Source organism: Allocatelliglobosispora scoriae, from assembly GCF_014204945.1.
GTDB lineage: Bacteria > Actinomycetota > Actinomycetes > Mycobacteriales > Micromonosporaceae > Allocatelliglobosispora > Allocatelliglobosispora scoriae.
Genome location: NZ_JACHMN010000001.1, coordinates 905,797 through 963,467, shown reverse-complemented (window position 1 = coordinate 963,467; position 57,671 = coordinate 905,797). Strand labels below are relative to the sequence as shown.

Here is a 57,671-nt window from a genome sequence, read left to right as displayed (position 1 = left end):
GCACACTGCTCGTCCGCGCGATGCTCGAGGACGGCGTGCAGATCTGGGGCGACGGCTCCACCTTCAAAGGCAACGACATCGAGCGGTTCTACCGCTACGGCCTGCTCGCGAACCCGTCGCTGCGGATCTACAAGCCGTGGCTGGACGCCCAGTTCGTGCAGGAGCTCGGGGGCCGTAAGGAGATGTCGGAGTGGCTGGTCGCGCACGGCCTGCCCTACCGTGACAGCACCGAGAAGGCCTACTCCACGGACGCGAACATCTGGGGGGCCACCCACGAGGCCAAGTCGCTGGAGCACCTCGACACGGGTGTGGAGATCGTGGCCCCGATCATGGGCGTGCGGTACTGGGACCCGGCCGTCGAGATCCAGCCCGAGGAGGTCACGATCGGCTTCGAGCGCGGCCGGCCGGTGACGATCAACGGCAAGGAGTTCGGCACCGACGTGGACCTGGTGCTGGAGGCGAACGCCGTCGGCGGGCGCCACGGCCTGGGGATGTCGGACCAGATCGAGAACCGGATCATCGAGGCCAAGAGCCGGGGCATCTACGAGGCGCCCGGTATGGCGTTGCTGCACACCGCCTATGAGCGGCTGGTCAACGCGATCCACAATGAGGACACGCTGGCCGCGTACCACAACGAGGGCCGCCGGCTCGGCCGCCTGCTCTACGAGGGCCGCTGGTTGGACCCGCAGGCGCTGATGCTGCGCGAGTCGCTGCAGCGCTGGGTCAGCTCGGCCGTCACCGGCACGGTCACGCTGCGGCTGCGCCGCGGCGAGGACTACTCGATCCTCGACACCACCGGCCCGGCCCTGAGCTACCACCCCGACAAGCTGTCGATGGAGCGCACCGAGGACGCCGCGTTCGGCCCGGTCGACCGGATCGGCCAGCTCACCATGCGCAACCTCGACATCGCCGACTCGCGGGCGAAGCTGGAGCTCTATGCCCGCATCGGCATCGTCGGCAGCCGCCAGCACGCCGAACTCACCGCGGTGCCGAACGAGCGACCGGCGGCGGCGCTGATCGGCGCGCTGCCCGAGGGTGGGGCGGAGGCGATCACGGATCGCACGGTCGCCGCCGACGACGAGGGAATGCTCGGCATCTCCGCGATGGAGTCCGGCACCGACTGACGCGAACAACTCCGTAACCGATGAGCCGGAACCACAGAGGTGGACCACCTCTGTGGTTCCGGCTCATCAGTAGGGTCCGGCCTCTGGCCCATGTGGTCACGGAGCCTAACGCTCCCTTGGAATCTCTTCGCATCAGGACCCCGACGCTGCGGTGACGATGAAATTGTGGCGTCCGTACGCGGTCTGCGTGGGTGCCTTCTATGCCGTGACCGAATGTGCCATGGCCATCGCCGTCACCACGGCGAGCCCGTTCGGCGAATGATCGTCGACGGCCGTGCCATGGTGGGCGATCAGGTCGTCTCCGGAGTCGATGAACGGCGCGGACTCGGTGGTGCGGGGTCGGACGGCTGATGCTGCGGTGTCGGGTCGATTCGGCGGACGGGCCGATCGCGTGGCGGTCCGAAGGCAGTCGTGAGCCAGACGATCAGGGAGACGAGCGCCGTCGCGAGCAGCAACCCGCCGACCACGTCGGACGGCCAGCGCACGACCAGGGCGACCCGGCTGACCGCCACGGTGATCGCCCACGCCGCGGCGGCGGCGGCGATCGCGCCGCGGTGCCAGGCCCGGCAGGCGTAGGGCCATGCGACATACGCGGTTACCAGTGCGGCCACGGCGGCGGTGGTGGTGTGGCCGGAGGGGAAGGCCCACCCGTGGGCCGTCGACAGCAGATCCTGCGGGCGCGCCCGGTGGAAGGCGACGCTGATCCCGAATCTGACGGCCGGGATCGTGATCAGGCTGGCGCTGATGACGATGACCGAGTGCCAGTGCCGCCGCCGCGCCAGTAGGGCGACGGCGAGGGCGGCGACAGGGATGACGATCGCGGCCTCGCCGGCTCGGGTCGCGACCGCCATCGTCGTCAGCCAGGCGGGATGGGCGCCGGCGAAACGGTAGGCCGCGAGGCTGACCGCAGTGTCGAGGCGGTGCGGCACGTCGACGTGGAGGGCGACCGTGATGGCGAGCGCCAGGAACGCGGTCCCCGACGCGATGGGGATCCACGGCGGACGCGTGCCCGGGGCAGGCTGAGGCGACCAGTTCGGCATATGCCTCGCCTTCCTTGATGGGCGATCTTTCGGCCGACATTACTCCTACAGCGTGTAGGTGTCGCCTCGTGGACCCAGCGCACCTACGCGGCGCTGGGAATTGTGGTGCTGTGAGCGATGAGGGGTTGATCGCGCTGCTGTGACGTGCGGAGCGGCGCTCCGACCCGCATGGCGGTGCGCTATGCGGGTCGGAGCGCCGCTGCCCTACCTGGCGACGTTGTCCTTCGCCCGCCGGTGGGCGGCGTCGGTGGCCGTCGTGGCCGGACCGAAGGCATCACGCCCGCTGATAGCCAGGTAGGTGACTGTGGCGATGATCGCCAGGAGGAAGACGGCGCTCGTGGCGACGTTTCCCAGCCCCAGCCCGCCGTCATCGGTGGACTGGGACAGGTAGTCGCCGATCGAGGCCCCGAGCGGCCGGGTCAGGATATAGGCGATCCAGAACGCCACCACGACGTCCAGCTTCAGGGCATAGCGGGAGATCGCGACGATCGCGATCAGCGCGGCGAAGACGAGTGCGGACGTGGCGTAGCCGAGGCCCAGCCCTTCGGCGGCGAGGTCGCCGGCGGCGGTGCCGAGGGCAAAGGTGAGCAGGATCGCCAGCCAGTAGAACCCCTCACGGCGGGTCGTGGTGATCGCCGTGATCGACAGAGTCCGTTCGCTGGCGTACCAGGCGGCGAAGATCGCCGCGAGCGCGACGGCGAAGACGCCGGTGGCGGCCTCCAGCGGGACGCCGAAGTTGTCGACGAGGTTGTCGGTCAGGAGCGTGCCGACGATGCTGACCAGCACCACCACCAGCCAGTAGAGCGCCGGCACGTAGGTCCGCGCCCGGATCTGGGCGATGAGGGCTGCGGCGAGCAGCGCGGCCATGACGAGGCTGGTGCCGGTCAGGCCGAGGTGGAGGTTGGTGTTGAGGAAGTCGGCTGCCGTCTCGCCCACCGTCGTGGAGAGGATCTTCACGATCCAGAAGTAGACGGTGATCTCGGGAACCTTGTTCCACAGTGTGGAGCGCTCGGCGGTGGTGTCGCCCCGCGGCGGATTGATGGTCACGGCGGCGATTGTTCGCACTCGTGCCTGAGACGCGGCTGAACCCGGACGGTTCCTATCCGCCGTCGGCGTCGAGCCGGTAGCCCGCGCCGCGGACCGTCTCGATGGCGGCCCGGCCGTAGGGTTGGTCGATCTTGCGGCGCAGGTACCCGATGTAGACCTCGACGATGTTGTGGTCCCCGTCGAAGTGCATGTCCCACACGTTGTCGATCAGCGCCCGTTTGGACACGACATCGCCGGCATGTCGCATCAGGAACTCCAGCAGGGCGAACTCCCGGGCGGTGACCGCGATCTCGACCTCACCCCGCGCGACCCGGCGCCGGGCCGGATCGAGCGAAAGGTCGCCGGCGGTGAGAACGGTCGGGCGTTGCGGGGCACCCCGCCTTGCCAGTGCTCGCAGCCGGGCGACCAGGATGACGAAGGAGAACGGCTTGGTCAGGTAGTCGTCGGCACCCAGATCGAGCGCGTCGGCCTGGTCGTACTCGCCGTCCTTCGCGGTGAGCATGAGGATCGGCGTCCACACCTGCCGGGCGCGCAGCTGCCGGCAGACCTCGTAGCCGTTGAGGCCGGGCAGCATGATGTCGAGCATGATCACGTCGTAGGGATGCTCGGTCCCGGCCCAGAGCCCGTCGGGCCCGGTGTGCATCAGGTCCACGGCGAAGCCCTCGCCGACGAGCCCGTCGCGGATCGTCTCGGCGAGCCCCACTTCGTCCTCGACTATCAGGATCCGCATGGTTCCTCCACGGCGATCCCGGTCCCGGGCGCCTTGTCGGGGTCGAGGGGCAGGCGGATGTGGAGTGCCACACCGCTGTCGGCGAAGGTCTCGGCCACCACGCTGCCGCCGTGGCTGTTGACGATCTCCCTGGTGATGGGCAGGCCGAGCCCGGCGCCACCGTCGGTACGCGCCCGGCTGTCGTCCAGGCGCGTGAACCGGTCGAAGACCCGCTCGCGGTCGGCCGGGTCGATGCCGGGCCCGTCGTCGGCGACGATCACGTGAGCCGTGCCGCCGTCGGCGCGTACTGTCAGGTTGATCTCATGGCGGGCGTGTCGGGCCGCGTTGTCGCAGAGGTTGCGGATGGCGCGGTCGAGCTGGTGCACGTCGCCGGGTACGCGGACCGGCTCGATCTCGGCGTTGATCCGCAGTTGCGGGTGCTGTTCGTGGATGCGGTCCCGATGGGCGTAGGCCAAGTCGTCGAGGTCGACGTCGTTGCGGCGCAGGGTGAGCCCGTACTCGTCGACGCGGGCGAGCAGCAGCAGATCGGCGACGAGGCGGCTGAGCCGTTCTGTCTCGGCCTGCATGCGCTGGATCTGGGGCCGCGACGTGTCGGCGGAGCCGGCCAGCAGGTCCAGGCCGACCTGCAGGGTGGTGAGCGGGCTGCGCAGCTCGTGGCTGGCGTCGGCGACGAACCGCCGCTGGGTGTCGGCGGCGGCCTGGAGCCGGTCGAGCATCTCGTTCATCGTCTCGGCCAGCGCCGCGACCTCGTCGCGGGCCGACGGGACGGGGACCCGGGCATCGAGGTCGCGGCCGGTGATCGTGGCGACCCGTCGCCGGATCGCCTCGACCGGCCGCAGCGACCGCCCGACAAAGACATAGGTGGCGAGGCCTACGACCAGCGCGAGCAGCGGCATCGCGACGATCACCCATCGGGTGATCACCTCGATGCTCTCGTTGACCGGGCTCACCGACTGGGCGACCACGACCACGCGGGCGCTGCTGTCGGTCTCGACACCGGTGGCGACGATGCGGAACGGGTCCTCGCTGTCGGGGGAGAGCAGGCGCTGTTCCCACTGGCTGGCACCCGCCGCAGGGCGCATCGCGGTGATCGGGCGCTGCCCGGCGAGCACCGCGGAGGACGCGACGACCTCGCCGGCGGGGTTGATGATCTGGACGATCGTCTGGTCTCCGGCGCTGGTGCGCAGCGTCTGGGCCAGCCGGGTCGGGTCGCCTGCCTTGATGGCGGCGACGACCTGCCCGGCCCGCTGCGATGCCGCAGCGTCGATGTTGCCGGTCAGGGTGGTCTCGGCCGTGTAGACCAGGGCCAGCCCGGCGAGTCCGACCGCAGCGGCGACGATTCCGGCGGCGGCGAGGGCGGACCGCACGCGCACCCCGCCCAGCCGGGACCGCCAGGAACGCTGCAGGCGCTCGGAGCTGTACGTCATTTCAGCAGCGTAGGTCTTCGCAGCTGAAGGCCGGCTGAGAAGTCTCTTCAGGTGTGTCTCAGTTCCCGGCGCCTAACGTCGCTGCCCATCGACCGCCGGACCGGTGCGGTCGCGCAGCGGAGGACACGTGTGATGAGGAGATACAGGATCGGGCTGCTCTGGGTGCTGCTGATGGCGGCGGTGACTGCGGGATGCGGCACCTCCGGCGGCGGCGGGGGCGAGCCGAACTCGATCGGTGACATCCCCGACGACCAGGTCTTCGTGCTCTATGCGCCGCCGCAGGGCGGTTACAACGTCAAGATCCCCGAGGGCTGGACCAGCACGCAGCGCGCGGACGGCGCGGTGAGCTTCACGGACAAGCTGAACACGATCCTGTTGGAGTCCAAGGCCGCCGCAGCGGCGCCGGACGAGACGACGGCCCGGGCCGGCCTGGCCGCGATCAAGACCTCGCCGGGGTACGCCGAGGGCGCGGTGTCGACCGTGGCCCGCCCGGCCGGCCCCGCGGTGCTCGCCACCTACCGGATCGACGCACCGGCCGACGCCGTCACCGGCAAGATCATCAACGATGACGTCGAGCGGTACCAGTTCTTCCACGCCGGCCTCCTGGTGACAGTCACGCTCTCCGGGCCGCACGGCGCTGACAACGTCGACCCGTGGCGGACCGTCACCGACTCCCTGGCCTGGGCGCCGTGACCGGCGCCGTGTCGGCCGAGGTCCTCGTCGCCCGCCGGCTCTTCCGCTTCTTCCGCGCATCCGGCGAGGAGACGCTCGCCGTCGCCGGGGTCTCGCTGACCGTGCGAGCGGGGGAGCGCGTCGCCGTGGCCGGCCCCTCCGGGTCGGGGAAGTCCACCCTGCTGTCCCTGCTGGCCGGCCTCGACGAGCCGGACGGCGGGACCGTCCGCGTCGCCGGGCATCCGGTCAGCCACCGGCCGGAGGAGGAACGCGCCCGCATCCGGGCCACCAGCATCGGCATGCTCTACCAGTACGGCAACCTGCTCGACCACCTGACCGTGGCACAGAACCTGCGATTCGCGCACGGCCTCGCCGGGCACCGGACGAGGTTCGACCTCGCCGAGCGGCTGGAGGCGGTCGGCGCGGGCGGCTTGGCCGATGTTCTGCCGGCCGCGCTCTCCGGCGGCCAGGCCGCCCGGGCCGGACTGGCGGTCGCCCTCGTCAACGACCCGCCGCTGCTCATCGCCGACGAACCCACCGCCGAACTCGACGCCGACGCCGAGCAGCAGATCCTCGACCTGCTCGCCGCCCAGGCGGCGGCCGGAACCGCAATCGTGCTGGCCAGCCACAGCCCGCGGGTCCTGGCAGTCTGCGACCGGGTGATCCGGCTGCGCGACGGGCAGATCGTGGCAGACGGCCAGGTGCCGGGATGACTGCGAATCCGGTCGGCACTGCCACTCTGTTCGCCGCCGCCCGCGCCAGCTGCTGGTTCGGTCCTGTCCGGGCTGTCCACGAAGCGACCTGCGCCATCCGCGCCGGACAGCACATCGCCGTCACCGGCCCGTCGGGTTCGGGCAAGTCGACCCTGCTGCATCTCGTCGCGGGCCTGCAAGCGCCGAACTCCGGCTCGGTGACCTGGCCCGACCTCGGCGGCGATCCACGCCGTGACCGGACTCTGGCCGCGATCGTCTTCCAGGCGCCGAGCCTGCTCGACTCCCTCGACGTCGTGCAGAACGTGCAGTTGCCGCTCCTGCTGGCCGGGACCGCACCCGACGATGCCCGGGCCTCGGCCCTCGGCGCCCTGGACAAGTTGGGTCTGGCCGGGCTCGCCGCGCGGATGCCCGCCGAGCTCTCCGGGGGCCAGGCGCAACGGGTCGCCACAGCCCGGGCTCTGGCGATGCGCCCCCGGCTGATCCTCGCCGACGAACCCACCGGCCAACTCGACCACGACACCGCCGAGCAGGTGGTCACCGCACTGATCGGTGCCGCCACCAGCACGGGCGCCGCGCTTCTCGTCGCCACTCATGACAAGGAGATAGCCGCGAGGCTCGCCATTCGGTGGCGCATGCGCGACGGCGTCCTGCGGACCCGACCGCGCCACCTCGACACCGGAGAAGACGAATGACCATCCTGTGGCTCAGCGGACTCGTACGCCGACGAACCGGCCGGATGGGCGGCGCCGTGGCAGGTGTCGCCGCCGCCGTCGCGCTGCTGGGGTCGCTGGGAGTGTTCCTGGCCGCGTCGCAGGCGACCATGACCGCCCGCGCCACCGCCCGCGTCGCCGTCGACTGGCAGATCCAGGTCGCGCCTGGCGCCGATCCGGCGGCGGTGGCCGCCGCGGCGATGGCCGAAGCGGGAACGGACACGGCGCTGCCGGTCGGATTCGTCCGACTGCCCACAGGGCTGGCGAGCAGCCACAACGGTGCGCGCCACACCACCGGCGCCGCGGTGGTGCTCGGACTTCCCGACGGCTATCGCGACCGGTTCCCCGGCCAGTTCCGCACTCTCGACGGAGCGGACGGCGGCGTCCTGATCGCGCAGCAGACCGCAGCCAACCTCCATGCCGCACCGGGCAGCACGATCACCATCGCCCGGCCGCAGCTGCCCCCCTTCAGCGTCACCGTCAGCGGTGTCGTCGACATGCCGCAGGCGAACTCCCTGTTCCAAGTGGTCGGCGGGCCGCCGGGTGCTCAGCCTTCCGCGCCACCGGACAACGTGCTGCTGCTGCCCGCGACGACTTTCCGCGACCTTACCGCGCAGCTGGCGGCCACCCATCCGGAGCTGCTCAGCGTCCAGATCCACATCGCCCGGGCCGATCTGCTCCCCGCCGCACCGGCCGCCGCCTACACGGTCGAGACCGCCGCCGCCCACCACCTCGACGCGGTCCTCGCCGGCGATGGGCAGGTCGGCGACAATCTCGCCGCGACCCTCGACGCCGCCCGCAAGGACGCTGCCTACGCCACGGTCCTGTTCGTGTTCCTCGGGCTGCCCGGAGCGCTCCTCGCCGCAGCCGTCACCAGCATTGTGGCGGCCACCGGAGCCGCGCGTCGCCGCCGGGACCACGCCTTGGCGCGTACGCGGGGCGCCACCACCGGCGCGTTGCTGCGGCTGGTCCTCGCCGAAGCGGGCCTCGTCGGATTCGTCGGCGGCGCGGCAGGGCTCGGGGCCGCCGCCGGGATCGGCCGCCTGGAGTTCGGCTCGGCGTCCTTCGGCGCCACCCCCGCGACTGCTGCGGTCTGGGCGGCGGCAGCGTTCGGCGCCGGGCTGCTCATCGCCGTGGCCACCGTGGCCTGGCCCGTCTGGTCGCAGCTGCGCTCCGATACCGTGCGGGCCGCTCGGACCACCGCGGCCGCGCCGGTCCGCCGCGCCCACCCGGTCTGGATCCTGATCCTGGCCGTGATCAGCTTCGCGATCTGGCGCAGCACCCAGAGCACCGGCTACGCCCTGGTCCTGGCGCCGGAAGGAGTCGCCTCGATCTCGATCGACTATTGGGCGTTCGCCGCACCGGCCCTGTTGTGGATCACCGCCGGGCTCAGCGCCTACTGGCTGACGATCTGGATGCTGACCGTTGGCGCGCCTGTCCTCACCGCACTGCTGCGCCTGATCACGGGCCGCCTCGCCTCGACGGCGACCGCGACCCTGACGCGGCAACGCCACCTGATCGCCCAGACCGTCACGGTGCTCGCGTTGACCCTGGCGTTCGCCGCCACCACCGCCACCTTCAACGCCACCTACCGAGCGCAGGCCGCCGTCGACGCCCGCCTCACCAACGGGGCCGATGTCACCGTCACCACGACCGGCCCGGCCGATCTGGCGGCGATAGCGGGCGTCACCCACATCGAGCCCCTCCAGCACCGGTACGCCTACATCGGTGCCGACCTACAGGACCTCTACGGTGTACGGCCCGCGACCATCGGCACGACCGGGCTGCAGGACGGATGGTTCGAGGGCGGCACCGCGGCCGAGCTCATGCGGCAGCTCGCCGCCCAGCCCGACGGCATCCTCGTCGCCGCGGAGACCGTCATCGACTACCAGCTCCAGCCGGGCGACACGATCACCCTGCGGGTCAACACCGGCGGTCGGCCGGTCGCCGCAGCCTTCCACTACGTGGGGATCGTCAAGGAGTTCCCGACGGCCCCGAGCGACAGCTTCTTCGTCGCCAACGCCGACTACCTCGACCACGCGGTCGGAGCGCCGGTCACGAGCACCGCGCTGGTCACCACCGACGGCACCGATCCGGCGCAGGTAGCCGCAGCGGTCCGGCAGCGGCTCGGCGCGGCGGCGACGGTCACCGACATCGGCTCGGCGACCACTGCCATCGGGTCCAGCCTCACAGCCGTCGACCTCGCCGGACTCACCCGGATCGAACTGGTCCTGGCGTTGCTCCTCGCCGCCACCGCCAGTGGCCTGCTGCTCGCGCTCACGCTCGCCGAACGGCGCCGTACCTTCACCCTCGCGGCGCTGCTCGGAGCCGACCGCAGGCAGCTCACCGGTTTTGTGGCGGCGGAGTCCGCCACTGTGGGGATCCTCGCGCTCACCCTCGGGGCACTCATCGCGACGGCCGTGACCGGGATGCTCCTCAGCGTGCTGACGGGCGTCTTCGATCCGCCGCCGGACCAGCCGACGGTCGCGTGGCGCTATCTCGCAGCCGTGGTCGCCACCATGGTGGCGAGCCTCGCGCTCGCGACCGCGATCACCGTCCGGGCCAGTGCCCGGCCCGACCCGGCGCACATCCGCAGACCCTGACCACCCGCCCAGTGGTCAGGTCCAGGGTCCTGCGGTGGTGGCTGGGACATCCACCGACGTGGAGACATGGCCGGGTGCTCAGTACGCGTGCGGGCGACGGATGAGGTCGTGGGCGATGAGTTCGCTGACGATGATGATCGCGATCGTTTCCGAGGCGAGCAGCCCGATCAGTACCAACAGCTGGGTGGCGCCAGCCTGGATCGGGCCGCCGCCGCCGAGCAGCACCCCGATGAACGCGCCGGGGAGGGTGACCAGGCCGACCGTGCGGGTCTGGTCGAGCGCCGGGTGCAGGGCCTGGGGAAGCGACGGGCGGCACAGCTCGCGGACGGCTGCGGGTTCGGTGAAGCCGAGGGCCAACAGGGCCTCGTATTCTCCGCGCCGAGCGGTGAGGTCGTCCATCATCCGCCGTCCGGCCAGGTAGGTCGCGGTCATCGCGCCGCCGATGAGGATCCCGGCGACCGGCAGCACCGCGATCGGCCGCGCGGGCACGGTGCCCGCGCCGATGACGAGCAGCAGGACCGGGGCGACTGCGCAGACGATGGCCGCGATCGCCCAGAGCGCGCTGCGGTGCCGGCTGATCCGCCGGGCGCTCGTCACCGCTGCGACGGCCACCATCAGCACGATGAAGGCGACGGTGGGTCCCCAGGCGGTCAGCACCCAGGCGATGGCGGCCGAGACCGCTGCGAGCTGCCCGATGGCCCGCCCGGCGGCGGTGAGGATCGGCCGGGACAGGCGCAGCCCCGCCGCGGCCGCCAGGCCCGCGGCGGCTGCAGTCAGCACCGCGAGCACCGCCCAGTAGGCCGGACCGATGACGATCGAGCCGGAACCCATCCGTCGCCTCCTCGCCGCAGACCGCGTACCGCCGCAGACGGTACCCCGCCCTCGCGCGGGCTTCTCATCGCATTCTCAGGTGCCGGTTCCTACGGTGGGCTCTGACGGCAAGAGAGCAGGTGAGCAGGGTGAACTACGACCTCTTCGAGGTGATCAACGGTTGGGCCGGGCACAACGTGGTCCTGGACCGCGTCGCGCAGTTCTCCGCGACCTGGTTGATCTATCTCGTCTTCGCAGCCGCCGCCGTGATCGGCGTTTCCGCTCTGCTCGCGGGGCAGATCCGGGCGCTGCTGCTCGTCGGAGCGTCGTTGGCGGCGGCGTTCGCGGCCGCGACGGTGGTGTCGCAGCTCTCGCACGAGCTGCGCCCCTTTCAGACCCACCACGTGGTGCAGCTCATCGCACACGGCAACGGGATCTCGATGCCCAGCGACCACGCCACCGCCGCGTTTGCCCTGGCCGCCGCGATCGGGGTCTTCCTTCACCGCACCTGGGGCTATGTGCTGGCGGTGATGGCGCTCGTGATCGGCCTGAGCCGGGTGGTGGCCGGCGTGCACTACCCGGGCGACATCCTCGCGGCGCTCGTCATCGCCATCGCCGCGACGGCCGCCGTCTGGTTCGGAGAACGGGTATTGCGCAGCCGCTCGGCCGACGCGCCGTACCCGACCGCCGACGCGCACCAGTGACCATCCGCCGGGCGACCGGCGGGCCCTCCTCAGAAGGAACCCATCATGACTGTCTTGGCCGGCGCCGCGCTCGGACCGGGCCTTCTCGATCCGCACCAGCTCATCTCGGCCTTCGGCCTGATCGGCATTCTGGCCGTCGTCTTCGCCGAATCGGGTCTTTTCTTCGGCTTCTTCCTGCCCGGCGATTCACTGCTGTTCACGACGGGACTGCTGGTGGCGGAGGGCACCTACCTCGACCAGCCGCTGTGGCTGGTCTGCCTCCTCGTCGTCGTGGCTGCGGTCCTCGGCGACCAGGTCGGCTACCTGTTCGGCCGCCGGGTCGGCCCGGCGCTGTTCCGCCGTCCCGACGCCCGGCTGTTCAAGCAGGAGTACCTGGCCAGGGCGCAGGACTTCTTCATCCGTCATGGCGCCCGGTCGCTGGTGCTGGCCCGGTTCGTGCCCATCGTGCGGACGTTCACCCCGATCGTGGCGGGCGCCGGTGCGATGCCGTACCGAACGTTCCTGCTTTTCAACGTCATCGGCGGCGCGCTGTGGGGAGCCGGTGTGACGATCGCGGGCTACTTCCTCGGCCAACTGCCGTTCGTCGCCGACCACATCGAGCTGATCTTGATCGGCATCGTCGTGCTCTCGCTGGTCCCGGTCGTGGTGGAGTTCGCTCGCTCGCGCCGCGGCCGGTCGGCGAGCACCGCGAGGACACCCGCATAACACCACCGCGGAACCCGGGCCGGGCGGTGCCCTGCATTCCTGAGGAGCCTTCGGTCTCCGTGAGCGGGCGCTGCCGCGCCTCATCGAGGCCGTCTTGTCGTGCACGTCGTCGTCGTCCTGAGCGCCCGCTCCTTCGGTCCGTCGAGTATTCCGTGGCCCGTCCGCTACTGCCCGGCCGACGGATCGGTAGCCGGCTGCCGGAACGCCGCCCACAGGCCGGCGTCATAGCTCATCGACAGGACCCCGGCGATCACCAGCGGTGCACCGGCGGCGAGGACCGGGCTGGACAGCAGCGCGGTACAGGCGACGGGACTGGCGCACGCCGCGACGCTGCGGGCGACGCTGGTGAGGCTCGCCGCGGCGGTGCGCTGGACCGGCGCCACGATCGCCGCCACGAAAGCCTGCCGTGCCGGGACGTCGATCTTGGATAGGGCGTGTCGGGCGAGCAGCAGCGTCGCCGCCAGGCCGAAGCCCGATGCCAGCGGCAGGCAGAGCAGCAGCACGTTGGCGGTCGCGTGCGGAACGAGCATCGTCTGGAGCAGGCCGTGGCGTGCGGCGAGGGCCGGTGCCGCCAGCAGCGACATCGCCGAGAGCAGGTTGGTGCCGAAGAAGAGCAGGCCGAGTTGGGTGGGGGTGGCGTCGAATCGGTGGTGCAGCCACCAGGCGAGCATCGTCTGGACGGCGAGGCCACCGGCGAAGGCGTCGACGGCGAAGAGCCCGGCGAGCCAGCGCACGCGTGCCGGCAGCGGGTTTGCGACCCTGACCTCCAGGGGTGCCGCGGGTGGCGGCTCGATGTCGGGGGAGAGCCGCCAGCAGACCGCGAACGTGCCGGCCGCGAGCACCGTGTAGAGGCAGAAGGCCAGGTCGCCGGCGGAGACGAAACCTTGCCGGCCCAGCGCGGCCGCGATCAGTCCTCCGAGTGCGCCCGCGAGCAGGGCGATGAAGTTGTACGCCGTGAAGACCCGCGTGTGCTGCGGGTCCGGTGTCGTCTGGGCGAGGATGGCCTGCTCGACCCCGCTGAACGGCGTGTTGTCGTTGGTGGACGGCGAGACCGTGCCGACGAAGGCGGCGAGCAGGAGCAGGGGATAGGACTCGCAGGCGGCGAACATCGCGCCTGCGGTCGCCATGAGTGCGGCGCTCGCCAGCAGGGCCCTGCGGCGGCCGAACCGGTCGGCGAAGGCGCCCATCAGCATGCTGGCGACGACGGACCCGGCGGCTGCCACCGCGATGAGCAGGCCGATCTGGGCAGGCGCGCAGCCGTCTTCGAGCAGCATTCCCGCGAGCAGGACGCTGGTGGCGCCGTAGCCGACGGTGCGCAGCCCGCGAGCGAGGACGACCCGCCGCGCATCGGCGCAGGCCCCATCATTGGCTGGGCGGGGTGGTCTGATCGTCTCTGTCACCCAGAGAATTATGTCCTAATTGTTACTTTATCTGGCGGAGGCTGGCTGGCTCGACGGCGGCCGTCCCCGGGGCGGTTGAGCCCCGGCATCTCATACCCGTTGTGGTTGGTGAGGCACCAGGCCATGTCGACCGTGGCGGGGCGCGGTGAAGGACGTGCCCCCGGTCAGGGCGTCAGGGTTGACCCGGATATCCGCCCTAAGGGCCGGCCGCAGCGTTGACAGTCGCCTTAGATAACTGTTATCTAATTGGATAACCGTTAGGGGAGGCCAAATGCAGGATGTGGTGCTGGCACTGCTGGCGAAGGAACCGTCACACGGCTACGAGCTCAAGGCGCGGCTGCGGGAGGCGCTCGGCACGCTCGGCGACGCGATGAACGCCGGGCAGATCTACGTCACACTGACCAGATTGGAGAAGGCGGGGCTGGTCGACTGGGTGCAGTCCGACGGACTCGCCGACCGGCCCGACCGCAAGGTCTACGCGCTGACCGCGGAAGGGCACCAGCGGGTCGCCGCGTGGATCGCCGAAGTGAGCTGGCCCCGGCTCGCGCCGGCCGACTTCCACCTCAAGCTCGTGGCCGTCGCGGCGGCCCGGTTGGCGGACCCGATCGCGCTGGTCGACGTCCAGCGACGGGAACTGCTGCGCCGCCTGCGAGACGCCCAGCGAGCCGCGCTCGACGAACCTGACGGCTCCTACGCCACCCTGCTCGTGGAAGGGCTCGTGCTGCGGTTGCAGGCGGACCTCACTTGGCTGGAGGCGTGTGAACGGACCTGGACCACACGGAGGGATTCATGACCGATACGTCAATCCTGCGCACCCGCGGGCTGCGCAAGGAATTCGGCACCGCCACAGCGCTCGTCCGAGCTGTCGACGACGTCGACCTGGACGTCGCACCGGGAGAGACGGTGGCGGTGATGGGACCCAGCGGCTGCGGGAAGTCGACCCTGCTGCACCTGCTCGGCGGGCTGGAGCGCGCCACCGACGGTGAGATCCACCTCGGCGTGCAGCGCCTCGACCGTATGGGCGAGCGAGCCCTGGCCCGGCTGCGCAGCGACGCCGTCGGGTTCGTCTTCCAGTCGTTCCACCTCATGGACGAGCTCAGCGCGGTCGAGAACGTCGAAGTCCCCGCTCTGCTCGCCGGGCGGTCTCCCCGGGCGGCCCGGACCCTCGCCCTCGACCTGCTGGACAGGGTGGGACTCGCCGACCGTGCAGGCTTCCTGCCGTCCGCCCTCTCCGGCGGCCAGCGCCAACGGGTCGCGATCGCACGCGCGCTGAGCAACGAACCGCGCGTCGTGCTCGCCGACGAGCCCACCGGCAACCTCGACAGCACCGCGACATTGGAGGTGCTGCGCTTGTTCGACCAGCTCCATCAGGCTGGCCAGACCCTTGTGATCGTCACCCACGATGCTCGGATCGCGGCGACCGCCGACCGTCTCATCACGATGCGCGACGGCGCGTTCGTCGACCAGACCATCCTGTCCGGCGGCACCAAGGGCGACCTCGGCACGCTCGTCGGAATGGAGCTCTGACCAATGGGACGCCTGCTCCTCATCGTCCGACTCGCCCGGCGGGACCTGCGCCGCAGACCCATCGAGGCCATCATGGCCCTGCTGGTGATTGCCGTCGCCACCACTACCTTGACCATCGGGCTCGCCCTGACCGGCGTGACCGACAACCCCTACCAGCAGACCCGCGTCGTGACCTCCGGGCCGGACGTGGTGGCGAACATCATGCCGCTTGACGGTTCGACGCTCGAACCCGCCACCGTCGATGACCTGGTCCACGCTCCCGGCGTCGTGGACCACAGCGGACCGTTCCCGCTCGTCTACACCGACATCACCGCCAATGGCCACACCCTCGAAGTCGAGGCCATCGGGCGAGAGGAGGCGCCGGCCTCGATCGACCAGCCGAAACTGACACAGGGCGGCTGGGTGCACGACGGCGAGGTCGTGCTCGACCGCGGCTTCGCCGACACTCTCGGCGCCCACGTCGGCGACGAGGTGACCGTCGGCGGCCGGCCGTTCCGGATCGCCGGCACCGCCGTCACGGCCGCACTGCCCGCATACCCGAGCAACCTCTGCCACCTCGCCTGCATGTCGCCGTCATTCGTGCCCGGACGGGCAGCCGACATCGGACTGGTCTGGCTGACAGCGGCCGACCTCAGCGCTCTGACCACTCCGACGACCCCGGTGACCTACCTGGTCAACCTGAGACTGGCCGATCCGGACGCTGCCGAAGCGTTCGTCGATGCCCGGCGGCAAGGTCTGACGGTGCCGCTGTTCACCTGGCAGGACGTCCGCGGCGAGGACAACGGTGTGGTGCAGATCGCTCAGGCCGCACTGCAGGTCGGCGGTGTCCTGCTCGCTCTGCTCGCCATCGCAGGGATGACGGTGCTCGCCGGTCGCCGGATGACGGAGCAGACCCGCAGGGTCGGACTGCTCAAGGCGATCGGCGCCACCCCGGAGCTGATCGCCGCGGCGCTGCTCGCTGAGCACCTGGTGCTGGCCCTGATCGCGGCGGCCGCCGGGCTCGGCCTGGGCTGGCTGCTGACACCCCTGTTCACCAGCACCGGCGCCGGACTGGTGGGGGCGCCGGGAGCACCGGCGGTCACGATCTCGACCATCACGATCGTCGCAGGGGTCGCGTTCGCCGTGGCGCTCGCCGCCACGATCGGACCCGCCCTGCGCGCGGTCCGCCGCAGCACCGTCGCTGCGCTCGCCGACCCCGCCCGCCTGCCTCGGCGGCGGGCATGGCTGAACGCGCTCTCCGCTCAGTTGCCCGTCCCACTCCTGCTCGGGCTGCGGATCCTGGCTCGACGGCCACGCCGAGCGCTGCTGAACACACTCAGCACCGCTGTCACCGTCACCGGACTGGTTACCATCCTGGTGAGCTGGCACGTCAACGGCCTCGGCTCCGCCGGGCTCGGCAACCTGCGTACGGTACGTCTCACCCAGGTCACGACGACCATCACGGTGATGCTGGTGGTGCTCGCGACGGTGAACACCGTCTTCATGGCGTGGGCGACGGTCAGCGACGCCAGGCACTCCTCGGCGCTGGCGCGGGCTTTCGGGGCGACACCCGCTCACATCAGCTCGGGACTGTCGGTGGCGCAGCTTCTGCCCGCGTTCGTCGGCGCTGCCGCCGGCCTGCCAGTGGGTGTCCTGCTCTACCGGGCCGCGACACAGGTGCCCGAACTCGTGGTGCCGCCGCTGTGGCAGCTCATCGCCGTGCTGGTGGGAACCCTGTTGGCGGTGAGCGCACTCACCGCCCTGCCTGCTCGACTCGCCGCTCGCCGCCCGGTCAGCGAGATCCTGCGATCAGAGCCCGCCTAACCGGTGGAGAACGGCCGGGCAGCGGCCTGGCGGTATCGGTCGTCGATCCGATGCCGCCAGGCCGCTGTGGTAGGCGTTGATCACCAACTGGGCCCGGTCCGCGCCGAGTTCGGTGACGTGTGTCTTGGACGTCGTATGTCACCGCCGGACCGCCCATGGTCCGCTACGTGATCGGTACGCACACTTCGACGGCGCCGGGCACGACCTTGGCTTTGAGGCGCTTGACGGCGGTCCGCGCCCCGCCGTCGAGTTCGTAGACGGTGGGCTCGCTGAAACGGATGGCGATACGCCGTCCCTGCGTGATCTGTACGAAGGGCGAGCGCTCGCTGCGGTCCAGCGCCATCCGGGCCATGGTGCGGGCCCACTCGATCGCGCCTTCGGCGGTGGTGACGCCTACCTGGAGCAGCCCGTCGTCAGGCTGTGCCCGGTCGAAGACGCGGATACCGCCGGTGATGGTGCTGACGTTGCCGAGCAGGACACAGGTCGCGGGCCCGGCGAACCAGGTCTCGCCGTCGACGGTGATGCGTACCTCGACCGGCTTGTCCCGGACGTGCCGCAGCCCCGTCCATAGGTAGGCGAGCCGCCCGGCCCGGTCCTTCAGGTCGCGGTCGGCCTCGGCGATCATGTCCGCGTCGAAACCGGCCCCGGCCATGACGGCGAAATGCTCCCCTTTGATCCTGCCCAGGTCCAGCGGCCGTCGGGCGCCGTGCAGCGCGATCCGCAGGGACTCCGCGAGGTCGCGCGGGATGCGGAGGTTGGCGGCGAGCAGGTTGGCGGTGCCGGCGGGCAGGATGCCGATGGGTATACCGGACCCGGCGAGTGCGTCCGCGCAGCGCTGAACCATGCCGTCGCCGCCCCAGACGAGCACGAGTTCCGCTCCCTCCTCGACCGCTCGCCGGACCTTCTTGGGGGCCTTGCGGCTCTTGGACACCTCGTGCCAGATCGGCTCACCCGGCAGTTGTTCGGCGAGCCGCTCGCGCAGTTCGGCCAGCCCGCCGCCGAGCGTCTTGCGCTTATGGGCAACCACGGCGATTCTCATGCCGGCTGGGCTACCCCGATCGGCGCCAAGTCAACCACCCTGACAGCCCGGCGTTTGTCGACGGCAGCGGCCAGAGCTCACCCCCGGGTACGGCAGTTGTCGGCGGCGGTCCCGGCGAGCGGGGAACAGTGTGATCTTGATCAGGCTCGCCAGGTCATCCTCATCACCTCAACCGTTGCCCCGGTCCGCCCATGCGTCGGCGGGGCGGACCAGGAGCAGCGCCACCGTCAGCCAGCAGCCCGCGAGCAGGAGGCTGCCGAGCAGGTCTGTCGGGTGGTGCATGCCTCGGTAGAGCCGCCCCCAGCCGACGATGAGCGGTAGCACGACCGCTGCGCCGACCGCGAACCACCGCCAGCAGCTGCGGGTGGCGATGAGGGCCATGACGGCGATGGTGGCGTAGAGGCAGGTCGTCGCGGCGAAGTGGCCGGACGGGAAGCTCGCCGTCGGCAGGTTCCCGTCGAGGCGGGCAACGTCGGGGCGGCGGCGGGCGATGATCGTCACCGTCGCCAGGAACAGGGTCACCTCTCCGACCATCACGACCAGGACGAACAGCGCGGGTCGCCACCGCCGTGTCGCCGCCAGTGTCAGCACCATGGCAGTCAGCCCTACCGAGACGATGACGGGGGTACTGCCCAGCAGGGCGGCGAACTCGCTGAGGGTGTCCAGGCCTGCCGTCCTGTTGTCGGCGAACCAGCGGGGGACGGCCTCGTCACCCAGCAGGTTGGATCCCGCGCCTCGCGAGACGAGCTGGCCGATGCCGAGAACGATGCCGAAGGTGATGATCCAGCCGACCACCAGCCCGGCGGCGGCTCGCCAGCCGGTGCCGGCGTCGGTGGGCTCTCGCTCCGGTGCGGGGCGGATGTCCCGCGCGGCCTCGGGCTCAAGACCTTCGGATGTGGGTACGGTGACCGGTCGGCCGGTGTGGCGCCGCCATGTCTCGAACGCCGCCGCGGTGATGATGAGCCAGGCAGTGCCGAGCAGCCACGCGCCCAGGACGTCGGAGAGGAAGTGCACGCCGAGCGCGATGCGGCTGAACCCGATGAGCATCACGAGAGCGGCGCCGATGGCGATGGCGGGCCGCCTGGCTCGCTCGCGCAACACCGGCAGGAACACCAGCAGCAGCGCTCCGTAGCAGACCGATGATGCCAGTGCGTGTCCGCTGGGGAAGCTGTTGCCGGGCGCGAGCTCGACGGTCTGGACGACGATCGGACGCAGCCTTCCGACGAACAGCTTCAGGGCCGGGCCCATGATGATCGCCCCGACGCCGGTGACGAGTAGGTAGACCGCCAGCCGAGTCCGGCCGCGGATGACCAGGGCTGCGGCGACGACCGCGACGACACAGCTCAGCACCAGCGTGCTGCCGAATGATGTGATGAAGCGGAGCACCTGCTGCATCCAGGCGTGTGCCGCGACGGTCCGGTTGAGGGCTGCGGCCACACCGTGGTCGATGTCTTCCAGGGGCTGCCACCGGGCGCGGACGAGCAGGAGCAGCACGGCGAAGCCGGTACCCGCCAGCATGGTACCGGCGAGGCCGCCCATGCTCGAACCGGCAAACCGGCGCATCCCCGCAGGACGCGGCAGGCGAGGGGCGGGCGGAGTGTCCATGCCTACTGCTGCCCTCAGTGCGTGGGATCGCAAACGTTGACGACGCGCGGTCCTGCAGCCTCGGCCGGGAGGCCTGTCGGACAACCGGCGCGAGAAGTCTGACCGGGAGTCCGGCGCGACACCCACCACCGGTACGACGATTCCCGCAGACCCGTTTGCACCGCCGCCCCGCGAGACGCGACCCTAGCGGTCCCGCTCGCCGCAGGTCCAGGAGATAGTGCCGTCGATGGGTTTGAGCGCATAGCTGTTGGGGAGCATGTGCGTGAACTTCCAGCTCCCGCTGCCGTCGGCATTGACCGTCACGGTGCTGGTGGCGCCTTCCTTCTCGAAGCCGACCGAGTATCCGTCGGTGTTGATGAACAGTCCGGGCTCGCTGCCCATCACCCCGGTCAGCACCTTGTTGCCCTCATAGGTCCCCGGCCCCTGGTACGGGGAGACGTTGGCCTGTAGGTGAACCGTCTTGCCGTCGATCTTGGCCTTCTCCTGGTACGGCATCGTGAAGATGGTCTTGCCGTTCTTGCTGCCGCCGGCGGCGTACTTGGCGCACGAGCCGAGCAGGATCTCGCCCTCGACGTAGGCGTTCGCCTCGGTCGTGCCCTTCAAGGTGACACCACCGGTGAGGTCGAAGGTGACCGTGGTGAAAGCCCGCTTGGACTTGTCGTCCTTCTGCGGTGCGTTCGCGGCCGGGGCGTCTTCCGGCCCGCAGGCGGCGGTACACAGCAGTACTCCGGCCATGACTGCCGACCAGACCATTCGTTTCATCTGCGCTCCTCATCCAAAAGGTCTTGCGCAGCGAATCTAGGAAAGCCGCAGGCTCCGACGCATCGGTGCCAGCACCTAACTAGCGACCGGGTCGCGGGTGCCGTCCTGACCCAGCCAGGACAGCGCGGCCCGGACGCGGCGATTCTCGTCGGCGCTGGGCGCCAGGTCCAGCTTGACGAAGACGGACCGCAGATGGGCGTCGACGGTGCGCTCGGAGACGTGCAGCCGGCGGCCGATCGCCGCGTTGGTCAGGCCCTGTGCCAGCCAGGACAGCACCTCCCGCTCGCGGGCGCTCAGGCTGTTCAGGCGCGAGTTCCCCGCGGTGCCCATGAGCCGGTCGATGATCGAGGCGTCGATGGCCGTACCGCCCTCGGCGACGCGTCGCAGCGTCTGGAGGAAGTCGGCGGTATCGAGCACGCGGTCCTTGAGCAGATACCCGAATCGTGCCGGATGCTCCGTGGCCAGCGTCAGCGCCAGCTCGGGTTCGACGATGTTGGACAGCACCAGGATGGCCAGGTCCGGGTGGGTGTCCCGCAGGCGCAACGCCGCCCGAGCGCCCTCGTCGGTGAACGTCGGCGGCATCCTGATGTCGATGACCGCCAGGTCTGGCCGGTGCTCGTCCACCGCTGACAGTAGGGCTGCCACGTCGCCGACCTGGGCCACGACGTCGATGCCGTCCGCGGTGAGCATCCGGGCGATCCCGTCGCGCAGCAGCACCATGTCTTCGGCTATGACGACCCGCATCACCTGGTCAGCCTGGCGTCGATACCGTGAGCGGCAGGCTTGCCGCCGGCGTGGTGATCCCGAGCCTGCTCACCGGTGAGCCCGGCGGCGAACACGACCGCCGCCCGCGGGACTAGCAGCGCGGCGCCGTGCGACCGACGGCTCCGGGAACGCGGCGTCGTACCGATGATCATTGCCGAATGATATTGAATCGGACCAGGCGGGCACCAGGCTTTCGCGCCAGTACGGACCACAAATTAGGTGCTGGCACCGATGCGAAGCCCGCCGCCATTTCCTAACGTCGGACGTCGCGAGCGGAAGGTTCCGCACGGGGGCAACTGCGGGAGCGATGACGTGCACGATTCATGGAGAAGACTCACCCTGACGGCTGTGGCGGCCCTGCTGGGACTGGCCGCGGCAGCCTGCGGCCCGGACGATCCGGCTCCCACACCCACCGGCGCCGCCCCCAAAGGCGCCGCCGGCGACAGCGCTGCGAGCGACTCACCCCTGACGGTCTCTTTCGACATCTCCGGCACCGTCGCGGTCAAGGGCGAGCTGAAGACGGTCTTCCCGAACCTCGGCAATGCCACCTTCCCCAAGACCTGCGGCGAATACGTCAAGGGTAAGGACGGCCGCTTTCCGCTGCCCAAGATCTTCCTCGCCAAGCTCGGCACCATCACCCCCACCGTCAATGTCACCTTGCTCGACTACGCCGGCCCGGCGACCTACGCCCTCCGCTCGGTCGAGCGCCGGACAGCCAGCGGCGTCGACGTCAACACCCTGCTGCTGGACCCCAAAGGCGTGTTCCGGCTCAACGACTCCAGCACGACGACCGTCACGGTAGGCGCCGACGGCGGCGGGGACTGGACCTTCACCGGCCTGGCCGACAGCAAGGGCGGCACCATCAACGGCTCGGTCACCTGGAAATGCACCCGCTGAAGCGGTCGCTCGCCGCACGCTCCCGAGCAGCGGAAGGTGAGGACCGGTAGGCCGCCTCGCGCAGTGGGCAGCATCGAGGCGGCTCGCGCACCACGTGCCCGACCTCGACCGCGCGATGAGCGTGGTGCGCTCTAACACCTCAGATGCCTCGCCGACCGTCTCGGGTAACGGTCGGGCGGCTGTTTGACCTCGTCGCCGCGCCGAGGGCACAAGCCGTTCAGTGCCGGATGAGACACTCCGGCAGTGATCCAGAACGTGAAGCGCGGTCACGTCCGCAGCGCCGGCCTGTGGGCGGCACGGCGGTCCGGGCCGGGTCTGCGCCGACGACCCGGTCTCCTCAGCCGCGCGATCGTGGTGCTGGCCGGTCTGCTCGCCGCCATGGCGGTGCTCGGCGTCGGGTCCGCTACAGCCCTGGCGACCCGGGGCGACGTCGTCTGGACCACTGTCGTGTTGACGTCGGCGGTAGCGGTCGCCGTCCATCCGGTCCTGCGCAGGTGCCAGCGGTGGCTGCTGCGGCGGGCCGATCCGCGCCGCCAGATCGCCGTCGACCTGGCCGCGCGCTACCTACGCCGGGTGCTGGCCGACAGTCCCTACGACCCGTCGGCCGAGACGGCTGGGCAGCTCGCCCAGGACGCGATCCGGGCCGCACTCGACGATCCCCGGGCGCAGCTGATCCTGGCACTGCCGGGGGCCAGGGGCTGGGTCGACGTCGACGGCCGACCTGTGACCGGCCCGTCGGAGCGCCACCGCGGTCACGTCGAGCTGGTCGCCGGTGTCGGCGGTCAGGTGATGGCGTACATCCTGTACGGCTCCGACACCGAACCGGACCAGACCGGTGCCGCCGGTGTGATCGACGAGCTGCGGGTGCTGATCGAACGGGCGGTGTTCCGTGCCACCGTGCGGGACCAGGCGGAGCGGATCGTCGCCGAGCGCGAGCGCGCGGACCGGGCCGCGCTGGCCGAGCGGGTCCGGTTGGAACGCGACCTCCACGACGGAGTCCAGGGCCGGCTGGTGGCGTTGGCCTTGAATCTGCAGCTGGCCCGCCAGGCCGTCGGGGACCCCGCGACGGAGGCGCTGCTGCGGGATTCGGTGGGCGACCTCCGGGTCGCGTTGGACGACTTGCGCGGCCTCGCCGCCGGGCGGGCACCGGACCTCCTGGTCCGGTCGGGCCTCGCCGCCGCGGTCGGGGACCTGGCGTCGAAGCTGCCGCGGCCCGTCCAGGTCGAGGTGGCCGACGTGCGGCTCGCCCCGGAGACGGAGGCGGCGGCGTACTTCGTCGTCGCCGAGGCGCTGACCAACGCGGTCAAACACGCCCGGGCATCCGATATCCGGGCCCGGGTCTGCGCGGAGCCGGCCGTACTGCGCATCGAGGTGACCGACGACGGCCGGGGGAGCGCGGACCCGGACGGTGCGGGACTGCGGGGGATCGCGGCCCGGGTGGCACTGGCCGGAGGCGTGTTCGCCGTCGGGGACCGGCCGGGCGGCGGGACCGCCGTGCGGGTCGAGCTGCCGCTGCCGCCGGTGGGCGGGGGAGCCGGCAGGCCGCCGGCCTGACCTGTCAGGACGCCAGGAAGTCGGCGACCGTGTCGTAGAACTCCGCCGGACGCTTGCTGTGGACGAGGTGGCCGGCGTCGATCGTCACCAGGCGGGCGCCGGGAACCGCGGCGGTCACCAGGGCGAGGCGCTCGTGCGAGAGGTGGCTCGCCGGTCCGCCCCACACCACCAGGGTCCGGGCCCGGATCGTCGCGAGCCGGCGCCACCATTCGGGGTTGGGGCGGTGCAGTTGCCGCAACGCGGAGACGACTGCACGCCGGTGGTAGCCGCGCCGCAGCACCAGCAGCGCGAGGCTCTCCAGCAGGAACCGTGGCGCGTACAGGCCGTCCTCGTCGGTGTCGTCGCGGCCGGGCACCGGCGGCTCTTCCAGGATGAGGTGGCTGATCAGCTCGGGTCGTGCGGCCGCGACGAGCGACGCGACATACGCGCCGAGCGAATGGCCGACGAGCGCCACCCGGTCCAGGCCGAGCGCGTCGAGCAGGCCGACGATGTCGACGTGGTACGCGTCCAGGGGGTACGTGAGGGCGCGGGTGCTGCCGCCGTGGCCCCGCAGGTCGACCGCGACGGTCCGCCACCCCTGCCCGGCGAGTGTGGAGGCGAGCCGGTCCCAGGTGGCCGCGCTGCTCGTCCCCCCGTGCAGCAGCACCAGCGCGGGCGCGTCGGGGCGGCCGTACTCGCGGTAGCGCACGAGGATGCTGCCGAGAGCGACGGTGACGACCCGGGGCTCGACGCCGGTCGCCTCCTGTGCGGGTGCGGAAGCATGGTTCACCTGATCAAGGTAATGCTTCGCCGACGCTTACGCTGACCGGTGCCCGGCCCGATGCGTGTACGCGGGCGACGGCGGAGAACCGATTCCGCTCAGCTGATCAGTCGGAAGGTCGTGGTGCCCGTCCCGGCGACGAACGTGTCTCCGATGTAGTTTCCGGGCTTCTTACTCGCCAACTCCAGCGTATGACGGCTGTGCCTGTCCTGTTCGCTGGCGCGCAACTCGCGGGCGAGCACTCTGAATTCCCGCTTCGGCCCGTCCAGTCTGAGGCTGCGCCCCAGATCCAGCCCGTAGCTGCCGTAGAACTCGAAGTAGCCGCCAGTGATAGCTGCCGGGCCCTTGGCGATGAGCCGCCATCCGGGACTGCCCGTGTCGCCGTTGTCGGAACCAGCCGACTCTTCGGCGATCCGGGCCTCAAAGAAGAAGATCTTGCCCTCTTCCTCGGTCGGTGCCGTGCCTGCGACCTCGGACGTAGCGAGCGTTCCGCTCGGAAGCAGCCCGAACTGGATCGGCTTGACGGCCCAGCCCGTGCGAACGGGGGCCATCGCCCAATTGGGCAGTGACAAGAACATGCGCTGCTCCTTCATCGACGACAGGCTGCTTCCCGCGTGCGCAAGCGGAACAGCCATAGGTGCCCGTTGGCGGATGCCCCGGGTCAGGGATAGGTGGGCGGGAGGTAGGTGGCCAGGATGTCCTTGACGCTCAGGTCGGTGCGCAGGTGTCGCTTGCCGGTCTCTGCGTATGCGCCGATGCGCCGGGCTTCGCCTTCGCGGCGGGTCAGGTAGGTGCGGTACGCCGGGTCCTCGGTGGCTGCGGCGACGTCGCCGGCGTCGAGGGTGAAGCGCAGCCGTGGCTCGGCGGTGGTGGCGAGCAAGATCTCGTCGGTGACGCAGTGGGCTATCACGTCGAGGTCGGTGGTGTCGCTGGCGACGTTCATCAGCGCGGTGCCGGGCGCGGTGGTGTCGAGGGCCGCCAGGGTGGTCAGGTAGGCGCGCAGGGAGTGGTAGAGCGAGGTCACCTGGATGACCGTGCTCACCCCGGTGCTGCGGACGTAGTCGGCTATGGACTCCGCCTTGTCCCTGGTGTTCTGGGAGGTGTTGAGGACGGTGGGGACGGCGCCGCCGTGCTCGCACCAGGACGCGATGGTGTCGGGGCCGATGTCTCCGGACGCGCCGCCGACGACGATCAGCCGGGCGTCGGGCACGGTCCGGGACACCGCGAGGTAGGTACGCACCCCGGCTTCGACCCGCTGGCGGCACTCGACCGGGTCGTCACCCCGCTGCTGGACCGCCACCACGCACGAGGACAACCCACTCGACAGTTCCAGCATCTGCATCTCCCGAACACAGGCGGCACATTCATTCAGTGAAACGCTCATCACCCTAAGTGAGGTGTGGGTGGCGGTGCATTGCGCTCCTGCTGGAAGGGCGACACAGCACACCACATCCGCCCGGCCGCCTTTACAGTGACGCGCGTGAGTACCCTGCCTCCGGGGGACGACCCCCTCCCTCCTCCCGTGATCCCGCCGGATCTGTGCAACACCCCGGCCTGCACGGGCGCCAAGGCCGAACTGACCGCTGCCCGCGCCGCATTCGCCGGCGCCTGCCGCGCTCTGACCACGGTGACGGCCATCCTGCGGTTCTGCGGCCCTTCATCACGGTCAACCTCTGGATTCTCATCGTCATCGTGATCCTCGCCGTCGTCCTGTGGTTCCTCGGACTGGGCTTCCTGGCTGTGATTCTCTGGATGCTCCTGCTGATCTACGCCATCGCCTGGCTGCGCACGCTGATCTTCGCGCGGGTGGCGGCGTCCCTGGGCCAAGACCTCGCCGCACACGCCCGGGCGGTCGCCGACGCCATCGCGAAGGTGGTCATGTCGTGCCCGGAGAACTGCCGCGGCGACCTCTCGGTCCCCACCTGCAACCCGTAAAGGAGATCAGGCGACGGTTCACCGCCTGACGAGGCGGCTCTGACGCGCAGCCGGTGCTGTGCGTCAGGTGGGTCGGACCCTCCACCGGCTTCGAATGCCGATCGAGGAACAGATGGGGCGCTCGTCGTCGTGCGGCCGCTCTTGTCCCATACGGGTGACGGCCCGGGACAAGACCTGCCAGCTGACCTGCGGCGGCGACGGTGGGCGGGGACAGGGTTTCGACGGCCGGGCAATGTCGGTAGGGTTCGTTGACATTGACGACTGTGCTGTGATGGCGCCTGAACAGCTCAAACGGGGGACCTGTGACCGGCCGAAGCCCGGCGATGGCGGAGTTCGCGGCCGCGCTGCGTTCGGCGAAGGCAGCGGCCGGGCTGAACCTGCGCGACTGGGCGCGACGGTCCTTCATCAGCCGGGCCGCGCTGCACCGCTACTGCCAGGGTCAGGCTGTGCCGCAGGACTACCTGATCGTCCAGCGCCTGGCCGAAACCGCATCGGTCAGCCAGGACGAGACCGTGAGCCTGCACCGGCTCTGGGTGGCGGCGGGGCGGCAGCCGACAGGACCCGCTGCCGGGCCGGCCCTGGGCGCTACCCAGCGTCGGCCCGCCGCTCGCGGCAGCGCCACCGGGACCGAGCGGCTTCGCCGGTCGCCGTGCTGAATTGGCAGCGCTGACCCGCCTGGCAGGACAGGCACAGGCTGCCGGTGGCGTCCGAACGGTGCTCGTCACCGGAATGGCCGGAGCGGGCAAGACCGCGTTTGGTGAGCCATTGGGCACACGCGCATCGCGACCTGTTCCCCGACGGCTGCCTGTTCGTGAACATGCACGGATTCGACCACCGTGCGCCGTTGGCCGAGGCCGAGGCCTTGCAGCACCTGCTCCGCGCGTTCGGCGTGGTCGGCAGCGCGCTGCCGACCACCGAACAGGACGCCGCAGCGCTGCTGCGGTCGCTGACGCGAGCACGTCTAACGGGGTCCGCCTCCGGACGTGCGATCACACCACGTTCCAGGACTGGAATTTCTTTCTCGTCTAAGGGTCCGTGCCCGGTCGGCGTCCGCCTCCGCTGCGGTGGACGCTGACCGGGCAGCGCCACCGCACCGCGATCTGGGGGCAGAAGACGGGAACGGGGAGCCTGACGGGAAACGGCTGGGTCAGCGTCCAGAACCGGTGCCCAGGGTGGTGCCGGCTGCTGATGTCAGGTGGGCGGTCACGCCACCGGCCGCGATAGGGGCGCAGGGATCGCCGCGATGCTGTTCGGTCTGGTGCTCGGTTCGACCTCAGCCTGCTCGTGGTGTGCCATCGCCGTGCTCTTGTCTGAGTACGGGCCGACGTGCGGCGGCGAGGTTTTCGATCAGTGCCGCAGCCTCGGCGGCACCGTGATGCCGGGCCAGGTCGGCGGCGACCGTCTCCGCTCCCGCGCGGAACCGGGGATCGTGGAGAACGCGCAGCACGGCGTCGCGAATCGATGCGTCATCGGGCGTCGCAGTGCGCAGGTCGATCCCGGCGCCGACGTATTCGACGCGTGCGCAGGCGTCTGGTTTGTCCTCGGAAGTACCGGCCATCACCAGCGGAATGCCGTGGGCGAGGGCGGTCTGCATCGCGCCGTACCCGCCGTTGGTGATCATCACCGTGACGTGAGGAAGGAGCGCTGAGTGGGGGATTAAGGGCGCGACCCGGGCGTTCCTCGGCACGGCGCCGAGCGTGGCGACATCCGGACCGCCTGTTGTGGCCACGACGAGCACGTCGTCGTCGGCCAGGGCGCGCATGGCGGGAATGAGGAGGGACTCGGCCTGTGTCGCCACCGTGCCCTGGGTCACGTGGACGACGGGTCGGGTCGATTCGGCTACCTCGTGCCACCACTGCGGAGGGTCGAAGCGATCCCGGGACTCGTCGATCACTCCGACGAAGTGGACCTGCGGCGGAATCCGCCGTCGCGGGTACTCGGCAGCCAAACTGCCGGCCTGGACGTAGAGGAGGGGAGACATGGTCGCCGCAGAGAGCACGGCTGCCGGCTCGAGCCCATGAGACCGGCGAAGGGCGTTCAACTCGGTCATGACTTCTCGGAAGAAGATCCGATCGACGATCCAGCGGAGGGTGCCGTTGCGCATCCGTCCGTAGGTGCCGCTGCGGAATCTCATGCCCAACCCGAACGGAGGAGCGTTGGGGTCGCTGTCCGCGTACAGGGCGAGATTGACCGTCGCCCACGGCGGAGCGTTCCCGGTCTCGTAGAGCCAGCCGGGCCCGGTGATCGCCAAGTCGACGACGAGGACATCCGCCGGGCGCCGCCGGAGGACATCGCTGATGTCAGCGATGTAGCCGGCGGCCGGAGCGACGACGACGCGGCGGATCATGTCCTTCACATCTTTGACGGAGCTGCTGGTGAAACCTGCGCCGAGTTCATCGAATGCCGCCGCCGCCGAGCGGAACGGCTCGAAATCCATACCCGCCGCCCGAACCTCTTCCTCCCGGATGCCGGAGGTGTAGTAGCAGACCTCGTGACCGCGAGACAGGAGGCGGCGGGCGATGGACAGCATCGGCCGGAAATGCCCCGGCTGCGGGAAGCCGCAGATCAATACGCGAGCCATGGGCCCTCCCAGGAGTCGCCGGGAAGCATCTGCATTCGAGTCTGACCGCCTGCGGCCGGGCCGACAACGGATGGTTCCGCTGCGAGGGGAACCGACAAATCGGCAGCCATTACCCCTGTCGGGAGGCTCAGCGGAGCTGGCGGCGCGTGCGGCCCGTGAGAAGGAGCAGCATCCCCGCGCCGAGCATCAGGAGCCCGGCGCTGAGCCAGGTGCGCATTCCGAAGCCGGTTGCCGGCAGCTGGCCGGTCCCGGGTCCCGCGGTGGAGCTTGGCGGGCCGGGTACGGCAGTGCGAGTCGGTCCTCCGCTCGGGCAGGTGGCTCTCTCGAAGGCGACGAGGAGATCGGGGTCGATCAGGTTCGAACCGCCGCCGTCGTAACCGTGGTCGGGGGCGGTCGGGCCGCAGGATCCCCACTCGTTGCCGTCGGTCGCGTCGACGGTCGCTCCAGCGCCGGCCGCGACCGTCAGGCCGCTGCTGGTCTCGCCGAGCAGGCGGGTGTTGCTGATGACCATCGGTCCGGACAGCGCGCGAGCGCCGACACTGATGCCGTTGCGGAAGCCGGACAGGTCGTTGCCGTCCACGAGGATCCCCGACGACGGCCCGCCGAGGGCGCTCGTCAAGCTGATGCCGTTACCACCGCCGCCGGAGAATGTATTCCCCTGCACGGTGGCCCGGTCGGCGGCTGAGAGGAAGACCGCGGTTCCCGTGGTGCGCCCGATCGTGTTGGTCGAGATGGTCACGTCGGTCACTCGAGTGGCGATGATCGCCGAAGCTGTAGGTCCGATGACGTTGCCGGTCACGCGGGAACTGCTCACGCCGTTGAGGTTGATGCCGTAACCGCGGTCGGCGGCGAAAGTGTTGTCGACGATCTGCAGACCGGTGGTGTCGTCCGCCCAGATGCTCGCCCCGGAGCTCGGTCTGCCATTGCCGATGAAGGACGAGTCGCGGACCGCGACATCGGTCGCGTTGACCAGCGACAGGCCACGCAGGCAGGAACGCAACACCACCCCGGCGATCTCGACCCGGTCCGCGGACGCCACCTCGATGGCCCGGTTATAGCCTAGGTCGTTCTGCGGACACGATAGCTCCAGGCCGGTGACGACGACATCGTCGGAGGTGATCAGCAGACCTGCCGAATCGGTCGGCGCCTCGATCCGGGCACCGGCCTCAGCGGAGACCGTCAGCGCTTTGCCCACCACCACCTTCTCCGGATAGGTACCGGCACGGATCAGCAGGGTGTCGCCCGCCGCAGCGGCATCGACGCCTTGCTGGATCGTGGCGAACCCGTCCGGGCCCACGATCACCGTGGCAGCCCAAGCCGGAGTCGCCACCGTGAACATCCCTGCCACGGCCGCCACCGCCAGGCCGATCGCGTTCGTCCAGCGTCGCCGGTACGCCCGTGCCGATCCCATCGCGCTACCCCCGGTTGCCTGCGTACTCCGCAGTGCCAACGAACAAACCCAGGAATGTGTCGCGATCAACACCAGAAGATCACTCACCAGCTCTGAACCGCGCCGGTACTGGGGATGGCATGGGTGGTTCAGGGGTATGGCGATCGTGTCCGTCGGATACCTCACCTGGCCAATGCGGCAGCAACGATAACGCCAACCGGATCCTGCGCGAGTATTTCCTCCGGGGCGTTCCATTCCATCATCTCCGACCCAAATACCCGGCCATGGTGGCTTCCGAGATTAACGACCAGGCCCGTAAGATCTACGGTTGGAACCCTCCGAGATATTCACCGAACTCGTCGAGGCCAATGCTCCCACTGACTGACCTCGCCCATGCGTCCTCGGCCTACATGTAGAAGCGCCACCTCCGGGTGACGGGACACGCGGAGGCCCGGATTGCTGTCGAGTCAGGTCGTCATTTCATCACTCGGGATTGCCCTCGGTAGCAGCCGAGGGCAATCCGCTGCCAGGGGGGACCGTGACACAGGAGTCAGACCGGCATGTTCAGAGGCCGCGGCCGTGGGCGCCCGGACAGGAGCGCACTCGTCCACGTCCCGTTCTTCCGCCGACCGCATCCTTCGCTACCGCGGCGGCTGTGCTGTTCGTCGCGCTGTGGACGAGCGGCGCGCCGGCAATGGTGTATCCCATCTACGCAGAGCAGCCGGGGGTCACCGAGCTGACCACAACAGCGCTCTTCTCGACCTACCCGGTGGCCCTGGTCGCGACGCTCATCGCTTGTGGTGCGATGTCCGATCTCGTTGGTCGCCGGCGAGTCCTCTTCACAAGCCTCGCTGTGATCGTTGCGGGGACCAGCATCTTCGTCGCCACCGAATGGGTCCCCGCCCTCTTTGTCGCTCGCGCTCTGCAAGGCATGGGTGTCGGCATCGGGATGAGTGCGGCAAGTGCGGCCCTGGTGGAGTTCACCACTGATAACAACACGCGGCTGGCGAGCTCGGTGAACACCGCTTCAACAGCCAGTGGCACCGCAGCGTCATTGCTCATAAGCGGTGCCCTCGTGCAGTACGCACCCCTGCCCACTCGACTGCCGTTCGCGGTGCTGCTCGGAGCTGCGGTTGTGCTGTTGATCCTCGTGTGGTTCCTACCGGAGACCAGGCAAGTGAGGACTGACAGCTGGCGCCCGGTGGCGATCCGACTTCCGGTTCAGAACCGGCGCGCGTTCTCTGTCGGCGTCGCTTCGATCACAGCAGCGTTCATGACAGGGGCAGTCATCCTCGCAGTCGGGGCGCAGATCGTGAAGCAGCTGGTCGGCACCAGCAATGTCTTTCTGGCGGCACTGGCGCTCGCCATCTGGGCGGTCGCCATCCTTCCCGCCTCGCTTGTTTCCAAAAAGCTCTCATCCGGCAAGGCCGTGTCTATCGGAGGCTGTCTCGCTGCGGTCAGCGCCACGGGCATCGTCGCGGCCGGGCAGTGGGACTCGCTCCCCATCTTTCTCACCGCCTCAGCTCTGAGCGGCGCCAGCTACGGCCTCATGTTCTACGGCGGCCTCGGACTGGTCACTGCATCAGCTTCGGGCCGCGAACGCGCCGGCACCCTGTCCACCATGTACCTCTCGGCGTACCTGGCGCAGGGGAGCACCGCCGTCGTCATCGGATGGCTCGCGCGCGATTCGGGCCTGGAGCACGCGATCTATCTGAGCATGCCCGTCATCGCGGCAGTGTGCCTTGCCGCTGCGGGCGCTGCGGCGCTCCTGCTGCGCGGCCGGCCGGAGGCTCATTGAGCCCATCCCGGTTGCCGGGCGTGACGTTGGTGTGATCATGTGGTTCGGCTGTGCTCGACCTGGAGGAGCACGGGACGGGCGGCGGCGATCTTGCCGGACCAACGGGGGCGAGGCTGGCGGGGCCTATCGACGAACGCTAGTAGAACCAATCGACCGGCGTCAGGATGGATTGTGACCACAGTCATGCCTGATTACCAAGATTGACTCATTGACATCTTGCGATCGTGCGGAGAAACTAGATCTGCCCAAATAACTGCATACCAGTTGGATTCGCACAGGCTGGCTCGTTACCCCCGCGTGGCGAGCGGCATTCGGGGTGTGAGGAGAGCAACGTGGCCAACGAAATCGGTTTGATTCCAGTGGACTTCGAGTTCACGAGTGACGAGCTTGCGGCGGCGAAAGAGGTGCTTGCGCGCGTCAAGGCCAGCCCCTACGAGAGCTACCGCAACTTCAAAAATGACATCGATGAACTCGCTTCACAATTGCCGGAGCGCTTCGTCGATTTTGCCGCGGAAACCGCGCGCAGAGATTTCGACACCCATCCGATCGTCGTCATGTCCAACTGCCCGATCGACGATGTGATTCCCGTCCTCAGCAACGAGGATCCTCGGTCGGACAAGCTGGCGAGAAAGACGACCTTCGTCGCCGAGGCATTCTTGGCTGCTTACGCGAAACTCACCGACACCGAAACGATCGCCCATTTGACGGTCAACGATGGTGACTTCTTCCATGACATCTACCCGAAGTCTTCGATGTACGACCTGCAGTCAGCGAAAACGCTGAAGACGCTGAAGTTCCACAGGGACTTTCCAACTCACTTCGTTGCACCGGACTTCATCAACACCATTACCCTGCGCGACACGCCTGAAAATGAAGTCTATTCGACATTCGCCGTGAACGTGGATGTGCTCCGCGAGCTCTCCCCGAGCGATATCGAGATCTTGGCCGAAGCGCGTTTCACCACACCGGTCGATGACTCCTCGGGCGCTTCGAAGCTGAAGAAGCTCGACCCCGTCGGAGCCCATCCGATCATCGACCCCGAGGGTCGAGGTCTGAAGATCTTCGAAGGACGCACGAGGGGCGCGGACCATGAGGCCGACGAGGTGTTCGGCCGCGTCATCGAAGCGCTTCACCGGGTAAAGAAGACGCGTGTGACGCGCCCGGGAGATGCGGTGAGCTTCTGTAATCGGTCGGTCATTCATGGGCGAGAGGTCGTTCACGTCGGGGATGCTGACGAGCTCGCCCACCGCTGGTTGATCAAGTCGCATACCGTGTTCAGCTTGCGCGAACACGAGAAGTATTTCCTTGACGATCGCTACGCTGTCGTCAACGGCTGACAGCGCGTTCGCCCCTACTGATTCGCCTAAAGACTAGGTCAGAGGCCTGAGCTGGTACCGGCCGGTGGCGACCGGCCGGTACCGAGCCACTGGAATATCGTGAAGCCACGATCCGCAGGCCCGAGAGCAGCGGCATGGTCCGTCGTCCCACCCCCGGCACACCGGCAGCAGGCATATAACCTCGACCAGCTCACCACCGGCCCCCGTCATGACGGGGCCGGCGCATCAGTAGATGTCCTCGACACGGTTGCCGGCCTGGTCCGTCACCACAATGTCCTCATACGGAACATCCAGCGGGCGCCAGATCACCAGGCCACCCTCGAACGGATAGACCTCGATCGTCTTCGGCCCGCCGCCGGCGAATTCGACTGTCACACTGTCGCCCGGAGCCATGTCCCGCGTACTGCCCTCGGGCTCGAAGATCGCACGGTAGCCAGGCAGGCCCGCAGGCGCGCAGACCACGACCGTCACCGTGGACGACTCCGCCGGTCGACCAGACGTCAACTTCCCGCTCATGGTGCCGATCATGACCGAGGAGGCTCACAACGACAACACGCGAGCCCGTCAACAACCCCTTCATAAACGCCCACTTGAGAGCTGGCCGGCGGCTTCGCGGAGTACTGCATGACCTTATCGGAGTTGTCGCGGGCGTCGGCTGCGTCGGTTCCGGTTGCCCATCCTCGGTGCGGTCGACCGCGCCGAGCTGCTCTCGGGGCGGCGAGCGGTGCGACGATCTGTAGGGACGAGACACTTGAAGACATGGGGGTGGTTGATGGTGCTTCTGTCGGCGCGGGTTCGGGCGGGTTCGTCACCGAGGTCTTCGACCATGACGGTGGCCGGCAGGTGACGGTGTTCGTGCCGCCCGATCCGCCCGAGGCGATCGTTTTCGCAGGTGACGGGCAGGTCATCTCGTCATGGGGTGCAGACCTCGTGGCGGCCGGTGTACGGCCCACGATGGTGGTGGCGGTTCACCGGCCGGTCGACGAAACGCTCCGGCTCCAGGAGTACTCACCGGGCTTCGATCCGGAGCGGTTCGCCGCTCATGAGGCGTTCCTCGTCCGAGACGTGCGGCGGTGGACGAGGACACGGTTCGGAGTGGCGCTGCCCGCCGAGCGGACCGCGGTGTTCGGTGTCTCGGCGGGCGGAGAGTTCGCACTCGCCATGGGCTTGCGACACCCGCACGTCTTCGGGGCTGTCTTCTGTGCCTCCCCGGGCGCGGGCTACCAGCCCCCTGCGGTGATGCCGGCTCGACTCCCGCGTACGTACATCGTCGCCGGCATACAGGAGCCGTTCTTCCTGGAGAACGCAACACGGTGGGCGACGGCCCTTCGCCACGCGGGCGCAGACGTCGTCGTGAACGAGCGTGCCGGGTCGCATGGCGACGTGTTCTGGCGACGAGAGTTCCCGCTGATGGTGGCGTGGGCGTTCGGGCGGTGACGTGGCGGAAGGCGCGCTCATGCCGCATTCCGCGCGAATACGGCCCTGGCGTACATGGGCCTGGCTTTGCGTCAGGCACTCAAGACTGGTTCGCGTCGTCCAGCTGGTTCTGTGTCTTGGCAACCGAGAGATCCAGAGTCTGGGCGTTTCCTCCGCTGCCCGGCGGCCGTAGGGCTGAGCGGTTCAACCGGTCGCGAACCCCCTCGGCGGCGGGATGGCTGAGTTCCTCAAGGATGCGCAGGGCCCTTCGCCAGGTGCGTATGGCGCCTGCTCGGTCATCCAGTGAGAGTCGGCTGTCACCGAGTCGTGTCAGGGTGTCCGCTTCGTCGTACGAGTCGCCGATCTGTATGTACAGGACCAGCGCGCGGTGGTAGCAGTGGACCGCCCTGCGGTGGTGGCCGAGCCGGTCGTGGATGAAGCCGAGACTGTCCCAGGTGTTCGCCTCGCCGTGCCGGTCGGCGGTGTGGCGTAGCAGCACCAGCGCCCGCCGGCAGTGGTCGAGCGCCGGTCCGTACTGGCCGAGTTGGGCGTGCGCCCAGCCCACCCCGTTTTCTGCGCTGGCCTGCCCGGGGAGGTGAGCGGCGGCGCGGTACAGGTCCAGTCCCTGTTCGGCGTGGTGCAGAGCCTCAGTGTGCCGGCCGAGCCTGTCGAGCATCGCGCCGAACGCCCGGTGGGTCCGTGCCTGTCCGGTGCGGTCACCGAGTTCAGCGAAGAGCTTCAGCGCCGCGTGATAGTGGTCCTCCGCCTCCTCGGGCTGGCCGAGTCGGGCGAGCGCGCGGGCGAGGTCGCGATGAGCGCTGGCCTGTCCGGGCCGGTCGCCGGAGCGTTGTGCTGCCGCGAGGGCTGTCCGCTGTGCGGCGGCCAGGTCCGGCCAGTGGCCCCGGCGTTGCAGGAAGTCCACCAGGGTCCAGGCCAGCCGCCAGGCATGTCCTTCGAACCGGGTGCGCTCCGCGTGCACAACTGCGGCCAGGAGGACCCGGTACTCCGCGGTGAACCAGGCCAGCGCGTGGTCGTGGTCGGTGACCTCCGCGGTTGTCACCCCGGGGCGGGCCTCGGTCAGGGTTATCGGGTCCCAGCCGGGTTGCAGCAGCAGTGCGGCCGCATGGGCGGTGTGCACGTAGTGGTCCAGGACGCGCCCGCCGGCTGCCTGCCGCTCGTCGGGTGCGTCGATGCTTGCGGCCAGGTCGGCTGCGTACCCGCGCAGCAGGTCGTGGGTGCCGAACCTGCCCGGTGCGTGTTCTGTCACCAGGTGTGCGTGGGTCAGTTCGGACAGCAGCAGGTGCACCCGGTCGCGGGGGAGTCCGGCCAGGCTGGCTGCGGCGAGGGCGCCGATCTCGGGCCCTGGGTGGCAGCTGAGCAGCCGGAACAGGCGTGCGGCCGCTGGCGTCAGGTTTCGGTACGAGCAGGAGAAGACCGTCTGCACGTCGACGCCGGAGTCTCCGCCGTTGAATCCGCCGAGCAGCCGGTGCGTCTCCCGTAGCTCGGCGGCGAGGGCGGCCAGGGGGAACGCGGGGTTCGCCGTCCCTCGGGCGGCGACCACGGCCAGCGCCAGCGGCAGCCCCGCGCACCGTTCGATTATCTCGTCGACGGCCTGGGGTTCGGCGGTCACCCGGTCTGCTCCGAGGCGCCGTACCAGTAGCTGTGTTGCTTCGTCGGAGGTCAGCAGGTCGACGGTGATCGGCCGGGCGCCTTCGGAGGCGACCAGGCCGTCGAGACGGTTGCGGCTGGTCACCACCACCAGGCAGTGCGGGCTGCCGGGCAGCAGGGGGCGGACCTGGTCGCCGTCGCGGGCGTTGTCGAGCACCACCAGCGTGCGGCGGCGCGCGAGCAGGCTTCGGTACAGCCCCACCTGCGCGGGCAGGTGGGTGGGGATGCGGTCGGGTGGTACGCCGAGGGCCTCCAGACATCCGAGCACCGCCTCGGCGGGCGTCATCATCGGACCGCTGGGGTCGAATCCTCGCAGGTTGACGTAGAGCTGGCCGTCCGGGTAGCGCTCGGCGATCCGGTGCGCCCAGCGGACCGCCAGGGTTGTCTTGCCGACCCCGGCCGTGCCGATGATCGCGACGACCTCCATGGTGGTGCTTTCTCCGGCCCGGCTGAGCATCGCGTCCATCGCGGCGAGCGCGTCCTCGCGGCCGGTGAAGGTGGGCAGGTCGGCGGGCAGTTGAGCCGGGCTCACCCCGGGTCCGTTGTCGTGGACGGCCAGCGGGGGCTCGTTCGGCGGATACTGCTGGCGCAGTACCTGCACGTGGGCGTTCGCGAGCTGCGCTCCCGGCTCGACGCCCAGCTCGTCGGCGAGCTGGTGGCGGATCCGCTCGAACACCTGCAGCGCCTCGGCCTGATGCCCCGACGCGGCCAGCGCCGTCATCAACCGCGCGGCGAGACTTTCGCGCCAGGGGTTCTCCGCCACCAACCCGCGCAGCGGCGCGACAGCGGCGGCGTGCTGGCCGAGCGCGAACTCGGCGTCGAACAGGTCCTCATAGGCGGCCAGCCTTTTGTCGTAGAGGCTGGCGGCGGCCGCGGGAACGAATGCGGCGGACGCGCCGGCGAGCGCCGGGCCGCGCCACAACGCCAGCGCTTGCCGCAGCAGGGCGGCGGCCCGCTTGTGTTCACCGGCGTCGGCGTGCCGGCGGGCGTCCGCGGTGAGCGCGGAGAAGACCGCCGCGTCCAGGGCGTCGTCGGCGAGCTCGAGGCGGTACCCTCCGGAATCGGAAAAGATCATGTCGGGTACGTCCGCGGCACGGGTCAGCTGTCGCAGGCGGGAGACGCAGACCTGGACCTGCGTACGTGCGCTCGAGGGCAGGGCCCCGCCCCACAGCGCCTCGGCCAGCTGTTCCGTCGACACCACTACGTTGGCGTTGAGCAGCAGGCATGCCAGCACGGCGCGCTGCTGGGGCCGCCCCAGCGGCACCTGCTCGCCCCGCACCACGGCCTCGACCGGACCGAGCAGGCGCCATTTCATGGACCCCCCATATTGATGCATCTCTAATTATGACTATATCGCTAGTGGGGCGGCTAATGAACGCATAGCCGATGGCAAACCGACCCGCGCAACCTGAGATCGACGCCGGGCACCAGGCCCGGATCAGCGTGTAAGGAGCACCAATGAGAGGAATAGTCCGCGCGGTCGTCCTCACCGCGACGGCCCTCGGCATGGTCATCACGTCGGCCGCCACCGCACAGGCCGACCAGCCCTCACAACTGCCGTCGCGGGACGCACGGGCCGCAGCGATCGCCACCGGTGAGATCGGCGCTGCCTCGAAGGGCGGCAACGGCCTCGCCGCGACGTGGTACACCGGCACCGTCGCCGTCGGCGGCACACAGGGCTGGACCTGGAACAACGCACCAGCAGACGCCGCCTACGTGGTCGGCTACAACCCCGCCGGCGCCACCACCTCGGCCACCTGCCAGTTCGAAACCATCAGCAGCCGGTACGTCCAGCTGTGGGGCGGGCAGCGGCAGTTCCAGTTCACCCTCAAGAACGTCGGCTCGATCGCCTGCGCGGCAACGGTCCAGCTCTCCGCCGTGAGCAGCTCGGTCGTCAGCTCCACCGGCGGCGTCAGCCCGGGCGGCACCCAGGTGCACCTCTGGAACATCCCGGTGAACACCAACTGGATAGTCGCCCTCAACCCGACCGGCGCCACCAGCTCCGCGGCCTGCCAGTTCCAGGTGACACGCAACTGGTACGTGCAGCCGGGCAGCTCGAGCCGCCAGTTCTGGTGGGAGCTCAAGAACGTCGGCACGGTCACCTGCCAGGCCGACATCCGGCTCGCCTCCACCGCCGTGAGCTACACCTTCAACGTCGCCACCGTGGCCCCCGGCGTCACCTGGGGCCAGACCTGGAACAACGCCAACCCCGTCACCTCGACCTACCTGGTCGGTGTGACACCCCAGGGCAGCTACCCCTCGTGCCAGTTCGAGGTCACGCGCATGGTCTACGTCCAGCGCATCAACAGTGACGGATCATCCCAGCGCCAGATCCTGATCTGGTTCAAGAACGTCGGACCGAACACCTGTGGCGGGCGCGCCGACCTGCAGACCCTCGCCGCCTGATCCCGCACCTATCCCAGCGGCCATCGCGCGACAACCACCGTTGTCGCGCGATGGCCGCGCCGCCTGCACTCGTCAGCCGCACCGGAATGGCGGCTGGTGCCGACCCCCTTGAGCCACACGTCGCGCATCCGAGAGCCAAGGCGGGCTATCGAGCGCCCCAGCTGTCCATGGGCGGGTCGACAGGTGAGCTTTTCCGAACCGGGGCCCGTGCCGCAATGGAGCGCACCTATGACGGCAGCAGCAGGTATCCGGAACCGGTGTGCCAGGTCCCGCCGGCCGCCACCGCCCTGTGCAGGCGGCTTCCTCCGGCCACGAACCGCTGGATGCTGTCGCCGGGTGTCGTGTGCGACAGGACGAAGCGGCGGGCGAAGGCGAGGATGTTGGAGTCCGGCGAAAGGTGCTCGGTGAGTTGGGGGTCGAGCATCCACGACTCGCACACGCCGATCTCGTACCTGATCTCTGGAAAGTGCCGGGCGAAGAACGGCCGCGCCTGTGCCAGGGCGGCGTCGACCGCGGTGGGGGTGAACGGTCCGCAGTACTCGGGAATGTGGATGGACAGCACCGGGTCCCCCTCCCGGTACGGCAGCCCGGCTGCGGCCATGCTCGCCGCGACGCTCCCCAAGAGGGTCATCTGTTCGAACTGGAGCCGTCCCAGCTGGTAGATCCGGCCCTGGAAGTGGCGGGTAATCCAGTTGTGGGTGTCCATGCCGGCCGTGCCGGTGCGGCGGCGGTGGACCGCCAGCTGGCGCCCGAGGTCGGTGAGGATCAACCGGGATAGCTCCTGCGGGATGTCCCGCTGCTGGTGGTAGCGCTGCACGTGTGGCAGTGCTGCGGCGAAGACGTGCACGAAATAGAACGCCGGTGCGCCCGGCGGCAGCTCCCATCTCGGCAGCTCGGTGACCGTGCCGACGGTCTCGGTCAGCTGGCGGACGTGCGCCTCGAAGGTGGCGGCCAGTTCGGGCGGAATCACCGTGGACAGTACGGCGGCGACATCCTCGTGCGGAACGGCCAGGTCGAGGAGCATGGCGAGCAGCGTGTCGGGCATGAGGTAAACGTAGAGGCGCGCAGGCGGGGTGTCACCGGGAGCGAACACACCTGGCCCGGCCGTCCAGGGCGGCAGGGTTCCGTCAGCCTCCGGAGGGCTTTTGCTCCTCGGGGCAGTCCGGCTGGGTGGGCTGGTCGGTGTAGAGCTGACCGCACTGGGCGACCACCTGCTGGTCGGATGCTGGTGTGTCGCCGGGTTTCGCGGGTGTGGCGATCCGGATGAGCATCACGGGGCGCTGGCGCGCGTGATGCCCGTCCGGATCGCCGTGCAGATCGACGAGTCCGCTCGCGCCGTTGATCGGTCCCAGCTTGGTCAGGGCCAGGGCCACTCCGGCGCGGTCGACGATGTGCGCTTCGGGGTCGCCGGCCCGCTGGACGCGGAAGGCGTTCTTGGCCGCTTGCGTCATCGCGTCGGCGGCGTCGTAGGCCATAGCCGCGTAGACCGGCGAGGGCTGCTGAGCGGCGGGCACCTTCAGCTTGTCGACGAGTTCCCGGAACTTGGTGTAGAAGGGTGTCCGGTGGGCGACCGGCACGGACTGCCATACCTCTGCCGACGCCAGCGGTGTATAGAAGATCTCTATCCGGGAGTCGGTGAGGGCCGGCTTGCGGTCGGTGATGTATTCGGTCACCGCGTCGGAGGCGATCACGATGATGCCGGCACAGGACTTCGCTGCGGCCGCCTGGAACGCGCCGAACTGGCTCGACCTCCCGGCGTAGTAGAGGATCTCGGGCCGGTTCCGCGACCTGCACACGGGTCCGATCACTGATTCGACACTGGCCGCACCGGCGAAGTTGACCTCGTCGGCGTTGATCTGCGGGTTCAGCTTCCGCAACTCCGCCAAGACGTCCGCGCCGAGGTCGGTCGCGTACAGGTCGGTCTTCGTCGAGTCGGTGACGACGGTGACCCGCTTGGCTGCCGGGAGGACGTACTTCTCCGGAGGCAGTCCGGCCGTCGGAGGAATCCCGTGGACCATCCAGTTGGCCGTGTACTTCGCCATTTCGGAGTTCGGCGGAGCCAGCGGGAAGACGGAGGGCAGGTAGTTTCCGTCGACCATCGCGAGCTCGTCGTAGGTCGCGGCCGTGGGCAGGACCGGCAGGACTCGGCCGCTGAGGCGCTGTATCGCGGTGCGGACCGACTCGCGGCTCTCGTTCGCCCCGATGACCCCGATGGCGTTGTCGTCGTCCATGTGCGCCAGCATCGCGTCGACCGCCAGATCGGCGTACGCATACTCGCTGCCCGCGTTCACCGGCAGGATCACCAGCTGCGGAATGGTGCCGTCCTTGCTGACGTCGATGAGGCTGTCCTGCAGCAGGGCTGCGCCGACGAGTTCGCCGTGTGCGTCGGCGAGGAGGTCGTCCGCGGCACCGGGAGACGCCGGGGCGCTGAAGGCACCGAAGTGGTACACGGTGACGTACGGGCTGTTCGAACCCATGATCTTGGCATTGTTCGCGGCAATGTGGTCGGTTACCGACCGGAGGCGATCGGCGAGGACGAAGCCGTCTCGGCCGATCCCGATGCACTCGCCTGACGGGACCCGCTTGATCTCGGGTACGCACGACCCGAACTGCACTGCGAGCACGTAGACGGTCGGCGCGGCGAGCAGGGCGACCGCCGCGGTGGCCGCGACCCACAACCGGGACAGGAAGGGCTTGCCTCGGACCGGCCGCGGTGTGAAGCCGTCGTTGCGCAGGAACTCGGCATGCTCTGCTTCGACGTCGATACGGACGATTCGCCGGGAGCCGACGCGGCGCACCCGGTGCAGGTCGTCCGTCCATGCCTGCCACAGCGCGTCGAGTTCCTCCGGACGGGTCAGGGCCGAGATCGACGCGTCGGCCGGCGCGAGGGTGTCCGTGACGGAATCCTCATCGGTGGGCAGGGCCATCAGCAGCAGCGGGTCCCAGGCGACGGTCTGCCCGCGTACCTCCTCGATCCGCCCCGCCAGCGGGATGCAGCGGCCGGTGAGCAGGACGGCCGGGTAGATCGTCCGGGTCCAGGTGACCCGCCGCCAGATTTTCCACAGCCTGCGTTCGTATGCCTGGCGCAGGTCTTCGAGGAACGCGTTGACCAGCAGAAGTTCGAGGGTGTCGTTCGCCGCCGGCGCTTCGTCGCGTCGCCGTGCCGCATACCCCGTGACCGACCTGGATGTCGCCGCGGCCGCGCCGCGCAGGGTGACGACGCGGATCGCGAAGGAGTCGACGTCGGTCGGCCGGTCCCGCGCCCGCTCGTGCTCCGTCCAGCCGTAGGGCTGCCGGCTGAACCAGCGGTACCGGCGGGCTCCGGCCCAGCTGCGCGATTTGACCCACATCTGGCCGAGGACGCCGACGAGGGCGAGGCCCGCTGATGCGAGCGCGGGTCCGACCGCCATGTCCCAGGCGACGAACGTGACGAGGCTGGTCAGGGAGGCGATGGGCACCCATGCCGCGATGGGGCCTTCGACGTATGCGCGGATGTTGGCGCGCATGCTGTCTTTGCCGTGGCCGTTCGTCAGCGCCCGGCGCCGGCTGCTGACCTCCTGCTTGACGTGGGTGTCGAGGGCCGTGCCCTGAGGGTTGGGCGACATGCTGATGAGCCACAGGACGTGGTGGAGCAGGGGGAATCGGATCCTGGCTTCGCCGCGCGGCGCCGTCGATGACAGCTTCTCTGCCGCCAGGCGGAGGACCTCGGCGAAAACCTGGTATCTCGGCTGACCGCCGACGGCGGGGTCGACGGCGACGGATGCTTGAGGCGCGCGGCTGTGCCGGTCGCCCAGCGCGTCGGCGACCGCGGCCACATCGTCGGCCTGGCCGCGGAAAAGGAGCGTCGGCAGCGGCAGGTCGCCTTCACGCGCCGTCGGCCGCGCGCGGATGTCGTCGATCAGTTCCCGCAGCCAGCGGGCGCCGTCGCGCGGGGTCGCCGAACCTGCCGAGCCGTGTGCCGTTGAGCCGGGCATGCGTAGTCTCCACCGAAGGCTGCGGCACGGCACGTGGAGTACGTGACCATCTCGCCATAGAAGCTCATCACAATACAGCAAGGTCACTATGTGTGTTGTCCCGCAGGGTTCCGAGCCGAACCAGGCGGGCGGGCTCACTTGGGGCGTAGCTCGGCTGTTACGCGTGGCGGAACAGTCCGTTGACGCCTCACGGCGTACGGCGTGAGGGTTGTCGTTTCGACGAACAGGAGACGTCAATGTTCCGTCAAGCGGCAGCTGTACTCGCCATCGTCACTCTCGCGACCACTCTGGCCGTAGCGCCGGCCGATGCCGCAGGTGTCGACCTGATCTGTGGGGGCACGAACACCGCCACCTTCACCCCGGGCCTGACGCTCACGGCGCAGACCGTCCACATCGACGCGGTGGGTACGCTGACCAGCTGCGTGTCGTCCGATGCCGCGATCACCTCGGGCACGTATACCGCTTCGGGCAACGGCACTCTCAGCTGTCTGACGGGCGGCCATGCCGGACAGTTCACCATCTCCTGGAACACCGGTGCGTACAGCACCATCGCGTTCACCAACTCGGTGGCCGTGCGGCCGCTCGGCGAGGTCGTCGTCCTGGCGACCGGTACTGTTACCAGCGGTGAATTCGCTGGCGACACCTACACCGGTACGTTCACCCTTTCAACATGCAGCCGCTGGCGTGCCTCACCACCGGCGCCACGGTGAGCGAAGGACCCACTACGGCAACCCTTGCCAGCTAGCTTCATGGCAAGTGTTCGTCCGCAACGATCCGTGGCAACCGCGGGGGACACCTGGGACATGGCCATCTCTACTGCCTAGGCTGCAGCGCGCTCGCACGGCAACGAGCCGATCAACCGCACATGCCTCGTCACGTTGGGTGTCACCCGGGTCTGCTGCACCGATAGGTGACATTCGAGATGGCTTGCCCTGTGGGCAGGCTGGAAGGATGTCGCTGTGCCCAAGCCCTACCCCCGTGAGTTCCGTGACGATGTCGTGCGGGTCGCGCAAAACCGTGATGCCGGCGTGACGGTTGAGCAGATCGCCAATGACTTCGGCGTGCATCCGATGACGTTGTTCAAGTGGCTGCGCGCCGCCGACGTCGACGCCGGGACCAGACCCGGCGTGAGCAGCACCGAGTCTGCAGAGCTCCGCGAGGCGCGCAAGCGGATCAGGCTCCTCGAACAGGAGAACGAGGTCCTGCGCCGGGCTGCGGCCTACCTGTCGCAGGCGCACCTGCCGGGAAAAGGATCTACCCGCTCGTGAAGGATCTGGCCGCCGACGGCATCCCCGTCGCGGTGACGTGCCGGGTACTGAAGATCTCCCGCCAGCACTACTACCGGTGGCTTGCCGAACCGGTCACCCTGGCTGAGTACACGCAGGCGTGGCGAGCCGACGCGCTGTTCGACGCTCACCGCGACGATCCGGAGTTCGGGTACCGGTTCCTGGCCGACGAGGCCGCCGCGGCCGGGCAGCCGATGGCCGACAGGACCGCGTGGAAGATCTGCTCCAGCGGTGGCTGGTTCAGCGCCTTCGCCCGCAAACGGCGTGGCAAGGGCCGCAAGGTCGGTCCGCCGGTCCACGACGACCTCGTGCGCCGGGACTTCACCGCCGCCGGGCCGAACCGGCTGTGGCTTGCCGACATCACCGAACATCGCACCGGCGAGGGCAAGCTGTACCTGTGCGCGGTCAAGGACGTCTGGTCCAACCGGATCGTCGGCTACTCGATCGACTCGCGCATGAAGTCCCGGCTGGCCGTGAACGCGCTGAACAACGCCGTCGCCCGCCGCAACGGCGTGGCCGGATGCGTTCTGCACACCGACCGCGGCAGCCAATTCCGATCAAGGAAGTTCGTCGGCGCGCTGCACCGGCACCGGATGCTCGGCTCGATGGGCCGGGTCGGAGCCGCCGGCGACAACGCGGCCATGGAGTCGTTCTTCGGCCTGCTGCAGAACAACGTCCTGGACCGCCGCACCTGGGCCACCCGTGAACAGCTGCGCACCGCGATCGTGACCTGGATCGAGCGCACCTACCACCGCCGTCGACGCCAGCGCCCGCTAGGCAAGTTGACCCCTATCGAGTTCGAGACCATCATGACCCCACAGGCCAGTCAGGCCGCGTGACTACACCTGTCACCTATCGGTGCAGCAGACCCCCCCGCCCGACATGCCGTGGGGCGAATGAGCAAGTCAACTGCCGGTGACAGCGGTGATTGATGCCCGAATGGGCGGTGCCTGTGATGGTGATCAGGTCCTACGGTGACGCCGTGACGCTGCGCAATAGGGCAAAGATGACCGTTGGGGCCGGGCTGGCCCTGGCGGTATACGGGCTGGTCGAGGCACCGTTGGTCATGTCTGTCTCGATGCCGCTGGTGAGTCCGGTGCTCGTTGTGGTGGTGGCTGCGTTCTACACGCTGTGTGTGGCTGCGCCGGGCGAGCGCAGCGGCTTTGGAGTCACGCTACCGTTGTGGCGTCTGCCGGGGTGGGCGCTGGCGGTATGGGCACTGTTCCTTGTGGCACCGTGCGTCTCTTTGCTGTTCTGGACGCCTTCGGGCAGCCGCCAAAACTATGAGCCGACTCCCCTTTTCTCCCTTGTCGCTGCGTACTTCGGTGTCACCCTGGCTTTGATGTCCTGGGAGCGGCTGCGTGGACTCGCTCCGGAGCAGCGCCCCACGCCGTAGACGGCGGTGGCTCACGGGTGGGCGACCGGCTCCCGCATGATTCCGGTGGTTCGAGCTGTGCCTGAGGTCTGCGATCGTCTCTTCGAGTACGGCCACGGGGTCCTGGTTGTGCGCGAGGTACCGACGGTTCCGGTCAATCGCCGGTCAACTGCCGGTCGAGCGCCTGGTGACGGACAGGCCGTGAGGCGGATGGTGGGTGGTGTCAGTGATGCAAGCCCATTATCGGAGGTGACGACGTGAACCGTCCCTTGTCCAGGCTCCTTCGTAGTTCGGTCCCGCTCGTTATGGGTGCCGTTCTCGTTTTGACCGGGTTCGTGCCGAGCCCGGCGGCTGCCGGTCCGGCCGGCACCGCGAGTGGTGTGCTCCAGTTGGAGATGGCGCGCCAGCTCGCCAGGTACCCCGGCGGGGTGCAGACCACGGCGACCCAGATCAGCTACGACGGTGGCCGTTTCGTCATCGACTACGCGCCGCCGTCCGGTGAGGTGTCGCTGCTCGGCACTCCGAACTGTCCGGTGGACTGGGTGTGTTTCTACGATCTGGACAACTACGGGTACCCGCGCGGGAAGCTGCGGGACTGCGGGTGGCAGGATCTCGGCACCTGGGGATGGCGCAACCGGCTCAACTCGGTGCACAACAACCACGACTACACGGCCATCTTCACCGACGAAGACCTGTGGGAGGCCGTCGACGTGTCCCGCAAGAGCGCCAACCCGAACATGGGAGTCGTGCGCAACCGGGCCGACACGATTTACATCAACTGCGGTTGATGTTCGGTAGCCGCCGTCGTTCCCGGCAGGCACTGCCTGCCGGGAACGACGGTCCGTTGCGGCCTATACGACGGGCAATCCCTCGACGAGACGGGCGATCGCCCACCCGGCCCTGAACATCTCGGCCAGCCCTACCACCGTCACCGCCGGGTCCACGGTGACGCTGACGATCACCGGCACCTCGAACGGCAACTACACCAACGCCCGCATCGAGGTCTCGGCAGGCTGGGGCACTGGCGGCACGACCGGCACGCTCACCTCGTTTACCGGCAGCCCTAGCTGCGGCGCCGGCACGCCGTCCACACCGACCTGCTCGGAGATCACCAACAGGTACAAGCTGTACCCGATCAACCTCACCAACAACCAGGCGTTCTCCTACACCATCACCTTCACGGTCGACGCCGCCACCGCGGCGGGCACGTTCAATGGCAACGCCCAGTTCTACACCTCCAGCAACAGCGCCGTCGGACTGAGCGCGGGACCGACGATCACCGTCGTCGAGCCCACCGTCGACGCGTTCGCGCTCAAGTTCACCAAAACCAGCGGTCTCACCATGGCCACGCTGCGGTTCCTGGTGGGCAACCTCGGGCCCGGCGACATCCCTGCCAACGAGCTGACCACGGTCATCGACCCGGGCGGGCTGGGCACCTTCGTCACCGTCACAGACTCCGGTGGTGCCACCTGCACCCTGGGCATTCAGGCGATATGCACCAAGGCCGGCCCTTACGCGGCCGGAGGCGGCCTGTCCACCTTCGAAGCCTCATCCAGGTCGACCTGCTGGCGCTGGGCACCTACACCGTCACGGCCATCGCCGCCACCGCGCTCAACGACACCGATCCCAGCAACAACACCGTCACGCACACCTGCACTGTGCTCACCGGATTGATCATCACCTGCTGACGACACCCTCAGGACCACGAGCGGAGCGCCGCCGGGCACGGCAACCACCTACCCGGTGCCGCGACGCCGAATCGCCGATGTTGCCAGGAAGACGGCGGGTCGGGGATCTGCGCGACCAACGGTGTAAGCCCTCTAAGGGAGCACCGATGACCGAGGTAGTGACCACGGCTGTCGATGGCGACGTGTTGTCGGGGTACGACGACGGCGGGCTTTCCGAGGAGCAGCCTTGACCAGGTCGCGGAGCCCCAGACCACCGTGCGTGGTCGCCAACGGACGGGTCGGTCGTGCACATGCCACGACTGGGGGAGGGCGGGGACCGCACCGCCGATACGCAGGGATCGACATCCGTTGGTAGCGTCAGGCGGGTGTCCGGTCACATCTTCATCTCCTACAGCCACGCCACCGACAGCCTGTACGTCGGGCAGCTCGCCGACTACCTGTCCACGGCTGGGTTCCGGGTCTGGTTCGACCGCGACATCGTTCCCGGCGACCAGTGGGAGACCGTCATCCGCGACCAGATCACCACCTGCGCCGCCCTGATCGTGGTCATGACCCCCGACGCCGAGAGGTCGGCCTGGGTGCGCCGTGAACTCATCCAGGCCGAGGAGGAGGCGAAGCCGGTCCTACCCCTGCTGCTGGCGGGAAGGCGCTTCTTCCGCCTGGCCGACGTGCAGTTCGAAGACGTCAGCAACGGCCAGATGCCCCGCCCGTCGTTCCTCGAACGCCTGCGCGAACACCAGGCGCCGCCCCGCATCCACGCACCGGTCCGCGCACTGCCGGCCGCGGACCTCCTGCGTATCCGCCATGCCGAAGCCCTGCGCGCCAGTGAGAGCGGCGCGTACCTGGAAGCGGAGAAGCTGCACCGCGCCGTCTTCGCCGACCGCCTTCAGGCCCTGGGGCCGGACCACCCCGACACCCTGGACTCCCGGTACAACATCGCCCGCAATCTGGGATACGCCGTCCACCCCGCCGAAGCGGTACAGCTGCTGCGCGACGTCGTCGCCGACTGCACGCGGGTGCTGGGCGCCGACCACCCCGACACACTGCGCGCCCGCATCGCCCTGGCCGCGTACGTGGGCGACGCCGGAGACTGGACAGGGGCGGTGCGCCTGTACCGCGACGTCGTCGCCGACTGCATACGGGTGCTGGGCGCCGACCACCTCGACACCCTGCACGCCCGCAACGGACTCGCGTACAACATCGGGGAAGCGGGAGACCCGGCTGGTGCGGTGCGCCTGTTCACCGGCGTCGTGGCGGACTACTCGAGGGTTCTGGGAGCCGAACACCCCCACACCCTCGACGCCCGATCCGTGCACGCGTGGAACACCGGTAACGCGGGGAACCAGGCCGAGGCCGCGGGCCTGTACCGCGATCTCGTCGCCGACTACACCCGGGTCCTGGGCGCCGACCACCCCGTCACCCTCCGCGCCCGCAACGGCCTGGCAGCCTACGTGGGCGACATCGGAGACCAGGCCGAGGCGGTACGCCTGTACCGCGATCTCGTCGCCGACGACACACGGGTATTGGGCGCCGACCACCCCAACACCCTGACCGCCCGCAACAACCTCGCCTGGACCGTCGGGAGTACCGGGGACCAGGCCGAGGCGGCACGGCTGTTCCGCGACGTCCTGGCCGACTACACCCGCGTGCAGGGTGCCGACCATCCCGACACGCTGCGCGCCCGCGACAACCTCGCGCGCAATACCGGTGAGGCGGGGGACTGGGCTGAAGCGGTGCGCCTGTACCAGGAGGTCGTCGCCGACCGCACGCGGGTGCTGGGCGCCGACCATCCCGACACGCTGCGCGCCCGCGACAACCTCGCGTACAACGTCGCCGAGACGGGAGACCGGGCCGAGGCGGTGCGCCTGTTCCGCGACGTCGTGGCGAACTACACCCGGGTGCAGGGCGCCGAGCACCCCAACACCCTCAACGCCCGCAACAACCTGGCCTACAACGCCGGCGAGGCGGGGGACCGGACCGAGTCGGTGAGCCTGTTCCGCGACCTGGTGGCCGACTGCACGCGGGTGCTGGGCGCCGACCACCCCGACACGCTGCGCGCCCGCGACAACCTCGCCCGCAATACCGGCGACGCGGGAGACCGGGCCGAGGCGGTGCGCCTGTACCGCGACGTCGTCGCCGACCGCACGCGCGTGCTCGGCGCCGACGATCTCTCCACCCTCAACGCCCGCGACAACCTCGCCTACAACGTCGGCGAGGCGGGGGACCGGGCCGAGGCGGTGCGCCTGTTCCGCGACCTCGTCGCCGATCGCACGCGTGTGCTGGGCGCCGACCACATCACCGCACTGCGCGCCCGCGACAACCTCGCGCGCAATCTCGGCGAGGCGCAGGACTGGGCGGAGGCGGCGAGCCTGTACCGCGACGTCGTGGCTGATTACACACGCACGCTGGGCGTCGACGACGTCGACACCCTGCGTGCCCGCAACAACCTCGCGTACAACATCGGCAGAGGCGGAGACCTCGCCGAGGCGGTGCGCCAGTTCCGCGACCTCGTCGCCGACTACACCCGGGTCCTGGGCGCCGAACACCTCGACACCCAGCGCGCCAGCAACAACCTGCTGAACTTCCAGGGGTGACGGTTCGTCACCGGCGACGACGCCCCTCGGTCCGCCACAGCCCGGCCGGCCTGGACACGCCTACCCGCTCGACGCTCTCCCAGCCGCCGTCAGTTCATGATCTATTTGTGATGTCTCGCACGCGGGAGCTGCGGGTGCTTCCTGGACGGCTGGCCGGTGGCGGTCAGGTCCCTGAACGACCCCGCAGAAGCCGGGCCGCGCGCAGGCGGCACCGCGCCGCCGCCAAACTCGACGGGTACGCCCGGCTGGCTGCCATCGGCGGTCCCGGTACCCGGTGCTGTTCTGGCTGGGTAACCCCGCCCGGGAAGGGCACCTGCACCCGCCACCTCGGGCCACGACAGCGACCCTGCCGGGCCGGTCTGGCTTCCCGCCGACGACTGGGGCGGGTATCCCTGGGGGAGCCGCCGAGCTCGCACGGCCCCGACAGCGCCGTCAACCCGAACTGGCGCCACGGCGTTCTCGACCCGGCCGCAGACCGGTACGCTGGCCCGCCTCCCTTATAATCGGGATAGCTCGATGTAGCGATCACCGGATGAGAGGGAAGCCGTGGCCTCGTCACCGCCAGGGACACCCGGACGGATCTCCTGGTTGCTGACGCATCCGGGCTGGATGGGTATCGGTGCCATCGCCGGGGTGCTGGCGGTCGTCGCGACGGTCATCATCGCGACGTTGCAAATGACGCCCCAGTCTCCGTCCGGTGCGGCAGGCGGGCCGAGTTCCGCGGCGTCGGGGACGGTGTCTCCACCGGCGTCATCGAACGAACCGAGCGGTACAGACGGTGTGCCCGCCCCTTCACCCACCGATCGCGAATGGACGCTGCAGCCGGCGGCCCTGTTCAAGAGCGGTAGCCTGCACCTGTACACGCCGCCGTCGAGCATGGGCACGGAGAAGGCGTGGGATCTCGACCTCAACCGTGCGGAAGGGGTCTTGGCGGCGGCCACCACCGACGTCGAGGCCGCAGAGCGGGCTCTGGGAGCCCAGAACGGAGCCGCGTTCGCACCGCTGGCCGCGGGCCGGGTACCCACGCTCGCGGAGTGCGCAGCCATACCGGTGGCACAGTGGCTGCCCGCGATCGATCAGGACGATCTGAAGCCCAAGGCGGTGTTCTGCGTGCTCACCACATCCGGACGATACGGGTACCTGAGGATTCAGAAGGTGAACCTGATTCCGAAGGACTACCTCCTCGAGGAGCGCGCGGGAACCATAGGAGACATCTCGTTCAGTTTCGTGCTGTGGAAGAAGCCCGGCGACTGACACCGAGAGGACGGCGCTGCCGTCCCCTTCGCCGCGGCGAGGGACTGCGTGCGGGCGGCTGCGATAAACGAAGCGGCCGAGGGTCTCATCGCCCGCCCCGAGGATCGCGCCGAACGACTCCGACGATACGGGCGCCGAAGCCCTGCGGAAGGGATACGGCCGTGCTGGTCGGCTCATGGGCGCGGGTGCACCGAACGATCACGTCACTGAAAGACGATCGCTGGTTCTCGCCGTCGCGTTCCGCCGGGGAGGTTCGTGTCACCAGGCGACGGCGCCGGCGTCGTTGAAGAATGAGCCGGTCGGTCCGCCGTCAGGCAGTGTGGCGAGACGAATCGCTATAGTCGCGGCCTCCTGAGGCGGGCGTCCTTGGAAGCCGGTGAAATCGGTCGCGACCAGGCCCGGGCACGCGGCGTTGACGAGGATGCCCGTGCCGGCGAGCTGTCGCGCGTAGTGGACCGTGATGGCGTTGAGGTACGACTTCGTCGGCGCATAGGCCGCCATGATCGGGCCGACTTCGATGGCCGGGTCCGCCTGCAGAGCCACCGACCCGACGCTGCTGGAGATGTTGACGATGCGCGGCGACGCCGAGCGCCGCACGAACGGCAGCATCGCGTTGGTCACCCGGATCACACCGTAGACGTTGGTGTCGACGACCGCGCGGACGAGGTCGAGGTCGAGGGCGGTCGGATCCTGCGTCCAGCCCGGTCCCATCTCCCCGGATACGGCGGCGTTGTTGACCAGAGCGTCCAGGCGGCCGCATCGGCGCTCGACCAGTTCCGCTGCCGCGGCGACGCTGCGGTCGCTGGTGACGTCGAGCGGGACGGCGAGCGCGTCCACTCCGGCGGCGTGCAGGGCACTGACGGCCGCCTCGCCCCGGCCCTTGTCGCGGGCGCCCACCGCCACCCGGTAGCCCTGTGCGCCCAGCCCTGCGGCGATCGCGTACCCGAGTCCTTTGTTCGCGCCGGTCACCAGCGCGATCTTCTTGTCGCTCATGACCTTGATACTGCGCTGCTGGCCAGCGGCGTTCCAACACCGATCAGGTGCGCTGTCATACCCTCCCGGTATCACCGCAGTATCGTGACGCGGTGGACACCCTGGAGACCCGCGAGCTCAGGTACTTCGTCACCGTCGCCGAGGAACTGCACTTCAGCCGGGCGGCCGAGCGCCTCGGCATCGCCCAGCCGCCCTTGTCCCGGGCGATCCAGCAGCTCGAACGGCGTATCGGCGTCGCCCTGTTCGAACGCAACCGCCGCGGCGTCGCCCTCACCGATGCTGGTCAGGTGCTGCTCGCCGAGGCGCGCGTCATCCTCGATGCGGTCGCTGCGGCCGCCCGCCGCACCCTGCGCGCGGCGTCCTGCACGAACCGCCTGACGCTGGCGACGAAGGCCGGCGCGAATCACGACCTGTTGCGGAAGCTTCTCGACGCCCACGCCGCCGAACCCGGCGCCGCCGAGATCGAGGTTCTGCTGTGCGGAATGGGCGAACAGGCACCGATGTTGCGAGACGGCCGCGCCGACGTGGCGCTCATGCAGCGCCCCTTCCACTCCATGGCCGGGTTCGACACCGAAGACCTGCGTACCGAGGAGCAGGTCGCCATCCTGCCCGCAGGGCATCCCCTCGCCGCACGCACGTCTCTCACCATGGCCGACATCAGCGATGTGGCGGACCTGCCGCTCGCCCGCTGGCCTTGCCTCGATGGCGCCTACCCGCCCGGTCCAGGCCCTGAGATCCACGACCAGTCGCAGCTGGCGCAGCTGATCGCCCTCGGGCGCACCGTCGCCGTCACGAGCGCATCCGCCCGATCTTGGCTGTGGAGCGCACACGTTGCCGTTCCCCTGACCGGCGCGCCTCCCGTCACCACCGTTCTCGCCTGGCCTGCGCATAGTCGGTCTCCGGCCATCGCCCGGCTCGTCCGCACGGCAGCCCAGCTATAGGCACATCCTTCAAGAGTGCCGATGCGCGGAGGCACAGTGCCGGGCGAAGAACGCCTTGTCAACGATTCGTGCTGTGCCCGCCCGTCGGCATGTCCGCGCAGGGCTCACCTTGCCGAGCGTGCGGTGCGCGGGGACCGGCGGGCATCAATCGTCGACGTGACCGGGAAGTCATGCCCGGACGAACCAGTCCGGGATGTCCGTGGACGTCCGGCCGGGTCGCGGTTGCGGACACGGCCCGGTCACGGTCGTGCCGGACCCGACCCGCCTGCGGGAACGTATGACCAGACCTCGCTGTGCACCCCGACCGGCGGCGGCACCGGCTCACCGGCGCGCTCGGCGGCCGAGCGGTGGCCGTGCGCGAACGCGGGCGAACCGACCCACGCCTGGAATGCCTCCTCGTCGCGCCAGCGAGTGATGACGAGCCACGTGGTCCGCTCGTCGTCCGGGCGGAGCAGCTCGAAGCCCTCGAATCCGTCCTGATCGTCGACGGCGCCGGCCCGCGCGGCGAAGCGGCGCGCCAACTCGCCACCGCTGTCGGCCGGCACGGTGATTGCATTGATCTTGACTATGGTCATGCTGTCATTCTGTCCGACCCACCGGGACGGCATCCGCACACGCGCCGGGGCGGACACAAGGCATTGGTCGATCATGACACGGTGACCGATTGGCGCTGGGCCGGCCGCGCGTCGGTGCCGGGATGAACGGAAGGAGCCATTGCCGCGGCGCCGGATTGCACGTGCTGAGTCCCGGTGGAACAGCCCGCCGTCGCTACCGCGACCCCATCTCGCAGCCAGCGGTCGGCGGCCGTCGCTTCACGATCGAATCGCGGCAGTTCCGGATGCCCCAGGATGTCAGTTGAATTTCGTCCATTGCCCTTCGGAGACCACCTGGACGGAGCCGCCGACGACCTTGATGGCCGTCTGTTCGTCGATGGCGTAGGCGGGGACGCCGAGGTCGGCGGCCCACCGCTCCGCGTCGGCGAGGGTGTTCTCCGGGAAGGCGTTCAGGTGGGGGAAGATCGAAAAATCGACGACTCCCAGGGTACGGTCGTCCGGCGCGGACGGCCACTCGACGAAGTCCGCTCCGATCCGGGGCGTCATGACCATGCTTCCCGCACTCACGCCCACCCAGACCATGTCAGGCAGCGAGGGCAGCAGATCGGCCAGCCCGGACTCCCGCATCCAATGACACAGGTAGGTCGCGTCGCCGCCGTCGACCAGGAGCACGTCGGCCTCCTGGACCCAGGGCACCCACCGCTCCGCACCGATGGTGGGCAGCGCGGTGAGTTCCAGCACCCCCAACGACTTCCAGCCCAGGTCACACATGGGCGACGGGCTTCGGCCGGCTATGAAACGCCAAGCCGAGGCCGGATTGCACATGGGATGCCCGTACTCCGCCGTGGGGATGCAGAGGGCGTCGGCTTCCCCGACCGGCTTGCCGAGAAGCTGCACGAGCGCAGAGTGGATGCTGGGGTTCGTGACACCACCTGATGTCAGCAAGAGCTTCAAGGTGTCTCCGAGTCCCGCGCGGAAATGTGGAGTCGCTGAGCCCGGACTCCTGGTCGGACTCAGCGTAGCCGGGGCCACCTTCGGCGTGCCGTCAACTCTGATCTGGATGCTCGCATCCCGGGTCATCCCGCAAGGAGCGGAAGAACATGCGCGGATCCTACGGGGGTCTACACCGGGTCTGGGCTTCGCGATCAGGTGGAACGCGCGGCCGACGGCTCGAGGGTAAGGCGGGTCTTTGCTGCAAGGATATTGGCCGGAGTTGTCGGATCCGGGCCGTGCTGATCGTTGCTGGGGTAGGACGTCGCCGACGAGGGCGCGCCGTCACGACCACAGGAGGGCCCGACCGATGCCGCACCCACTGGCGAAGGTTCGCCGCATGTTCGAGCTCGTTGAGCCGATCGCCACCGTCACGTTCTCCGAGGTGCCCAACGAAGGGTTCCTGGCCCTGGGCATGCGCAACTACTGGGACGGGTATTTCGCGGGCCGGGCCGCGCCGCTGGGACTGGCACCGGCCGAGGTGGTGCACGCGGTCTTTTACAATTTCGCCGACGGCGAGGTGGCGCGCCACATCCCCTGGGTATGGGGGAAGACCACCCCGCAGGAGGCGACCGCCGTACGTGAGCAAGGCAGCGCCACCGCGCTACGGCAGCTGATCGGGGATCTCGCCGACTCCCCGAGTGTGGTGCGGGCCGCCGAGCTCGCTACCCGGGCAGCGGTCAGCGCCCCGATCGAGGGCCGAGCGCTGTACGCCGGGCTGCGGGCGCTCGCCCTGCCGCAGGAGCCGGTTGCCAGGCTCTGGCACGCGGCGACACTGCTGCGGGAGCACCGAGGGGACGGCCACAACGCCGCCCTGCTCGCCCATGGCATCGGCGGCACCGAGGCCCACGTCCTGCTCGCCATCTCCCTGGGAATGCGGCCTCAGGAGTTCGGCCGGGTCCACCACCTGCCCAAGGCGCAGCTGGCCGCGGTCCTCGACGGGCTGCGCCGACGAGGCCTGGTGGACGCCGCCGACGAGTTCACCGACACCGGCCGGGAGACCAAGCAACGCATCGAGGCCCTCACCGACGAGCTGGCGGCGCCGGCGTACGGCGTACTCAGCGTGGACGAGCTCGACGAGCTGATCGCGCGGCTCGGGCCGATCGCCACCGCGTTGGAGGCGGCCGACTACTGAACCCGTGGATCAGGCAACGGCCACGCCCAGCAGGTTCCACTGGCGGCCATGCTCGGACCGACATTGCTACCGTTGGCCCTTGTGGCTCGGAGCCGACTGTCCGCAGGCCGTCGTTCGCCCAGAACGGTTCACCGTCCCACCCGGAGCGCACCCTCGACACCGGGTAGCTTGCCGCACGGCCGAAGCTCAGCCCGCAAGCCAAAAGACCTACAGGGGAATTAGAGACGATGAGTGACCGGTCACCATGACGCGGGTCGGCCATGGTGGTGGCGAGGGGAGTGAGATCCGCCGGATAGGCTCGGCGGGGTCTCGCGGTGGCCTGCGCTTCAAGCCCCGTGGACGCCGCCGACATCCACCCCACGATCTGGAGGCCAACCCAGGTGACCGGAGAACTCGAAGCCCAGGGCATGTACGGGGCTGACGACCTTACCCACCTGGAGGGGCTGGACGCCGTTCGCAAGCGGCCCGGCATGTACATCGGTTCGACCGACAGCCGCGGTGTAGGTCACCTCGTCAACGAGATCCTCGACAATTCCACGGACGAGGGGGTGGCCGGTCACGCGACCAGGGTCGAGGTGACCTTGCACGCCGACGGCTCGGTACAGGTCGACGACGACGGCCGAGGGATCCCTACCGACGTGCACGCAAAGTCTGGCATATCGGGCGTCGAGTTGGTCCTGACCCGGCTGCATGCCGGCGGTAAATTCGGCGGCTCGGGGTACAAGACCTCCGGTGGGCTGCACGGGGTCGGCGCCTCGGCGGTGAACGCGTTGTCGCTTCGCTTCGACATCACCGTCAAACGGGATGGCAAGGTGCACCAGATGTCATTCCGGCACGGCGTTCCCGGGGTGTTCGACGGCCCCGATCCCCAGGCGGCCTTCACCGCGCAACCCGGTCTGCGGGTCGTCGGCCCGATGAAGCGCGGCGACTCCACCGGCACGTCGATCCGGTACTGGCATGATGCCCGCTATTTCGAGACCGGGGCGGTGCTGGACGTCGAGGCCGTCCGGGCCAAGCTGCGCAACACCGCGTTCCTCGTCCCCCGCGTCTGCTACCAGCTGCGCGATGTCCGCCACGGCCTGGTCGACGAGGAGACGTTCCGCTTTCCCAACGGTCTGACCGACATGGTGGACTTCCTGACTCCGGCCGGGGACCGGGCCGTGTGCGGGACGCTACTGGTGACCGGGACGGGCACGTACAAGGAGAACGCCGCGGACGAGAACGGCGTCATGCGCGCCAACGTCGAGCGCCAGGCCGAGGTCGAGGTGGCGTTGCGGTGGGGCACCGGATACGAGCGGACGATCGAGTGCTTCGCCAACACCATCCGCAATGCGCACGGCGGCACCCACCGCAAGGGGTTCGAGCGTGCCGTGGTGCGGGCGCTGACCGAAGCGATGCGTAACAGTCGCGGTCTGCTGCGCCCCAAGGAGGAGCCGCCGATCCTCGACGACATCCTGGAGGGCATGACGGCGGTCATCCACGTCCGGCTCCCCGAACCGCAGTTCACCTCGCAGACCAAGGACGAGCTGTCGACGGCCGGGGTCACCAAGGTGCTGCAGGCGATCGTGGAGCAGCGCCTCAAGGCGTGGCTGGAGGATCGGAAGACCCGGTCCGAAGCGGCTGTCGTCCTGCAGAAGATCGTCGACGCCGCCCGGGTGCGGTTGACTCAGAAGCAGCAGAAGGACGCCGCCCGGCGCAAGACGGCCCTCGAGGGTGCGTCGATGCCGCCGAAGCTGGTCGACTGCAGGTCGACCGGGGTGGATCGGAGCGAGCTGTTCATCGTGGAGGGCGACAGTGCGCTCGGCACCGCCCGGCTCGCGCGATCGTCGGAGTACCAGGCGCTCCTTCCCATTCGCGGGAAGATCCTCAATGTCCAGAAGGCGAGCCTCCAGCAGATGCTCGACAACGCCGAGTGCTCGGCGATCGTGCAGGTGCTCGGGGCCGGATCGGGTCGCACCT

General features: G+C 69.4%; 51 protein-coding genes and 1 pseudogene (2 of these 52 only partly in view). 29 read left to right on the top strand and 23 right to left on the bottom strand.

The genetic code is table 11. The features are described from left to right. A protein-coding gene (argG, locus tag F4553_RS04405; protein ID WP_184832361.1) for an argininosuccinate synthase crosses the window boundary here: on the top strand, positions 1-1,124 show its 3' portion. The gene continues 331 nt to the left of window position 1, outside the view; only the last 1,124 of its 1,455 coding nucleotides appear in the window; its start codon lies off the left edge, out of view; its stop codon occupies positions 1,122-1,124. A gap of 290 nt (positions 1,125-1,414) precedes the next feature. On the opposite strand, the gene F4553_RS04400 is transcribed toward argG, so the two are convergent. The 4 genes from F4553_RS04400 to F4553_RS04385 form a co-directional block, all read right to left on the bottom strand. Next, on the bottom strand, positions 1,415-2,164 hold the full coding sequence (locus F4553_RS04400; RefSeq protein ID WP_184832353.1) for a phosphatase PAP2 family protein: 750 nt from the start codon (positions 2,162-2,164) through the stop codon (positions 1,415-1,417). A gap of 204 nt (positions 2,165-2,368) precedes the next feature. Then, a complete protein-coding gene (locus tag F4553_RS04395; protein WP_221469689.1) occupies positions 2,369-3,211 on the bottom strand; it encodes a COG4705 family protein in 843 nt (280 codons plus the stop codon). A gap of 52 nt (positions 3,212-3,263) precedes the next feature. Continuing rightward, the gene (locus tag F4553_RS04390; protein WP_184832346.1) at positions 3,264-3,941 is read right to left on the bottom strand and encodes a response regulator transcription factor; all 678 of its coding nucleotides are present in this window, start codon (positions 3,939-3,941) and stop codon (positions 3,264-3,266) included. Beyond that, positions 3,929-5,368, bottom strand: a complete 1,440-nt coding sequence (locus tag F4553_RS04385; protein ID WP_184832344.1) for a sensor histidine kinase — start codon at positions 5,366-5,368, stop codon at positions 3,929-3,931. The genes F4553_RS04390 and F4553_RS04385 overlap by 13 nt, the downstream gene beginning before the upstream one ends. Before the next feature lie 132 nt (positions 5,369-5,500). Between F4553_RS04385 and F4553_RS04380 the strand changes: the two genes are divergently transcribed. The 4 genes from F4553_RS04380 to F4553_RS04365 are packed head-to-tail and all read left to right on the top strand — an operon-like array spanning position 5,501 to position 10,066. Then, positions 5,501-6,061, top strand: coding sequence for a hypothetical protein (locus F4553_RS04380; RefSeq protein WP_184832342.1), 561 nt, complete (start codon positions 5,501-5,503; stop codon positions 6,059-6,061). Further along, on the top strand, positions 6,058-6,753 hold the full coding sequence (locus F4553_RS04375; protein ID WP_184832340.1) for an ABC transporter ATP-binding protein: 696 nt from the start codon (positions 6,058-6,060) through the stop codon (positions 6,751-6,753). The genes F4553_RS04380 and F4553_RS04375 overlap by 4 nt, the downstream gene beginning before the upstream one ends. Continuing rightward, positions 6,750-7,445, top strand: a complete 696-nt coding sequence (locus tag F4553_RS04370) for an ABC transporter ATP-binding protein (protein ID WP_184832338.1) — start codon at positions 6,750-6,752, stop codon at positions 7,443-7,445. The genes F4553_RS04375 and F4553_RS04370 overlap by 4 nt, the downstream gene beginning before the upstream one ends. Next, complete coding sequence (locus tag F4553_RS04365) at positions 7,442-10,066, top strand: ABC transporter permease (protein WP_184832331.1); 2,625 nt, start codon at positions 7,442-7,444, stop codon at positions 10,064-10,066. Before F4553_RS04370 ends, F4553_RS04365 begins: the two co-directional genes overlap by 4 nt. Before the next feature lie 78 nt (positions 10,067-10,144). On the opposite strand, the gene F4553_RS04360 is transcribed toward F4553_RS04365, so the two are convergent. After that, complete coding sequence (locus F4553_RS04360; protein WP_184832329.1) at positions 10,145-10,897, bottom strand: ABC transporter permease; 753 nt, start codon at positions 10,895-10,897, stop codon at positions 10,145-10,147. 119 nt (positions 10,898-11,016) lie between these two features. Between F4553_RS04360 and F4553_RS04355 the strand changes: the two genes are divergently transcribed. Together F4553_RS04355 and F4553_RS04350 are read left to right on the top strand one after the other, a co-directional pair. After that, the gene (locus F4553_RS04355) at positions 11,017-11,580 is read left to right on the top strand and encodes a phosphatase PAP2 family protein (RefSeq protein WP_184832327.1); all 564 of its coding nucleotides are present in this window, start codon (positions 11,017-11,019) and stop codon (positions 11,578-11,580) included. 45 nt (positions 11,581-11,625) lie between these two features. Next, positions 11,626-12,285 (top strand): DedA family protein, encoded by a 660-nt coding sequence (locus F4553_RS04350; RefSeq protein WP_184832319.1) that lies wholly within the window; start codon positions 11,626-11,628, stop codon positions 12,283-12,285. A gap of 164 nt (positions 12,286-12,449) precedes the next feature. Here F4553_RS04350 and F4553_RS04345 read toward each other — a convergent pair whose 3' ends face one another. Continuing rightward, positions 12,450-13,685, bottom strand: a complete 1,236-nt coding sequence (locus tag F4553_RS04345) for an MFS transporter (RefSeq protein ID WP_184832317.1) — start codon at positions 13,683-13,685, stop codon at positions 12,450-12,452. 271 nt (positions 13,686-13,956) lie between these two features. On the opposite strand from F4553_RS04345, the gene F4553_RS04340 reads away from it, so the two are divergent. From F4553_RS04340 to F4553_RS04330, 3 genes are read left to right on the top strand one after another with little or no spacing between them, the layout of a single operon-like run. Further along, positions 13,957-14,478 carry a PadR family transcriptional regulator gene (locus F4553_RS04340; protein WP_184832315.1) on the top strand — a complete coding sequence of 174 codons (522 nt, stop codon included), beginning with the start codon at positions 13,957-13,959 and terminating at the stop codon, positions 14,476-14,478. Next, on the top strand, positions 14,475-15,212 hold the full coding sequence (locus tag F4553_RS04335; RefSeq protein WP_184832313.1) for an ABC transporter ATP-binding protein: 738 nt from the start codon (positions 14,475-14,477) through the stop codon (positions 15,210-15,212). Before F4553_RS04340 ends, F4553_RS04335 begins: the two co-directional genes overlap by 4 nt. Before the next feature lie 3 nt (positions 15,213-15,215). Then, positions 15,216-17,015, top strand: coding sequence for an ABC transporter permease (locus F4553_RS04330; RefSeq protein WP_184832311.1), 1,800 nt, complete (start codon positions 15,216-15,218; stop codon positions 17,013-17,015). Positions 17,016-17,178: 163 nt separating this feature from the next. On the opposite strand, the gene F4553_RS04325 is transcribed toward F4553_RS04330, so the two are convergent. The 5 genes from F4553_RS04325 to F4553_RS04305 all read right to left on the bottom strand — a co-directional run bounded on the left by F4553_RS04325 (position 17,179) and on the right by F4553_RS04305 (position 21,338). Continuing rightward, the gene (locus F4553_RS04325) at positions 17,179-18,054 is read right to left on the bottom strand and encodes a diacylglycerol/lipid kinase family protein (protein ID WP_184832309.1); all 876 of its coding nucleotides are present in this window, start codon (positions 18,052-18,054) and stop codon (positions 17,179-17,181) included. A gap of 168 nt (positions 18,055-18,222) precedes the next feature. Next, the gene (locus F4553_RS04320) at positions 18,223-19,659 is read right to left on the bottom strand and encodes a phosphatase PAP2 family protein (protein WP_184832307.1); all 1,437 of its coding nucleotides are present in this window, start codon (positions 19,657-19,659) and stop codon (positions 18,223-18,225) included. Positions 19,660-19,842: 183 nt separating this feature from the next. Further along, on the bottom strand, positions 19,843-20,421 hold the full coding sequence (locus F4553_RS04315) for a hypothetical protein (RefSeq protein ID WP_184832305.1): 579 nt from the start codon (positions 20,419-20,421) through the stop codon (positions 19,843-19,845). Between the two features lie 75 nt (positions 20,422-20,496). Next, positions 20,497-21,165, bottom strand: coding sequence for a response regulator transcription factor (locus F4553_RS04310; protein WP_184833224.1), 669 nt, complete (start codon positions 21,163-21,165; stop codon positions 20,497-20,499). Further along, positions 21,165-21,338 (bottom strand): hypothetical protein, encoded by a 174-nt coding sequence (locus tag F4553_RS04305; RefSeq protein ID WP_184832301.1) that lies wholly within the window; start codon positions 21,336-21,338, stop codon positions 21,165-21,167. Before F4553_RS04305 ends, F4553_RS04310 begins: the two co-directional genes overlap by 1 nt. A gap of 196 nt (positions 21,339-21,534) precedes the next feature. Between F4553_RS04305 and F4553_RS04300 the strand changes: the two genes are divergently transcribed. Both F4553_RS04300 and F4553_RS42230 read left to right on the top strand, forming a co-directional pair. Then, positions 21,535-22,083 carry a hypothetical protein gene (locus F4553_RS04300; RefSeq protein WP_184832299.1) on the top strand — a complete coding sequence of 183 codons (549 nt, stop codon included), beginning with the start codon at positions 21,535-21,537 and terminating at the stop codon, positions 22,081-22,083. Between the two features lie 243 nt (positions 22,084-22,326). Further along, positions 22,327-23,637 (top strand): sensor histidine kinase, encoded by a 1,311-nt coding sequence (locus F4553_RS42230; RefSeq protein WP_184832297.1) that lies wholly within the window; start codon positions 22,327-22,329, stop codon positions 23,635-23,637. Positions 23,638-23,641: 4 nt separating this feature from the next. Here F4553_RS42230 and F4553_RS04290 read toward each other — a convergent pair whose 3' ends face one another. The 3 genes from F4553_RS04290 to F4553_RS04280 form a co-directional block, all read right to left on the bottom strand. Next, positions 23,642-24,406 (bottom strand): alpha/beta fold hydrolase, encoded by a 765-nt coding sequence (locus tag F4553_RS04290; RefSeq protein ID WP_184832295.1) that lies wholly within the window; start codon positions 24,404-24,406, stop codon positions 23,642-23,644. A gap of 89 nt (positions 24,407-24,495) precedes the next feature. Next, positions 24,496-24,990, bottom strand: a complete 495-nt coding sequence (locus F4553_RS04285; RefSeq protein ID WP_184832287.1) for a hypothetical protein — start codon at positions 24,988-24,990, stop codon at positions 24,496-24,498. Between the two features lie 68 nt (positions 24,991-25,058). Beyond that, on the bottom strand, positions 25,059-25,733 hold the full coding sequence (locus tag F4553_RS04280) for an ElyC/SanA/YdcF family protein (RefSeq protein ID WP_221469688.1): 675 nt from the start codon (positions 25,731-25,733) through the stop codon (positions 25,059-25,061). A 356-nt stretch (positions 25,734-26,089) separates the two neighbouring features. Between F4553_RS04280 and F4553_RS04275 the strand changes: the two genes are divergently transcribed. Beyond that, positions 26,090-26,332, top strand: coding sequence for a hypothetical protein (locus F4553_RS04275; protein ID WP_184832275.1), 243 nt, complete (start codon positions 26,090-26,092; stop codon positions 26,330-26,332). A 302-nt stretch (positions 26,333-26,634) separates the two neighbouring features. Beyond that, complete coding sequence (locus F4553_RS04270; protein WP_184832273.1) at positions 26,635-26,988, top strand: helix-turn-helix domain-containing protein; 354 nt, start codon at positions 26,635-26,637, stop codon at positions 26,986-26,988. Between the two features lie 617 nt (positions 26,989-27,605). Here F4553_RS04270 and F4553_RS04265 read toward each other — a convergent pair. After that, on the bottom strand, positions 27,606-28,913 hold the full coding sequence (locus F4553_RS04265) for a glycosyltransferase (RefSeq protein ID WP_184832271.1): 1,308 nt from the start codon (positions 28,911-28,913) through the stop codon (positions 27,606-27,608). Between the two features lie 127 nt (positions 28,914-29,040). After that, a complete protein-coding gene (locus F4553_RS04260) occupies positions 29,041-30,243 on the bottom strand; it encodes a right-handed parallel beta-helix repeat-containing protein (RefSeq protein WP_184832269.1) in 1,203 nt (400 codons plus the stop codon). A gap of 242 nt (positions 30,244-30,485) precedes the next feature. On the opposite strand from F4553_RS04260, the pseudogene F4553_RS43125 reads away from it, so the two are divergent. The 3 genes and pseudogenes from F4553_RS43125 to F4553_RS04250 form a co-directional block, all read left to right on the top strand. Continuing rightward, positions 30,486-30,688 (top strand): annotated as a pseudogene (locus tag F4553_RS43125) (IS30 family transposase); the annotation flags it as partial. Between the two features lie 270 nt (positions 30,689-30,958). Further along, positions 30,959-32,101, top strand: a complete 1,143-nt coding sequence (locus F4553_RS04255) for an MFS transporter (protein WP_184832267.1) — start codon at positions 30,959-30,961, stop codon at positions 32,099-32,101. Between the two features lie 332 nt (positions 32,102-32,433). Then, a complete protein-coding gene (locus F4553_RS04250) occupies positions 32,434-33,438 on the top strand; it encodes a Fe(II)-2OG oxygenase family protein (RefSeq protein ID WP_184832265.1) in 1,005 nt (334 codons plus the stop codon). A 225-nt stretch (positions 33,439-33,663) separates the two neighbouring features. Here F4553_RS04250 and F4553_RS04245 read toward each other — a convergent pair whose 3' ends face one another. After that, positions 33,664-33,966 carry a ricin-type beta-trefoil lectin domain protein gene (locus tag F4553_RS04245; RefSeq protein ID WP_184832263.1) on the bottom strand — a complete coding sequence of 101 codons (303 nt, stop codon included), beginning with the start codon at positions 33,964-33,966 and terminating at the stop codon, positions 33,664-33,666. Between the two features lie 231 nt (positions 33,967-34,197). On the opposite strand from F4553_RS04245, the gene F4553_RS04240 reads away from it, so the two are divergent. Further along, complete coding sequence (locus F4553_RS04240; RefSeq protein WP_184832261.1) at positions 34,198-34,875, top strand: alpha/beta hydrolase; 678 nt, start codon at positions 34,198-34,200, stop codon at positions 34,873-34,875. A 79-nt stretch (positions 34,876-34,954) separates the two neighbouring features. On the opposite strand, the gene F4553_RS04235 is transcribed toward F4553_RS04240, so the two are convergent. Further along, the gene (locus tag F4553_RS04235) at positions 34,955-37,837 is read right to left on the bottom strand and encodes an AfsR/SARP family transcriptional regulator (protein ID WP_184832260.1); all 2,883 of its coding nucleotides are present in this window, start codon (positions 37,835-37,837) and stop codon (positions 34,955-34,957) included. A gap of 143 nt (positions 37,838-37,980) precedes the next feature. Between F4553_RS04235 and F4553_RS04230 the strand changes: the two genes are divergently transcribed. Beyond that, a complete protein-coding gene (locus F4553_RS04230; RefSeq protein ID WP_184832258.1) occupies positions 37,981-38,928 on the top strand; it encodes a hypothetical protein in 948 nt (315 codons plus the stop codon). 226 nt (positions 38,929-39,154) lie between these two features. On the opposite strand, the gene F4553_RS04225 is transcribed toward F4553_RS04230, so the two are convergent. Both F4553_RS04225 and F4553_RS04220 read right to left on the bottom strand, forming a co-directional pair. Beyond that, entirely contained in the window at positions 39,155-39,973 is an 819-nt protein-coding gene (locus F4553_RS04225) for an acyltransferase domain-containing protein (protein WP_184832256.1), read from the bottom strand. An 82-nt stretch (positions 39,974-40,055) separates the two neighbouring features. Beyond that, positions 40,056-42,902: a hypothetical protein gene (locus tag F4553_RS04220; RefSeq protein ID WP_184832254.1), complete on the bottom strand. Its 2,847-nt coding sequence runs from the start codon at positions 42,900-42,902 to the stop codon at positions 40,056-40,058. Between the two features lie 236 nt (positions 42,903-43,138). On the opposite strand from F4553_RS04220, the gene F4553_RS04215 reads away from it, so the two are divergent. The 7 genes from F4553_RS04215 to F4553_RS04185 all read left to right on the top strand — a co-directional run bounded on the left by F4553_RS04215 (position 43,139) and on the right by F4553_RS04185 (position 51,099). Continuing rightward, complete coding sequence (locus F4553_RS04215; protein WP_184832252.1) at positions 43,139-43,612, top strand: hypothetical protein; 474 nt, start codon at positions 43,139-43,141, stop codon at positions 43,610-43,612. 249 nt (positions 43,613-43,861) lie between these two features. Continuing rightward, positions 43,862-45,027, top strand: a protein-coding gene (locus tag F4553_RS04210) for an IS3 family transposase (protein ID WP_184830570.1) whose coding sequence is annotated in 2 segments (ribosomal slippage) — positions 43,862-44,146 and positions 44,149-45,027 — 1,164 coding nt in all. Because the reading frame shifts where the segments join, the coding sequence is not laid out codon by codon here. Positions 45,028-45,170: 143 nt separating this feature from the next. Beyond that, the gene (locus F4553_RS04205) at positions 45,171-45,584 is read left to right on the top strand and encodes a hypothetical protein (RefSeq protein WP_184832250.1); all 414 of its coding nucleotides are present in this window, start codon (positions 45,171-45,173) and stop codon (positions 45,582-45,584) included. Between the two features lie 302 nt (positions 45,585-45,886). Continuing rightward, complete coding sequence (locus tag F4553_RS04200; RefSeq protein WP_184832248.1) at positions 45,887-46,351, top strand: hypothetical protein; 465 nt, start codon at positions 45,887-45,889, stop codon at positions 46,349-46,351. A gap of 157 nt (positions 46,352-46,508) precedes the next feature. Next, positions 46,509-47,237, top strand: coding sequence for a hypothetical protein (locus F4553_RS04195; RefSeq protein WP_184832246.1), 729 nt, complete (start codon positions 46,509-46,511; stop codon positions 47,235-47,237). Between the two features lie 379 nt (positions 47,238-47,616). Then, positions 47,617-49,845 carry a tetratricopeptide repeat protein gene (locus F4553_RS04190; RefSeq protein WP_184832244.1) on the top strand — a complete coding sequence of 743 codons (2,229 nt, stop codon included), beginning with the start codon at positions 47,617-47,619 and terminating at the stop codon, positions 49,843-49,845. A gap of 588 nt (positions 49,846-50,433) precedes the next feature. Beyond that, positions 50,434-51,099: a hypothetical protein gene (locus F4553_RS04185; protein ID WP_184832242.1), complete on the top strand. Its 666-nt coding sequence runs from the start codon at positions 50,434-50,436 to the stop codon at positions 51,097-51,099. A 258-nt stretch (positions 51,100-51,357) separates the two neighbouring features. Here F4553_RS04185 and F4553_RS04180 read toward each other — a convergent pair whose 3' ends face one another. Then, the gene (locus tag F4553_RS04180) at positions 51,358-52,092 is read right to left on the bottom strand and encodes an SDR family oxidoreductase (protein WP_184832240.1); all 735 of its coding nucleotides are present in this window, start codon (positions 52,090-52,092) and stop codon (positions 51,358-51,360) included. Positions 52,093-52,193: 101 nt separating this feature from the next. On the opposite strand from F4553_RS04180, the gene F4553_RS04175 reads away from it, so the two are divergent. Continuing rightward, complete coding sequence (locus F4553_RS04175; RefSeq protein WP_221469762.1) at positions 52,194-53,033, top strand: LysR family transcriptional regulator; 840 nt, start codon at positions 52,194-52,196, stop codon at positions 53,031-53,033. Positions 53,034-53,272: 239 nt separating this feature from the next. Here F4553_RS04175 and F4553_RS04170 read toward each other — a convergent pair whose 3' ends face one another. Together F4553_RS04170 and F4553_RS04165 are read right to left on the bottom strand one after the other, a co-directional pair. Beyond that, complete coding sequence (locus tag F4553_RS04170) at positions 53,273-53,608, bottom strand: antibiotic biosynthesis monooxygenase family protein (RefSeq protein WP_184832236.1); 336 nt, start codon at positions 53,606-53,608, stop codon at positions 53,273-53,275. 276 nt (positions 53,609-53,884) lie between these two features. Continuing rightward, entirely contained in the window at positions 53,885-54,541 is a 657-nt protein-coding gene (locus F4553_RS04165; protein ID WP_184832234.1) for a Type 1 glutamine amidotransferase-like domain-containing protein, read from the bottom strand. Positions 54,542-54,917: 376 nt separating this feature from the next. On the opposite strand from F4553_RS04165, the gene F4553_RS04160 reads away from it, so the two are divergent. Together F4553_RS04160 and F4553_RS04155 are read left to right on the top strand one after the other, a co-directional pair. Then, the gene (locus tag F4553_RS04160) at positions 54,918-55,712 is read left to right on the top strand and encodes a MarR family winged helix-turn-helix transcriptional regulator (RefSeq protein ID WP_246465812.1); all 795 of its coding nucleotides are present in this window, start codon (positions 54,918-54,920) and stop codon (positions 55,710-55,712) included. A gap of 407 nt (positions 55,713-56,119) precedes the next feature. Next, on the top strand, positions 56,120-57,671 hold the 5' portion of the coding sequence (locus F4553_RS04155; RefSeq protein ID WP_184833222.1) for a DNA gyrase/topoisomerase IV subunit B. Its footprint extends 485 nt past the window's final position; the window shows 1,552 of its 2,037 coding nt (coding positions 1-1,552); the start codon lies at positions 56,120-56,122; its stop codon lies beyond the right edge, outside the window.

Excerpts from the sequence above, each read along its gene's own strand:
- F4553_RS04400 (WP_184832353.1), bottom strand. The coding sequence starts at position 2,164 with ATGCCGAACTGGTCGCCTCAGCCTGCCCCGGGCACGCGTCCGCCGTGG.
- F4553_RS04390 (WP_184832346.1), bottom strand. The coding sequence starts at position 3,941 with ATGCGGATCCTGATAGTCGAGGACGAAGTGGGGCTCGCCGAGACGATC.
- F4553_RS04385 (WP_184832344.1), bottom strand. The coding sequence starts at position 5,368 with ATGACGTACAGCTCCGAGCGCCTGCAGCGTTCCTGGCGGTCCCGGCTG.
- F4553_RS04380 (WP_184832342.1), top strand. The coding sequence starts at position 5,501 with ATGAGGAGATACAGGATCGGGCTGCTCTGGGTGCTGCTGATGGCGGCG.
- F4553_RS04370 (WP_184832338.1), top strand. The coding sequence starts at position 6,750 with ATGACTGCGAATCCGGTCGGCACTGCCACTCTGTTCGCCGCCGCCCGC.
- F4553_RS04365 (WP_184832331.1), top strand. The coding sequence starts at position 7,442 with ATGACCATCCTGTGGCTCAGCGGACTCGTACGCCGACGAACCGGCCGG.
- F4553_RS04360 (WP_184832329.1), bottom strand. The coding sequence starts at position 10,897 with ATGGGTTCCGGCTCGATCGTCATCGGTCCGGCCTACTGGGCGGTGCTC.
- F4553_RS04350 (WP_184832319.1), top strand. The coding sequence starts at position 11,626 with ATGACTGTCTTGGCCGGCGCCGCGCTCGGACCGGGCCTTCTCGATCCG.
- F4553_RS04340 (WP_184832315.1), top strand. The coding sequence starts at position 13,957 with ATGCAGGATGTGGTGCTGGCACTGCTGGCGAAGGAACCGTCACACGGC.
- F4553_RS04335 (WP_184832313.1), top strand. The coding sequence starts at position 14,475 with ATGACCGATACGTCAATCCTGCGCACCCGCGGGCTGCGCAAGGAATTC.
- F4553_RS04330 (WP_184832311.1), top strand. The coding sequence starts at position 15,216 with ATGGGACGCCTGCTCCTCATCGTCCGACTCGCCCGGCGGGACCTGCGC.
- F4553_RS04325 (WP_184832309.1), bottom strand. The coding sequence starts at position 18,054 with ATGAGAATCGCCGTGGTTGCCCATAAGCGCAAGACGCTCGGCGGCGGG.
- F4553_RS04320 (WP_184832307.1), bottom strand. The coding sequence starts at position 19,659 with ATGGACACTCCGCCCGCCCCTCGCCTGCCGCGTCCTGCGGGGATGCGC.
- F4553_RS04315 (WP_184832305.1), bottom strand. The coding sequence starts at position 20,421 with ATGAAACGAATGGTCTGGTCGGCAGTCATGGCCGGAGTACTGCTGTGT.
- F4553_RS04310 (WP_184833224.1), bottom strand. The coding sequence starts at position 21,165 with ATGCGGGTCGTCATAGCCGAAGACATGGTGCTGCTGCGCGACGGGATC.
- F4553_RS04305 (WP_184832301.1), bottom strand. The coding sequence starts at position 21,338 with ATGATCATCGGTACGACGCCGCGTTCCCGGAGCCGTCGGTCGCACGGC.
- F4553_RS04285 (WP_184832287.1), bottom strand. The coding sequence starts at position 24,990 with ATGAAGGAGCAGCGCATGTTCTTGTCACTGCCCAATTGGGCGATGGCC.
- F4553_RS04280 (WP_221469688.1), bottom strand. The coding sequence starts at position 25,733 with ATGCTGGAACTGTCGAGTGGGTTGTCCTCGTGCGTGGTGGCGGTCCAG.
- F4553_RS04265 (WP_184832271.1), bottom strand. The coding sequence starts at position 28,913 with ATGGCTCGCGTATTGATCTGCGGCTTCCCGCAGCCGGGGCATTTCCGG.
- F4553_RS04245 (WP_184832263.1), bottom strand. The coding sequence starts at position 33,966 with ATGATCGGCACCATGAGCGGGAAGTTGACGTCTGGTCGACCGGCGGAG.
- F4553_RS04240 (WP_184832261.1), top strand. The coding sequence starts at position 34,198 with ATGGGGGTGGTTGATGGTGCTTCTGTCGGCGCGGGTTCGGGCGGGTTC.
- F4553_RS04235 (WP_184832260.1), bottom strand. The coding sequence starts at position 37,837 with ATGAAATGGCGCCTGCTCGGTCCGGTCGAGGCCGTGGTGCGGGGCGAG.
- F4553_RS04230 (WP_184832258.1), top strand. The coding sequence starts at position 37,981 with ATGAGAGGAATAGTCCGCGCGGTCGTCCTCACCGCGACGGCCCTCGGC.
- F4553_RS04225 (WP_184832256.1), bottom strand. The coding sequence starts at position 39,973 with ATGCCCGACACGCTGCTCGCCATGCTCCTCGACCTGGCCGTTCCGCAC.
- F4553_RS04220 (WP_184832254.1), bottom strand. The coding sequence starts at position 42,902 with ATGCCCGGCTCAACGGCACACGGCTCGGCAGGTTCGGCGACCCCGCGC.
- F4553_RS04215 (WP_184832252.1), top strand. The coding sequence starts at position 43,139 with ATGTTCCGTCAAGCGGCAGCTGTACTCGCCATCGTCACTCTCGCGACC.
- F4553_RS04180 (WP_184832240.1), bottom strand. The coding sequence starts at position 52,092 with ATGAGCGACAAGAAGATCGCGCTGGTGACCGGCGCGAACAAAGGACTC.
- F4553_RS04170 (WP_184832236.1), bottom strand. The coding sequence starts at position 53,608 with ATGACCATAGTCAAGATCAATGCAATCACCGTGCCGGCCGACAGCGGT.
- F4553_RS04160 (WP_246465812.1), top strand. The coding sequence starts at position 54,918 with ATGTTCGAGCTCGTTGAGCCGATCGCCACCGTCACGTTCTCCGAGGTG.